The organism is Rossellomorea aquimaris (assembly GCF_000935355.1).
GTDB lineage: Bacteria > Bacillota > Bacilli > Bacillales > Bacillaceae_B > Rossellomorea > Rossellomorea aquimaris_B.
This window is the reverse complement of record NZ_JXZC01000007.1, coordinates 57,412-115,082: the sequence shown is the minus strand read 5'-3', so window position 1 is coordinate 115,082 and position 57,671 is coordinate 57,412. Positions and strand designations below refer to the sequence as shown.

Below are 57,671 nucleotides of genomic sequence, written 5' to 3'. Positions count from 1 at the left end.
AAAATATCAAGGGAGAGAGGGGAAGGTGGTTTACCGGAATCCATTTCCATTGAAGCCTGCTTACAGGCTTCAATCGCAATATGATACGCACTGCCTTCGTCACCAAGAAGGTGTCCCCAGCCGCCGGTCGTTCCTTCCTGTTTACCGTTTCGTCCATAACAAATCGAACCCGTTCCCGCAATCGTCATCACACCGTCCTGATTCCCGATTAAACTGAAATAGGCAAGGGTGGCATCATTCAAAACGATTATGGGCAGGGAAGTCATCCTTTGTAACTCCATCCTGATTCGATGAGCCAGATTACCTGACTCGGCACCTGCCATCCCGATGACAATATGGGAAACCTCATCAGAAGAAGTGTGTTCCAGGCATTGTTGAATCACGGATGAGAGATTGGTAAGTGCCTCATCAAAGGAAACCGTTGGATTGCCGTGTCCGGATAAGCTTTGGAACAGGATGTTCTTCTCTGAATCAAGAACGAGTCCCTGTATTTTCGTCCCGCCTGCATCGATCCCTATTACTCTAGTCATCTAAAGAAACCTCCACATTACTTGGTTTGAAACGCAAATTTACCCCATGGCTTCAGGTAATCCAATAAGAAGATTTCTTCTTCGCGGATCCGCCCCACCACATTGGTTTTGCCTGAGTTCTCCATATCTTGAAGTGCGATTTGAAGCTCGCCCGCATACTGGGCATATAGGTCGTTTTCAATGACAATGTCTCCGCGCTTTATATCAGCTGTATTGTGGGGAGCGAATTCTCTTCCACGATATTTCACGCGGCTTTGAGTCGAGCGGATCAAGTAATCAGACACGTCACCACGATAAAAGTGCGGTTCTTCAAATATAATCGTCTTTTCCAAGTCAGTGGTCGTCTCACAGGTTTCGACTGTAAAGGTCAGCTTCGATGTGTTCAGTTCACTGAGAAGCTGTATTTCACGTTCTGATGCATAAGCGTTACTGATAATGACATCATCAATCAACCCTGTGGCAAAAAGATGCTTCGCCTGGACTTCGATCGGAAGGTTCCGATGCATTTCTAACGTAGGCAATCCTTCCGTGACCGGCCATGGACCGAATGTAGCATCGGAAGAAGAGACAAACGCGGCCGTTCTCATCCCGAAATCCTTAAACTTTTGGCTGCAATCGATAAAGAATGGATAGGATAAACCGGAGTAGCGGTGAGGATAGAAGTTATGACATCCAAGCAATTGATCCTTATTCGGTTGATACGTCATGATGTTATCGATGTATTTCGTTGCATTACTCATATTGAGCTCAATTTTCAGATCATAAGGGTTGTACGACATCATCGATTCTTCATGCCCTGTATACCCGAGGTCAAGGCGGATACCGTGAGCACCCAGGTCCGCAAAAAAGGATAAATCATCATACGAGATATTCAGTTCTTTGAAAATACGGGGACTGATGTCAGCGATGACTTCCATATTTTTTTCGCGGGCAAACTTAATCGTTTCTTTAAAGTTCGAGATGATCCCATCTTTGTCTCCTTCAACTGATAATAAGCAGGTGAACACGCGCTTAAAACCGTAAGACGCAGCCAGTGCCAGGTATTCTTTATCTTTTTCAGTCGTTGAATGGTTCGGGTAAATTGAAACTCCCAGTCTTTTACTCATTGGTATGCCTCCTTAAAATTAGTTGTTTTCTAGTTTATCTATTCTTTTTAACAAGGGTATCATCTGCTCAATTAATGAGATTTCACTGATAGAGGTCATCAAGTGGTCCTGGGCATGAATCATCAGAAGTGATTTTTCAAAATCTTCTCCATTGATTTCTGCCTGAATCAGACTCGTTTGCGTTTTGTGAGCTTTGTTCAGCTCCTCATGAGCTGTCTTAAGCATTTCTTCAGCTTCATCAAACTTACCTTCATGTGCCTTTGCAAGTGCCTCATATGCGGTGCTTTTTGCATTCCCGCCGTTTGATATAATTTCAAAAATCTCCATTTCTACGTTGCGTACCTCTGCCATTGTGTATTCCTCCTCATTCTGTTTAGAACTAGTTTTTTCTAGAGTAGTAAAATAAAAGTTTAAATATTTTAAAATAATATTGAAATTTAATTTCATTATCGCATATAATCATATTAAACTGAAAGCCTTTTCAAGACAATCATTTTTTTGGAGGTGACTATGACAGAATTTCAAGTATTAAAACACATCAAAAGTCAGATGGAGAATTACACCCCGTCTGAAATTGCGGTTGCTCAATATGTGTTGGAGTTTCCTGAGAAAGTAATGGAAATGACGACAAAGCAACTCTCACAATCATGTGGCAGCAGTGAAGCCGCCATCATCCGGTTCTGCAAACGGATCGGGATCAATAGTTTCAGCGGCTTGAAAATCGAACTGGCCAAAAGCACGAATATTGAAGAAACAATGAGTCATGATATCAATACACTCCTGCACTTTGAAGACAATCTTGAAACCGTATTTAACAAAGTACTGGTAAACACCTATCAAGCGATCAAGAACACGGAAAAGCTTTTTTCCATAGATGAACTGGATCGTGCTGTGAACGCGTTCCATGAAGCTGAACGGGTATACCTGTATGGAGTGGGAGGTTCAGCTGTAGTAGCGGAAGACTTTACTCAAAAACTATTAAGGCTCAACTATCTGGCGTTTCAAGCGAGTGATATCCATGTGCAAATGATGATGGCCGCAAACTTAACGGAAAGAGACGTTCTCTTCGTCGTCTCAACATCGGGTCAGACAAAGGAAATACTTAAGCTGATGAATGTAGCCGAGGAAAAAGGAGCCACAATCATTCTATTGACACAGCATGGGAAATCACCCGCAAGGAAGCTGGCTGATATCGTCCTGACGATTTCCGAGGAGGAACACAATATCAGAATCGGGACCATGACGGCAAGAATTGCTCAACTCGTCGTGATTGATGCTTTATTCGTCGCTTTATGCATGAAAAAAGGACATGGCGTCTACGAGCAAATTATTCATACACATGAAGTAGTACAAAGAATGAAAGAGGAGGAAGAGTAGAAATGAGAGTATTATTCGTATGTTCCGGGGGAATGTCCAGCGCAATTGTCGTTAATGCACTGAAAAAAGAAGGGGACAAAGCAGGGATTGAGATGGAAGTCCATGCAATTGGAACCGGTGAGGTATCTGAGGAGATTTCCAAAGGATGGGATGTTTGTATGGTAGCACCGCAGATCAGACACCGTTTTGATCAAGTGAAGAAAGCCGCTGATGAAGCGAATGTTCCTTGCGGTCCGATTCCTCCACAAGCATACACGCCACTTGGTGGCCCGACTTTACTGAAAACAGTAAAAGAATTAACCAACTAATTTAATAGGAAACAAGGGGGTAAAAACATGCAAAAGTTTGTGAATTTTCTAGAGAATAACTTATCAGGTCCAATGGCCCGACTCTCTGAACAAAGGCATTTGCAAGCAATCCGGGATGGGGTTATTTCAGCACTGCCATTTATCATCGTCGGTTCATTTTTCCTGATCTTAGCTTTTCCACCGCTGCCTGATGGCGGAATATTCGGAGACATCAAGCAGTGGGCCGCAGACAACATCGTCGAAATCCTGATTCCATACCGACTGACCATGTTCATCATGTCACTCTATATAGCCTTCGGGATAGGATACAACCTCTCGAAAAGCTATAACCTGGATCCATTATCCGGTGCCCAAATTTCAGTAGCTGCTCTTCTATTGACGATTACTCCAAAAGTAATGGACGGAGAAGGATGGGTCCTGCCAATGACCAACCTTGGTGGTCATGGATTATTCGTCGCCATGGTCGTATCGATTCTGGCAGTTGAAATCCTGAGATTCTGTAAGACGAAAAATATTACGATCAAAATGCCTGAGCAAGTACCGGCATCTGTATCACGAAGCTTTGAAGCACTTATTCCTGTAGCGATTGTCATTCTATTGGTTTCTGCGGTTACCGTAGTGGCAGGAGTAGACTTGCATCATCTAATCGGTGTAGCGGTTGCTCCATTGGTTACTGCTGGTGACAGTATATTCGGCGTATTAATTCCGGTATTCTTAATTACATTCTTCTGGTCATTCGGTATCCACGGTGTATCTGTAGTAGGAACGGTTGCGCGTCCACTATGGGAAGTGTTCCTTGTAAACAACGCAGATGCGGTTGCAAACGGAGAAGCGATTCCACACATCGCACCGGAGACATTCTACCAGTGGTTCATCTGGATAGGTGGATCAGGAGCGACTCTTGGATTGGTTCTTGCCATGGTCTTCTTCTCCCGCTCAAAATACCTGAAAGCGTTAGGAAGAACAAGTATCGTACCTGGTATCTTCAATATCAATGAGCCCATCATCTTCGGTGCTCCCATTGTATTGAATCCGATTCTGATCATTCCATTTGTAACGATCCCGCTTATCACGGGTACTCTGGCATATGTTGCAACAACTGTAGGGCTGGTATCGCCAACCTACATCATGCCTCCATGGACACTCCCGGCACCAATCGGAGCGTACCTGGCAACGGGTGGTGACTGGAGAGCCATCGTCATGGTTCTTATCAATATCGCAATCTCGTTCGCTATCTATTTCCCATTCTTCAAAATGTACGACAAGAAGATGATGAAAATGGAAGAAAACGAACAACAAGCCGCATAATAGAAAAGCGGAGGGGCTTTGCCCAGAGGCGACAAGCATAAGGCAAGTCCACCGGAAAGGCGTTCTTTGCCTTTTTGGTGGGCTGGACTTATGACCTCGAGCCTCTAAGCCCCGCAGCTGGACAATAGAAAAGCGGAGGGGCTTTGCCCAGAGGCGACAAGCATAAGACGAGTCAGCCAGAAAGCGTTCTTTGCCTTTTTGGATGAATTGGCTTATGACCTCGAGCCTCTAAGCCCGCAGCTGGACAATAGAAAAGCGGAGGCGGCTCGATCAGCCCCGACAAGCATAAGGCGAATCAACCGGAAAGGCGTTCTTTGCCTTTTGGGTTGAATTGACTTATGACCTCGAGGGGCTAGCCGCCGCAGCTGGACAGATAGAAAAGCGGAGGGGCTTTGCCCCTAGTAAAATACGATCATATCAAAATAACAGAAGTGGGGGTCCTAGGATTCCCACTTCTTCATTAGCATTGGGAGTGATTCAAATGACAGAGACGGTTGTCCCTAAGAGAATCGGTTTCAGGAGTGTTTTTGTTCTTCTGATCTCCGTATCTATTGGACTTTTACTTCTTTCCAAACCCTTGATGAGTGCGGGACTCGCAAAGGATTGGAGCGTATTTTTAGCAACGGGGATTTCGGCTTCGATTGGACTCTCATTTGTTCTTTTGAAAATTGAAGGTCCCGTTGAAGATGCTTCTGTTAAAAAGAAGCGCGTTTTATTAGCAGTGGTTGTCAGTTTCTTAATAAGCTTTGTATTGGCGTTTGTTGCCAAGTAATCAGAGGAGGCATACACAATGAAGAACGGAATCAAGATCGTTACGATCGGAGGGGGCTCAAGCTATACGCCCGAGTTTGTGGAAGGATTGATCAAGCGTTATGATGAGCTTCCAGTGAGTGAGCTGTGGCTTGTGGATGTTGAAGCTGGGAAAGATAAGCTCGACATCGTTGGGAATTTGGCGAAGAGAATGGTGGAAAAAGCCGGGGTTCCCATGGAGATTCATCTGACATTGGACAGGAAAGAGGCATTGGTAGATGCTGATTTTGTCACGACTCAAATGAGAGTCGGACAATTAAAAGCGAGAATTCACGATGAGAGGCTTCCGATCAAGTACGGGATGATTGGCCAGGAAACGAATGGGGCCGGGGGATTGTTCAAGGGAATGAGGACGATTCCGGTCCTACTTGATATCGCAGATGAAATGCAGGAGCTTTGCCCGGACGCCTGGCTGATCAATTTTACGAATCCGGCAGGCATGGTGACAGAAGCTCTGCTCCGGTACGGGTCACATCCTAAGGTCGTTGGGGTATGTAATCTGCCCATAAATACGAGAATGACATTGGCCAGGCTTCTTGATGTGGAGGTGGAACGACTGCATATCGACTTTGCAGGATTGAACCATATGGTTTACGGGTTGGACGTTTTGGTGGACGGTGAATCGGTTTTAGGGGACGTGCTGGAAGTCATGAGCAATCCCGACAAGCAGGTCAGCATGAGGAATATTGCTCCACTTCCATGGGAGCCGGAGTTCATCAAGAGTCTGGGAATCATTCCATGTCCGTATCACCGCTATTTCTATAAAACCAGTGATATTTTAGAAAAGCAGATAGAGGAATTCAAGACGGGGACCACCAGGGCCGAAGTGGTCCAGCAATTAGAAAATGAGCTTTTCGAACTTTACAAGGATGAAAACCTTGATATCAAGCCTCCGCAGCTTGAACAAAGGGGAGGGGCTTATTACAGCGATGCGGCCTGTAATCTCATCTCATCCATTTTTAATGACCGCGGAGACATTCAAACGCTGAATGTACAGAACGACGGTGCAATCAGTGATATGCCGCGGGAATCCGCCGTGGAAGTGAACTGCGTCGTTACGAAGTCCGGCCCCAAGCCGATTGCAGTCGGAGAGCTGCCAGTGGCTGTGAGTGGACTTGTTCATCAAATTAAATCTTTTGAACGCGTTGCTGCAGAAGCATCGGTTACGGGATCCTATGAAAAAGCGATGCTTGCCATGACGATCAATCCGTTGGTGACGAGCGATGTGAAGGCGAAGCTGCTGCTGGATGAAATGCTTGAGGTGCATAAAGAGTATTTACCCCAGTTTCATGAGCGATTTAGCCATAGTTAAGGAAGGATAGTGTCTCAAATGGTGATTTGAGGCACTTTTTTGCGTGGATTGGCGAGAAGTAGGGGGGGGGAGTGGTATTGTTGAGATATTATCGACTTTGAGCTGTTTATTATCGACTTTTTGGATATATTATCGAGTTTGGCCTGTTTATTATCGACTTTCTGGATATATTATCGACTTTGCCCATTATTTTATCGACTCTCGATAGATCAGCGATACCCGAGCGGTTCCTGATCCCAGTTTATTTTCAAAATCACCCAACTTATTTTCAAATTCTCAGATTTATTTTCAAAATCATCCAACTTATTTTCAAATTCCCGGATTTATTTTCAAAAAACCAAAAATTCATCCCATCCACACTCCCAATTCCAACACAATCCCCACATCTTTCCCCTGGACGAGCATACCATGATACAAAGACCTCTTTCAGAAAGGATACCCCGCCCATGATTCCAGTTAAAACAAAGGTTGCCGCCTCTTTGTATGCCACGATGTCCATCAGCTTCTGGGGCATATCATTTGTATCAACAAAAGCAGTGTTGGACACCCTTGATCCGTATACGCTGCTCGTTCTTCGGTTTGCGATCGGAGCTTTGTTTCTGCTTATGCTCTTACTTTTAAAAAGATATCGGCTCACGATTCCACTAAAGTTTATCCCGCACCTGATTGTGCTGGGGGTACTTGGTGTCTTCATTCATCAGGTGATCCAGGCGTCGGCCCTCCTTACAATCGATGCATCATCAGCAGGCTGGATGATATCATTTTCTCCCGTGTTCACCGTAATCCTTTCCATGATTTTTTTACATGAAAAGATGACGGTTCCAAAAGCGCTGGGCATGATTGTGGCTATTACAGGCGTACTGATGGTAACGACAGCGAGGAGCGGGCAGTCCATCGGATTTGCTGTCAATATCGGTTATATCCTGATGATTCTCAGTACGCTGAACTGGGCCATCTATTCAGTGTTGCTGAAAAAACTCCGTATCGAGCTGCCCTCCCTTGTCATCACCTTTTACATGAGTCTACTGGGTTTCAGCTTAACCATTCCTTTTCTTATCCGAAACCGCGGCTGGGAAGGGATTTCTCTTTTATCAAATGTGGAATGGGCCCACTTGATGTTCCTCGGGGTGTTTGTATCGGGTATCGCGTATTGGTACTGGGCGAAAGCATTGGAGGTATTGGATGCGTCAAAGGTGTCGATGTTCCTGTATTTGGAGCCTGTCACCACTCTTATTGCTGCGATCCTTCTCCTTCATGAGAAAATTTTCTTCATAACCATACTGGGTGGAGTCATAATTATAATAGGAGTTGTGATTGTGAATGGCCAGATGATTTCTATTTTCCATCGGTTTCTATGGAGGAAACGATAACATCAGGGAGGAATCGCGGTGTCCTTAAAGGAACGGATAAAGAATCGGTTAGATGAATTGACAACCCCTTCCACGAAAGAACTTAAAGAAGTCTTGCAGTCTCTAGACGTAAAGCTCGATGATTTACAGCCCTACTTACAGTCTCCGGATGGGAAGCCATATTATCGAAAGCTCCTTTATCAAAATGAAGTAGCAGAGCTCCTCGTGATGAATTGGTCCGACATGGAATGTGCACCGCATGATCATGGGGACTCAAAGGGATGGATTCAAGTCATGAACGGGACTTCAGTCAATACACTCTTTGAAGTAAAAGAAAACCAGCTTCCACAGGAAATATTCCATCGTGAATACAGGGAAGGTTCTTTCTTTTTTGCACCGAAAAAAGGTGTTCACAAAATGAAGAAGGGGGGTGGGGAAGACCTGGTGACTCTCCATCTCTATTCTCCGCCTATTCAGGGTATGATGGTGTACGACTTGGAAAAATGTGCTGCCTGTGTTGTTTCTGAAGAATGCGGGGCATGGTGGCCGGAACATATCAGGCAAAAGGTAAAGGAAATGCAATTAAAATAGAAAGAGCGTTTCTCCATCGCGGAGAAGCGCTCTTTCTGCTTATTGTACCCTTACCGTTTTCGCATCCTTACTTTCTACCCCTGTCGGAGATACGGACGTAACGCCATATGTGTACATTCCATCTTCTTCGGCTGAAGTATCTTCATACGTTGTAAGCCCTTCTTGAGAATAAACGACGTCCACAATGTTTGCCGGATTCTCGTAATCTCCTTCTTTCACGCCATCAAAGCGATAGATGACATATTTTCTGGCATCGGAGTGATGTTGATCATCGATGGTCAACGTTACATGATTTTCATGTTTGTCTGCTTTCACCGTATTTGGTTTCTTTGGCAGCGTTTCATTGTTCCAAGGAGTGGCAGGAGTTAAAGCGGGTTCTGTGTAAACCTCGTTACGTAAAATATCTGCGTAACCAAGCGGGTTCTCGAAAATTTGTCTAAGAGAGAAATGCATTTGACCAAGGGTGGTTCCATTTTCACGGTTGTCCATGATTTGCTCAGGCAGCTCGTAAGGATTGAACCATTCCTGGTCAAAATTGTCTCCTACCTTATAGTCAGCCATCCCGATATAAAGATTAACAGGGTGGTTGTACGCATACTCGTTCACTTCCTGACTCCACCAATCCAAAAGAACGGAGTAATTAGCAACAGCTAGATTTCTAGACCAATAGATTTGTGGGGTAATATAATCGATGCTTCCATCTTTGATCCATTGGCGAGTGTCTGCATACAGGTCGTCATAATTCGTTTGTCCTGCCTGTGTAGCGCTTCCTGTCGGATCATCGGCAATATTTCTCCATACACCAAATGGGGAAATACCGAACTGAACCCATTCTTTAATGTCTTTGATGGCTGAATTGATGTCAGCTACAAGAACATCTACGTTATTTCGTCTCCAGTCTTCAATATCGTCAAATGAACTTCCATATTTCTCGTATGTATCTTGATCTGGGAAGATTTCTCCTGCAATTCGGTAAGGATAGAAATAGTCGTCCATGTGAACGGCTTCAATGTCGTAATTGCTCACTAATTCTTCAACCGTATCAATCAGGTATTCTTGGACTTCGGGTATACCCGGGTCCAAATAATATTGCTTGCCATATTTCACTACCCATTCTGGATGCAGTTTAGCTACATTGTTATCTGCAAGTGACTCGATCGTTTGATTTGCCATCGTGATTCGGTACGGATTCACCCATGCATGAACCTCGATTCCGCGCTTATGAGATTCATCGATCATGATCTGAAGTGGATCATATCCCGGATCGGTTCCTTGTTTGTCACCTGTAATATACTGGGACCAAGGAGCCAGTTTAGATGGATAGAAGGCATCTACAGTAGGTTTCACCTGATAGATGACGGTATTAAACTTCAACTCTTTCAGTTCGTCAAGGGTCTCTGTAACCCAATCCGTATACTCCTGCTTGTCCATTCCAGCTTTCACATCAATGTTTTGAACCGTGGCAATCCATGCTGCACGCATTTCATGTTTAGGCACCTGAGTTTCCGAAGCTTTTGCTTTTCCTGTAGAAAAAGGAAGGGCAAGCGAGAACAACAAGGCGGCCATGATCATGTACTTTACTGCTTTCATCAACAAATCCCCCGCTTTCATTAACTGATTTCCGATAAAAGAAACCGTTTTCATTTTTTGAAATAATACTTCACGAAATAAAATAAAAATATGAAATATTATTTCTATTTTCATTATAAGGTGTTGTGATCTTATGGTATATAGTACCAACGAGGTGAAAAAACTGAATATTCCATCGTTAACCAGGAGGAATTGACTAGGTAAAAAGTTTCGAAAACTGAAGAAAGGGTTAGAATGATGACAGAATCTTGCGAACATTAGAGTTAGAGTGGTGGTAAAATAGGGATGAGAAGTGAAGAGGGGAATGGATGAAATGTTCAAAGATATAATGATAGATCAATGTGATATAAATAATTATACATTCGTAGACGTCAGATCTCCTTCTGAATACAGGGAGATGACGATTCCGGGCAGTATGAACATACCTGTTTTCAATGATGAAGAGAGAGCGGAAGTCGGGACTCTATATAAGCAAGTGAGCAAAGAGAGGGCAACGGAGCGGGGCTTGGAAATCTTCTCAGGAAAGCTTCCTGATTTTATAAAAGAGTTTAAGAAACTGGATGGTGAGATTGTGGTTTTCTGCTGGCGGGGCGGGATGCGAAGCAAAGCGGCTGCCACCTTCCTGGATTTAATGGGTGTGAAAACTTCCCGTGTTCAAGGGGGAGTCAGGGCGTATCGTCAATGGGTGTTGAAAGAATTAGAAACCTTTGAAGTGAAGCCTGAAGCCTTTGTGTTAAACGGTGGAACCGGTATTGGGAAAACAGTCATCCTGAAACAACTTCTTAAAGAAGGGTATCCGGTCCTGGATATCGAAACGCTAGCCAATCATCGAGGCTCCATTTTTGGACAAATCGGGTTGACACCAAGGAACCAGAAAACCTTTGATTCCCTTTTGCTTCAGGACCTGATGGAGCTCCGGGATTCTCCCTTTATACTATTTGAAGCAGAAAGCAAACGAATCGGAAAGCTGCTTCTCCCAGACTTTTTAGTGGGGAAAAAGGAGAACGGTTTCCATATCTTTATTGAAATGCCAATGAAAGAGAGAGTCAAACATCTATTAAATGAATACCGCTTACACGAGCATCATGATGAATTTGCAGAAGCGTTTCGGTGTATCAAGAGACGTATACATAGCCCGGTTGCCAATCAAATAGAGAGCGAACTGAAAGAGAAGAACTATGAGCGGATCTTAGAGCTTTTATTGGAATACTATTATGACCCTAGATACTACCATACTGCGAGTCAGTATCCTGAAGATCAAAAGGTGACGTTAAAAGCGGGTTCGATTGAAGAGGCATGTGTAGAGGTGAAGAAATTCGTAAAAAGCTGCGCATCGATTCGTGGAAACCCCATTTCACAAAGATAGGGATTGACCGTGTGGTGCACCACATGGTTTATGATTTAGGTGTGAGGTGGAAAGAATGTACAAGGTGAGCGAGTTTTCCAAGATGACAGGACTGAGTAAGGAAACATTGCGTTACTACGCAGAGATTAAATTGCTGGAACCTGTGTATATCGATCCTGAAAATAACTATCGCTATTATGATAATGGATCCTATCTGGTAGGACGTTTGTTAGTCTACTTAAGGAGATTTAACTTTTCCATTCAAGAAATGTTAACCGTGGTCAATGACGAATCCTTTGAGAACTTGGAGCAATTGATACGTGCGAAGAAACGGGATTTAGAAGCGGAGATTCAGCGCATACAAACAGTGATTGAAGAAATGGATGATTTCTTCGAAATGGGAAAAGGAGAGGATAAGAATGATTAAATGGCATGAAGAAAGGATCATTCCAGTCAATATTGAAACAGTCTGGCATTTGTTTGAGCTTGAGAACATTCAACGAATTATGCCGAACGTCGTTGAGAACAAGGTTCTGGAGCAAAAGGAAGGCGTGGTAGGGTCCACCTACCAACAAAAATACAAGGAGGGGAAAAGAATCGAGACATATATTGTAGAAGACCTTGAATATGAAAACACCCCCGAGAAAAAACACAATAAAATTGGTTTCACACTCGCCAAAGCCTTTGAAATCGAGGCTGAATTTACCCTCCACAAAATAGACGACCGCCAAACCAGATTCATCTATAAAGGCGAGAACAGAGGACTGAACTTCCTTGGGAAAGTCTTATTAAAGCTTGGCGGAGAAAAAAATAATAACAAAGTCGTCACCGAATTCATGGACCGGGTTGAAAGTGAAGCATTAAAAGAAGCGAGTAAGTAGTGAAGAAGAGGGACGGACCTCCGTGATTTTCGGAGGTCCGTCCCTCTTCTGGTGGTTTGAAAAGTGGTATCGAGGGGAAAAGAACAAGAGTTTATGGGGCTGAATTTTAAGTGGTAAAAAAATTTTTTTAGTTAAAATTTTGCATGAAAATTCATGTAGAAATTTGATGAAAAATGTTCCAGTGAGCGGCTTTTTGAAAGCGATTTCTTTGTGATTGTATCAAGCTTTTAAAGATTCTGAATATTAAGTAAAAATAAACATTTATATATCAACGTTTATCTATTCAATTACATATATATTTGGAAAAATTCCTCTTTTCCCGTTAACTTAATTTTTCGTTTTTTCTAAATTTCATGATATACTAACGAAAATTAAGAAAATTTAATTAACCGGTTAATTATTCAAAAAATATACACGTTTAGTAGAGGAGGACATTGGATGAAAACGAATCTTCCTGTAGCGCAAGGCATGTATGACCCTGCGCAAGAACATGAAGCATGTGGAATTGGAATGATTGCTAATATTGATGGAACAAAGAGTCATAGCATCGTTCAAAATGCAATTAACATTCTATGCAACTTAGAGCATCGCGGAGGACAATCAGCTGATACAAGTACTGGGGACGGTGCAGGTATCCTTACCCAAATTCCTCATCATTTCTTCAAAAAGCAATGCGAGAAAGAAGACATCATCCTTCCCAGAAAAGGTGAATATGGGATTGGAATGGTGTTCCTTCCTGAAAATTATGAGAAGCGCATGAAGAGTAAAGAGATCTTTGAGCGCATCATTGAAGAAGAAGGTCAAAAGACACTGGGCTGGAGACCGGTTCCACTCAATGATTCCTTTGTAGGGAAAGTGGCATCGAAGTCGAAACCGTTCATTCGTCAAGTATTCATCGGCGTATCGGATGATATACAATCCCGGATGGATTTCGAGCGTAAGCTATATGTAATCCGTAAACGAATTGAAAAAGAAGTGGCAACTGTAGAAGGACAAGAGGATGTATATCTTTGTAGTTTGTCTTCCACGACCATCGTTTACAAAGGGATGCTCATTCCCGAGCAGCTGGATTCCTTTTATATTGACCTCAACCACCCTGAGTTCCGGTCAGCTTTAGCCCTTGTACATTCCCGCTTTAGTACAAACACTTTCCCAAGCTGGCAGCGATCTCATCCAAACCGATATACCATCCATAATGGAGAATTCAATACATTAAGAGGTAATGTGAACTGGATGCGCGCACGTGAGAAGCTGTGCCATTCAAGTGCATTTAAAGAAGAAGACCTGGAAAAAATCCTTCCTGTCATTGATGAGACAGGCAGTGATTCCTCTATGTTTGATAACTGCTTTGAATTCCTTCATTTATCAGGGAGATCCCTTGCTCACACGGCTATGATGATGGTACCGGAGCCTTGGGAAAACGATAACACGATCCATCCGAAGAAAAAGGACTTCTACGAGTATCATAGCTGTTTGATGGAGCCGTGGGATGGACCGGCAGCCCTTGTGTTTACAGATGGAAAACAGATAGGTGCCTGCCTGGACCGAAATGGACTGCGCCCGGCTCGTTACTATGTGACAAAGAACGGCATGATCGTCCTTGGTTCTGAAGTAGGGGCCCTGGATATTTTCGCCGATGACATTGTGTACAAAGATCGATTACAGCCAGGAAAAATGCTGCTTGTCGATCTGGAAAAAGGAAGAATCATTCCGGATGAAGAGATCAAGCTTCGCGTTGCTTCCGAGCATCCTTACAGACATTGGCTGGATAATAATAAATTTGAACTTGAGGATTTACCTGAAACGACATATGAACCTGTTCAACTGGATTCAGAGGAAGTCCTCTTACAGCAGCAGGCTTTTGGCTACACAAATGAGGAACTGAACAAAATCATTAAGCCGATGGTTACGGACGGGAAAGATCCGGTTGGCTCCATGGGTTATGATTCACCTCTTGCCGTATTGTCGAAAAAGCCACAGCTTCTTTATAACTACTTCAAACAACTATTTGCTCAAGTGACAAACCCGCCGATCGATGCGATTAGAGAACAGATCATTACATCTGTGGGAACAACGATCGGAGCAGAAGGAAACCTGGTTAACCCGGGTCCTGAAAGCTGCAGGCATATCCATTTAAAGTCACCGATTTTAACCGGTAGAGAGCTTGAAAAGCTACGTCATCAAAACGAAAAGGGTTTCAAAGCTGTTACTTTATCGATTCTATTTGATGTAACCGATGAAGAAAATCAGCTGGAAAGTACCCTGGATGCACTGTATGAAAAAGCTGACCAGGCCGTTGAAGATGGTGCGACACTCCTTATTTTATCTGACCGTGGAGTTGTGAAAGATAAGGCAGCCATTCCGGCACTCCTTGCCGTTTCAGGTCTGCATCATCACTTAATTCGCCAAGGAACGCGTACGACTGTCAGCATCCTTTTAGAATCAGGAGAACCAAGGGAGGTCCACCATTTCGCCACCCTGCTCGGATATGGTGCAGAAGCAATCAATCCTTATTTAGCCTATGAAACCCTGCGTGATCTGATCGACAAGGGTGAGTTGCAGGACACCACATACGAACAAGCGGTGGAAAGCTTTGTGAAATCAGGGACAGACGGTGTCATCAAGGTTTTATCTAAAATGGGGATATCCACGATTCAGAGTTACCGTGGAGCACAAATATTTGAAGCGGTAGGCATCCATAAAGATGTGATTGATAAATATTTCACCCGTACAGCGTCAAGACTCGGCGGGATCGGGATGGATATCATCGAAAAAGAAGTGTTGTTAAGACATCGAAAAGCGTTCAATGATCGAAAAGATAATCAACGCACATTGGAATCGGGAGATGAATTCCAATACCGTAAAAATGGAGAAGATCATGCGTACAATCCAAGTACGATTCACACCCTTCAACATGCATGTCGTACGAATAATTATGAGTTATTCAAAAAATATTCCAGCATGCTCACAGACGAAAAGCAGAATCTGCAATCTCTGCGCGGACTTCTTTCATTTAAAGAAACGAAGCCCATCCCGATTGAAGAGGTTGAATCAGTAGAAGAAATCTGTCGCCGATTCAAGACCGGTGCCATGTCGTTCGGATCCATCAGTCAGGAAGCCCATGAAGCATTAGCGATTGCCATGAATAAGATCGGGGGACGAAGCAACTCAGGTGAAGGCGGGGAACATCCAAGCCGCTTCACCCCGGATGAAAATGGGGATTCAAGACGCAGTTCGATCAAACAGGTAGCGTCAGGACGCTTCGGTGTAACAAGCCATTACCTGGTTAATGCGGACGAAATTCAAATCAAGGTAGCTCAAGGAGCGAAACCTGGTGAAGGCGGACATCTCCCTGGGAAAAAAGTATATCCTTGGGTTGCTGAAGTGAGGGGATCAACACCTGGAGTGGAATTGATTTCACCACCGCCTCATCATGATATCTATTCGATTGAAGACCTTGCCGAGCTGATTTATAACCTGAAGAATGCAAACCCGCAAGCACGCATCAGCGTAAAGCTGGTATCAGCTGTAGGTGTTGGAACGATCGCTGCAGGTGTGGCAAAAGGCCGGGCGGATGTGGTGCTGATCAGTGGATATGACGGGGGAACGGGTGCTGCACCGAGAACCAGTCTGAAACATACAGGATTGCCATGGGAGATCGGTCTTGCCGAAGCTCACCAGACCCTGTTACTGAATCGTCTTCGTGACCGGATTGTCGTCGAAACTGATGGGAAAATGATGACGGGCAGGGATGTTGTTGTTGCATCGCTTTTAGGAGCGGAAGAGTATGGATTTTCCACTGCACCGCTTGTTGTCCTTGGATGTGTCATGATGCGTGTTTGTCATTTGAATACATGTCCGGTCGGTATTGCGACACAAGACCCTGAGTTACGTAAAAAATACACAGGTGACCCTGAGCATGTAGCGAATTTCATGCGTTTTGTTGCCCAGGAAACAAGAGAGCTTATGGCTCAACTTGGTTTCAGAACGATCAATGAAATGATTGGCAGAACCGACATTCTTGAAGCAAACGAAGCAATTGATCATTGGAAGGGGAAAGGAATCGACCTCTCTGCTCTTCTGCATCAGCCCGATGTGCCTGAAAAGGTGGGCCGCTATGCGACAAGAAAACAGGATCACGAACTTGAGAAAACACTCGATTATCAAGAGCTGATTCCACGCTGCCGCCAAGCGATTGAAACGGGAGAACCGGTTGAATGGACGACAGCGATTCGAAACATTCACCGCGTAACCGGTACGATGCTTGGAAGTGAAATTACAAAACGTTACGGTGCAGAAGGCTTACCGGAAGATACAATCAAATTGACGTTTAAAGGATCTTCTGGACAAAGCTTCGGTGCCTTTATTCCAAAAGGTCTGACGCTGAGACTGGTCGGGGATTCTAATGACTTCGTAGGAAAAGGTTTATCAGGCGGGAAAATCATCGTTCATCCTGATCCAACCGCTACGTTCATTCCTGAACGAAACACGATCATCGGTAACGTTTCCTTCTACGGGGCGTCCGGTGGAGAAGCTTACATTTATGGAGTAGCCGGCGAGCGTTTCTGTGTCCGAAACAGTGGAGCGCAGGTAGTCGTTGAAAGTGTCGGGGACCATGGATGTGAATATATGACAGGTGGAAAAGTGGTTGTACTCGGTCTTACAGGCCGAAACTTTGCTGCAGGTATGTCAGGTGGAGTCGCCTATGTACTGGATGAAGATGAAAACTTCCGATCAAGATGTAACCAGGAGCTTGTCCTCGTTCAACCATTATTTGATCCGGAAGAAATGAAAGATGTATACGACATGATCGAGAAATACGTTCATTATACAAACAGCAACAATGGCAAGAAGATTTTAGCGAACTGGGATTCCTACGTGTCAAAATTTGTGCGCGTGATTCCGAAATCGTACCTCAAGATGAGAGAACGGATCAGTGAGCTTGAAAATAGTGGATTAGAAAAATTCGATGCCGAAATGGCAGCATTTGAAGAAGGTACAAAAGAAGAGAAAAAAGTGTTGGAACCAGCGAAATAAAGAGGGAGGGGGATATTATGGGAAAGCCGACTGGATTCATGGAATACAAAAGACAAACATTAGATGAGCGAAATCCAGCTGAACGAACGAAGGATTGGAACGATTACACCTCTCCTCTTTCGGAAGAAGAAGTCAAGAAACAGGGGGCGCGCTGTATGGATTGCGGCGTTCCTACCTGTCAGTCTGGAATGGAAATCAATGGAGCGACAACGGGTTGCCCCGTTTATCACTTAATACCGGAATGGAATGACCTTGTGTACCAGGGACAGTGGAAGGAAGCCCTTAAGCGTGAGCATCAGATGAACAACTTCCCGGAGTTCACTGGTTTTGCGTGTCCGGCACCCTGTGAAGGGGCATGCGTACTTGGAATCAATGAGCCGCCTGTAGCGATCAGAACAGTGGAGCGCTCGATCATCGAAAAAGGGTTCGAAGAAGGCTGGGTCATTCCGGAACCTCCCGAATACCGCACCGGTAAAAGGGTGGCGGTCGTGGGATCAGGTCCTGCAGGATTGGCCTCTGCTGCCCAATTGAATAAAGCAGGCCACCTTGTGACTGTTTTCGAAAAAAATGACCGTGTAGGCGGATTATTGACATATGGCATCCCGGAAATGAAATTACCTTATTCAGTCGTGAAGCGGCGAGTCGATATTCTAGAAGAAGAGGGCATTGAATTCGTTACGAATACGGAGGTCGGGAAAGACTACACAGTCGAAAACCTGCGTGAAAACTTTGATGCGGTAATCCTTTGCGGGGGAGCTGCCGTTCATCGTGACATCCAAGTGGATGGGCGGGATTTGAAAGGCGTTCACTACGCAATGGAGTTCCTTCATGCGAATACAAAAAGCTTATTGGATTCTGACCTGAAAGACGGAAACTATATTTCTGCTGAAGGGAAAAACGTCATCGTCATCGGTGGAGGAGATACAGGTACAGATTGTTTAGCGACTTCTGTAAGGCATAATTGTAAAAGCCTCACTCAGTTTGATATCTATGATAAAAAGGGTGCCATGCGTGATGAAGTCGGCAACCCTTGGCCGCAATATCCGGTCATTCACCGGGTGGAGTACGGTCAAAAAGAAGCAGCAGAAGTACTTGGAGAAGATCCACGTGCGTACGCTGTCATGACCAAGAAGTTTGTCGGTGACGAGCATGGTCATATCAAGGAAGTTCATACGGTTAATGTAAAACTTCGTTATGACGAGGCTGGAAACAAGATCCGCGATGAAATTCCTGGAACAGAAAAAGCATGGCCAGCAGACCTTGTCCTTCTGGCTATCGGATTCAGTGGTCCGGAACAAGATCTGATCAAAGAACTTGAAGTCGAAACAAACAGCAATTCCACCGTTAAAGCAGAATACGGTAAATACCTGACCAACGTCGATGGAGTCTTCGCTGCAGGAGACATGCGCCGAGGCCAAAGCCTTATCGTCTGGGCCATCAACGAAGGCCGAGAAGCAGCCCGCGAATGCGACCGCTACCTCATGGGCACAACTGAATTACCTTAATAGAGAACGAGGGACGGACCTCCGTCGGGCTTGATGCCTGACGGGGGTTTTTTTGCGTGTTTAAAGAGGGACGGACCTCCCTTACGACCCATCCGCCACCACCAACCCCCATAACCACACCATTTCTTATATCGAACTCCAAGGTCCGTCCCTCAAACCAAAAAAACACTCTTGACAAATGCCTCCATATACCGTAAGTTTTGTTTAATTTATCCAGTTTTAGAATTTGATTAGGTGAATAACGAATCAGTTAGAGGTGGAGTCCTTATGGGTATTGAAATTGTGTTTTCACCATTTAATGAATTGGTGGCAAGTTTGCATGTGTTGTGTAATCCTGTCCATCATCCTTATCGCAGGAAGTGGGCGACGGACACAGAGGCGTTGCTTTCACAAGAAATGGTCTCTGATATTCGCATGATTGGATCGTTGACCTATGAGTGGTTGTATCTAATGAACATCCGCAACGAATACAAGCTTAATGAGTCCTCTACAGAAGAAGCTATCGAATTTATTTGTTCCATGCCTGATGAAGCATTCGTTTTTTATATGCTGGGAGAGCAGTACAGGGTCGAATCGCTTCAAGGCTGGAGGAAAGATAACCGTATGTCGCCGCTGAACCATCATCAAAAAGATTTGCTGAAACATCCGAAGCAGTGGAAGGATCATATTCACCAGATCCTTTACGAATACAACGAAAAGATTTTCCAACGGGAATTGTTCCGGATACAGCCCTGGATTACGGGGGCATCCGCCACTTTCCAGCAAAAGCTTGATCAGTCTTCTCTCGATGCACTGAATGAGCTCCATCCTGATGTTACACTAAAAGGGTCGACCATTAAGGTGCAAAAGGGTGAGACGTATCGTTTTTCGTTAAAAGAATATTCCAATCTCACACTGCAGCCATCCACCTTCATTACCCCTCATGTCATGCTTGGTGTATATCCTGGAAGCCTTTTCTTGGGATTGCACGTCGCGGTACCTGAGACTGAAGCGTCGAATGATGAGCCACCCATAGATTTAGTGCTTATGTTAAAAGCCTTGGGGGAAGCAACAAGATTAAAGATCTTGCGGGATGTTTTGATGCATCCATACAGCACAAAACAGCTTGCGGAAAAACATGACCTGGCTGAAGCGACCATCTCCAGTCACATCAAAACTCTCCAAAAGTCCGGGCTTGTGAAGAGTGAGCGGAAAGGCTATTACATTTTTTATTCAGGAAACAGAGAGAAAATGGAGTCGCTGCGGGCGGACCTTAGTCAGTTCATCTCGCTGCCTTTATTAGAACAATTTATATATGAGTCTGATTTAACATAAGGGGTTATGTTCATGGTGAAATTCATTAAAGAAGTGGGACAATATGGATTGACGTGCATAGGCATCATTCTCCTACTGGCTTCTCCTGCATTGATTGGGGGCTTAAAGACCTTTACATCAACTATCCTAACGATCCTGATGGATATTTTGCAGCCGCACACACTTTCATATTATGTACATTCGGAAACCAGATCCTACGCCAGAATGCCTGAAGCGAGGTCCGAGGAATTCCATCAGCAGGTGGTCACGATGGACTTGTTTCCCTATATAACAGATTCCTATTTTTATAGTTTATCCTTACTTCTGGGAAGCTTCATATTAGCCTTATTAATTGCCGCAATGGCGAGTTTGATGTATATCCATCTTCATCCTTTTTTGAAGAAAATGACGCTTGCCACTGTAGGGATTCTTGAATCACTTCCAGACGCCTTCTTTATATTTAGCATTCAATTATCTGTTGTGTGGTTCTACAAACAGACAGGGGTTGAACTTGCAGCAGCCTATTCCACCAGCGCTAAACCGGCTTATCTTTTACCACTATTAACCTTAAGCATCGTCCCGGGCATATATCTCCTTAAAATCAACCTTCTTTTCATGAAGGAAGAGATGGAAAAGGATTATGTACTCTTTGCAAAATCAAAAGGGATTTCCGATGCTGCCATTTCGTTCCACCACATTTTTAAAAATACGGTCATGGAGTGCCTGGCACATTTACCCGTCATCACCCTTGTCCTGCTTACAAATCTCGTGGTCCTCGAATTCCTGTTTCATAGCAGCGGGATCATGACCTTTATCATGGGAGATCAGCCTGCGGCATCGAGGGCTATCATGCTGATCCTCTTAATGACACCACTTTTTATAGTGATAAAAGGTACAATCCACTACCGGCAGCGATTTTATGGAACGAAGGGAGGAGGGAAAGGTTGAAATCATCAAGGGTGCTTCCAGCATATCTACTCGCTTTGCTTTTTCTCGTGAGCGTCATCTGGCCATTTGTAAAAGAAGAACCCGTCCCCAAGCCATTTTTGTATGACGAAAATGGTGCAGTGGTGGATACTACTCCATACCCGCCTTCGAGCTTATATTTGCTTGGAACGGACCGGGAAGGAAGGGATCTATATTATTTGTTGGTGATCGGGGCGAAGTGGACAATGATATTTGCATTCATTGTCACCGCTTTTAGGATCATCCTTGCGACTTTTCTGGGAGTATGGCTTAAAAACTGGCTTACTTCACCCTGGGTAGAAGGGTTTCTCCAGGCATTCACCTTCGTCCCCCAGTCCCTGATAGCAATTATCTGGCTGGCACCTTTTTTACTGTATGAGTTGAGGAGTGCTCCTTCGCTGACACAGCCCCAATCAATTTTTTTACAGCTCTTTGTCCTCACTATAGTAGGTGTACCGACTACAGCAAAAATGGTCGGGGAAACGGTAAGGATTATTCACGCATTTGATTTCATGGATAGTGCACGTGTGCTGGGTGGATCTTCCTATCATCGTGCAAGAAGACATGTTTTTCCCCACCTCCTCCCGAGACTCATCATTTTGTCAGGCAGGCAGCTCGTACAGGTTCTCACTCTCCTGTTGCATCTCGCTATTTTTCATATTTTTATAGGAGGGACCGTCATTACTTCGGGACAGGAGCATGATCAGTTCAACGTTTATTCCAGTTCGACGTATGAATGGGCAGGTTTGATCGGAAGTCGATACGGAGAGTTGTTGTTGGAGCCCTATATTGTGTTGTTTCCTGTTATGGCTTATTCTTTTTTGATTCTGCTGGTCAACACGGTGGTCAATGATTTAGAGAAATCCAATAAAAATCCCTGAGTACAAAGGCTCTAACTATGGAACAAGTAAGTGAAAATAAGTATGAAAGGTCACTATATACACTTCTAAAAAATCCGGTATAGGAATATTGTCTACTGTAAGAGTTTTGTCCAAGGGACGCACTTATATTTTACAAAAATTGAAGACTGATAGGGGGAAAACAAAATGATGAAATATCTTCAGCGTATTGGTCGTTCGTTGATGCTTCCGGTTGCCGTTCTGCCGGCCGCCGCGATTCTGATGGGGATCGGGTATTGGATCGATCCGACTGGTTGGGGTGCGGATAGTCCGATTGCAGCTTTCTTAATCAAGGCGGGCGCTTCGATCATTGATAATATGTCGATTCTGTTTGCGGTCGGGGTGGCGCTCGGGATGGCCAAAACAAAGGATGGTTCTGCAGCCCTGAGCGGGTTGGTCGCTTATCTCGTTATTACAACACTCCTTTCAACGGACTCAGTTGCACTGCTTCAAGGTGTGGATGCCGCATCGGTCAATCCTGCATTTGAGAAAATCGGTAATCAGTTTGTCGGAATTCTGTCAGGGATCGTTGCGGCAGTTATGTACAATCGATTCAGTTCTGTGAAGCTTCCGGATGCACTCGCTTTCTTTAGCGGAAAACGATTGGTTCCGATCATGTCGGCGATTGCCATGCTGGTTGTATCAGGCGTGATGCTGTTCGTTTGGCCGGTCATCTACACTGCCCTGGTTTCATTCGGGAAGGAAATCAGCGGGCTCGGCTTCACGGGTGCTGGTTTATATGGCTTCTTTAATCGATTATTAATTCCTACAGGATTGCATCATGCTTTGAATTCCGTATTCTGGTTCGACGTTGCCGGTATTAATGATATCGGGAACTTCTGGTCAGGTAAGGGTGAAAAAGGTGTGACGGGAATGTATCAGGCTGGGTTCTTCCCGGTCATGATGTTTGGTCTTCCTGCAGCGGGGCTTGCCATCTATCATGCTGCAAAACCAAGTAAGAAGAAGCAGGTGGCATCACTGATGCTGGCTGCCGGTTTTGCTTCCTTTTTCACAGGAGTGACTGAGCCTCTCGAGTTTGCCTTCATGTTTGTGGCACCTGCCCTTTATGTAGCGCATGCGGTCCTGACAGGGTTATCCCTGGCCATTGCCTCCTTCTTTCAATGGACGGCAGGATTTGGCTTCAGCGCAGGATTCGTCGATTTCATCCTGAGCTCAAGACTTCCGTTAGCGAACCTTCCGTATATGCTTCTCATACAAGGTGTCGTATTTGCCCTTCTCTACTATTTCTTGTTCCGTTTCATGATCGCGAAATTCAATCTTATGACACCGGGGCGTGAAGAAGACAGCGAAGAAGCCGTCGGGGAGAGTGCAACAGCTCATACTCAAAGCGAAAAGTTTGCCGTGATGGCAACGGAGATCTATGCAGGACTCGGCGGAGATGAAAATGTAACATCCGTTGATAATTGTATAACAAGATTGAGAGTGGAAGTGAAGGACATGGATGCCGTGGATCAGGCGCGAATCAAAGCGACAGGAGTTCCTGGCATTCATGTGGTCGGGGAAAATAGCATTCAAGTGATTGTCGGGACGTCGGTGCAGTTTGTGGCTGATGAGATTGAGAGGATTAGAGGATAGAAAGGGAAGGGGATTTGTCGTTTTTTGTAGAATGTCAGATAGTATCATGAATATGGCTGTCTATTTTTCAATCGGCAGATAAAGCAATTCCAATGCTTTCCCCAATTCCAATAACAGGAGTTGGGGTCTCTTTTTCTCCCAAACTGCAAAAATCTCTCGAATAGTCTATACTTTACCCTATAGAATTCTTTCCCAGGAAGGTTTGTACCATGAAGAAACTTAAAGAATCGGATCTCTATCAACCGATCCAAAAACATTTTCACAAACAGGGATACCAGGTGAACGGTGAAGTGAACGATTGTGATGTGACTGCCTTTAAAGAAGACGAACTCGTGATTGTGGAATTGAAGCTCTCATTGAATGTCGAGCTTCTTATTCAAGCGACAAAGCGTCAGAGACTCACAGATCTTGTCTACATTGCAATCCCGAAACCGAAGCGTCCCCGGTCAAAGCGGTGGAATGATGTCTGCCACTTGGTCCGCAGATTGGAGCTTGGTCTGATCACCGTTTCGTTTACTACGAAAACGCCAAAGCTTGATTTTGTCATTCATCCAGAAACCTTTGACCGGAGTAAGAGTATGAAGAACAGTAAGCGAAAAAGGGCGGCTCTTGTAAAGGAAATCGAAGGGCGCAGTGCAGATTACAATGTAGGCGGAAGTAATAAGACGAAAATTATGACGGCTTACAAGGAAAACTGCATTCAGATAGCCTGTTACTTAGAAAAACACGGGCCAATGTCACCGAGGAACTTAACTAAGTTGGGCACGGGTGCGAAAACCCCATCCATTCTTCAGAAGAATTATTACCGCTGGTTTGAGCGGGTGAAAAGGGGAGTCTACCAGCTAACGGAGCAAGGAAAGTCGGAGCTGGAGAAGTATCCCGAACTCGTAAGCTATTACTTAAAGAAAATAGAAGAACAATAGAAAGAGCCTGACTCCTGAAACCGGGAAGCAGGCTCTTCTTTGCATCTCACTACTAGTACCCGCATTCTTCACATATACATAAAAGCAGAGCAGATATCGGGAGGATAGGTCTATGAAAAAGAAGATTGAGAATACGATTCATAAACTGGTGAGTGATCTTCAGGATAAACAGAACGCAGAAGGAAGTTGGTCCTTCTGCTTTGAAAATAGCGTGATGACAGATGCGTATATGATCATTCTCCTGCGTTCACTTGACATGCATGATGAAGAGCTTGTGGGACGGCTGGTGAATCGACTGTGGAAGCTGCAGACAAGGGAAGGGACATGGAAGCTTTTTGAAGATGAAAAGGAAGGAAATCTGTCTTCAACGATTGAAGCCTACTTTGCACTATTGTATAGCGGAACGGTAAAGGACGATGATAAGAGACTTGAGAAAACCAAACATTTTATAGAAAAAAAGGGTGGCTTAAACGATGCGCACTCGATTACTAAATTTATGCTTGCGATTAATGGACAATATGATTGGAAGCATTTGCTTCCGATCCCCATCGAGTTTCTAATGATCCCGAAACAATTCCCCTTGAACTTTTGGGATCTCAGCAGCTACGCACGAGCCCATTTGGCACCACTATTGCTGCTGAAAGACCAGCAGTTCTCGATAAAAATGAACGGCATACCACAAATAAAGCATCTGTCCCGCAGATCACATGAAGTAAATTACAGTGATAGGGAGCTGAAATTATTTTCGAAAATCAACGAGGGCCTGCAGTCCTTGATAAATATTCCATCCCACCTTCATCAACAGGGCCGGCAGTTTGCCCAGCAGTACATGCTTCAACGGATTGAACCAGATGGAACGTATCTGAGTTACTTCAGCACAACCTTTTATATGATTTATGCCCTGTTGGCTTTGGGATACAAGAAGGGTGATCCCATCATTATAAAGGCTGTTCAGGGTTTGAAAAAGATGGCATGCGAAACGGAGAAAGGCATTCATCTTCAGAATTCTCCCTCCACCGTGTGGGATACAGCACTGATCAGCCATGCTATCCAGGAAGCGGGTGTGAATGCAGGAGACCATTCCATAGAGAAGGCGGTGGAGTACCTCCTTAAGAAACAACATTTTCGTTATGGAGATTGGGCGATGGAGAGTGGCATAAAGCCTGGAGGGTGGGGCTTTTCTGAGAGCAACACCATTCACCCCGATGTGGATGATTCGACGGCGGCTCTCAGGGCCATTACCTATTCAGCTGCAGAAAGTCCACTAATCCGGCAATCATGGGACCGTGGGATTGAATGGGTGATTGGTATGCAAAACCGTGATGGAGGCTGGCCGGCTTTTGAAAAAAACAAGACGAAACCCCTTCTCACTTCTTTTCCAATGGACGGGGCAGAGGCAGCGGCAATCGATCCATCAACCCCTGACTTAACAGGCAGAGCACTGGAATTCCTGGGCAGCCGGGCAGGATTGAACAAGGATCATCCACAGGTGAAAAGAGGGGTTCAGTGGCTGAAACTGATGCAAAAGGACGATGGCTCATGGTATGGGCGATGGGGTGTCTGCTACATCTATGGAACATGGGCGGCCATCACGGGAATGAAAGCAACCGGAGTTCCTTCTTCTGATAAACATATCCAAAGAGCGAAAGCATGGCTGGAAAGAATTCAACACAAAGACGGGGGCTGGGGAGAATCCTGTTACAGTGATCAGGAGAAAAAATACGTGCCTCTTCCCTTCAGTACCCCCTCACAAACCGCATGGGCACTGGAATCTCTCATCTGTATCGAAGACAAACCAACCCCTGCGATCGACCTGGGCATCATGGCGCTTCTCGATTTAATAAACGGAACATCAGATGACCCATCCAAAACGTATCCCACGGGAGTCGGTCTTCCAGGACACTTCTATATACACTACCATAGCTACCGGTGGATATGGCCCTTGATTACACTAAGCCGGTACAAAGAGAAATACGGGTGAGGCCCATCCCTTATTAAGATTGTTTTGGAAGTGTTTTTCTTGAAATTCTACATTGAATAGAGTAAAAAATAGTTAACAGATAGGAGAATCTCTTTTTAGAAATGGAGGGCTCACCATCAGCGATTTAAATACATTATTTCGTAAAAGGATCCATTATCCAACCAAAGCAAAAATCACCTTTCAACAATTAAATACCATTTTAGAAGAAACAGCTAAAAACATCCCATTCGAAAATCTATGCGTTATCGAAGATACATTCACCGACCTTACCAAAGAAAATCTAATGAATAAAATGCTCGTGAAGAACGAAGGTGGTCTATGTTATGAATTGAATACATTGCTTTATTTATTTTTGATCGAAAATCGATTTGATGCGGTTCTCGTTCGTGGAGTCGTCTACAATCATGATAAAAAGCAGTACCAGACGTCAGGAAGAACTCATGTGCTCATTCTAGTCACACATAAGGATACAACCTATGTGATTGATACAGGTTTTGGAGGGAATCTCCCGTTAAAACCAGTGCCGTTATCGGGAGAAGCTGTCGTTTCTTCAAATGGGGAGTTTAGAGTCAAAAAGGCCGACAGTCCCTATGGAGATTATATTTTTGAAATGAAATTAAAACATAAGCATTCGGAATGGAAAACAGGATATGCTTTCGATTCAAGTGATCACATAAAGGATGTCACTCAATTGAATGACATCCAAACGATTATTGCCAACCATTCAGATTCCCCTTTTAACAAGCATCCATTGCTGACAAAACGGACTGATAACGGGAATGTAACGTTAACCGATACGTCCTTTACACATTGGAAGGATGGAGAGATGACGAAAGAGGAAATCGATCACGAGGGATATAAAAAATTACTGACAATGTGGTTTAAATAATAAGCATAAAAAAAGACTCAGAAAAAATCTGAGTCTTTTTTTTTACTTACCGAGTATTTCCAAAACTCCTTTATAAGGAAAAGAGAGAATATAAGAATTGCTAAAATGCCAATTACGTCCGTTACCGGAGCGATGCTCGCTAAAAACGTTCCTGCTAAAGGAGCTTTCAATAATGCAAATCCGGATAAAATACCAGCTACCAACAAAAGAATAAAACGATCCATTCTGTCATGCCTCCTCTCAGGGTAGTATATGTCTGAGGGATGTGTAAGTTGAGCCCAAGATTCCCGATGTTGTCTTAATGGGCAAATGGACTATTTACACAGGCATTATGGAGACGATCTGTTGAATTCTCACGAAAAATACAGAGTCACCGGCTTTAAGGGCAATATGATCCGGTTGAACCTCGATCAAGTCGCCTCGAATCGTGTCTTTCGTGGTCTCCACAATGAGCATTTTTCCCAAAACGGACTGCAGTCTCCTGACGACGAATGGATCAATCAAAGTGGTATAGGAAGTATTTACATTCATGCCCTGGTTACGATCATAAGGCTGATAATAGCTATACATGAAGCACTCTCCTTCACGATGAAGTTTTTAAGTTATCTCTTCATTTGTATGTAGGAAGGGTGGTTTGTAGTATTCAAAGCAGAAAGGAATGGACCCTGGTGGATGAGGGCCCATTCCTATAATTCTGGCAGATATTTAGTTCAGTCCTAATTCCTCTAAAATCGAATCCAATGTTTTTCCGTCAATTGATTCAACTGGACCAGGAGCATCCTTAATATGCTCATTCTGTAACAGATAGTTCTCTTGAACAAACTTCATATCATTCGCATCCACCACTTCATCGAAATTGATGTCGGCAGCACGATCGTTTGTGTTCCAGGCATCCTGAATGGCAATGGCATCATGGATGTCGATGACATTATCCTGGTTTACGTCTCCTCCAACGGGTTTCATATTGCTCACTCTATGATATTTTCCATAAAGCTCTCCATTGTATTCATATCCGATTTTCTCATTATTCTTCTTAGTTAAGAAGTGACCGGGAAGTGTTATGGTTATTTCATAAGGGTCTTTATTTAACGGAAGTTTCTCGATGGAGTACTCACCATTATCCGTGATGGAAGATGGAATAAAGACGTCCCCAGTAGAATTTTTGAATTCTACGTTTGCACCTGCTTTTTCCCAATCCTTTTTGGCATTGTAGCCATTACCGGTATCGAATCCTTCAGGGCTTACGAATCCCTTGATTGAATTAAAGTCAGGATTTACAGTGAATCCAGCACCAGCATGCAATAGGTTCATCGTTTCATTGTTAGAATTTGTTACGGTTACTGTTGGATCCAGAACGTCTTGCTTAGTGAACACTTCATCTTGAAGCTTTACTTGCACATCAACAATTGTGCTATGGTCGAATGATTGAACAGGTTCGTTGAACGTTACTTTGATTTGATTTCCTTCAAGTGTCAAGGACGCTTTATCTGAAAATTCCCGGGATAGTTGGGCATCGATCACTTCCGGATTTTTTCCGTAGTAATCTTTAAATGTCCATGTGGCTTCCTTTGCATCCTCAACATTATCAAGTACTAAGGCTGCCTTTACGGTTTCACCTGTTACAACGGTATCGACTTCGGTTTGCAGATATGCATTCGGTGTGCCTTCTTTAATGAAGAAATAGTTCTTCTCTGGAGTGTTGTTTCCGGCCATATCATACCCCTTCATTCTAAAGTTGAGGGCATCCACGTTCTCGTTCATTGCGATTTCTTCGACGAACTTACCGCTCTCATCCATATAAAGAGGGGAGGAAGGGAATGGTGAATTCCAATAATAAATCATAAAGTTTTTAGATTGATCTGCGTCGATTCCTTCTTCTTTCATGTCTTCAATAAGTGGATCTGTAATTTCAATCTCAAAAGGATACGTTTCCTGACCTGGTTTATATTCAAGGAACGGAGACTCACCATCCAGAGAACTCTTGAACGAAGGACCTTCAATGTCAATATAGAAATGCTCTGTTTTTGTTTTTACTTTACCCTTTGGATCTTTCATCGCATACTTGATTTTATAGTGACCCGGTTTAGCGATGCTCATTTCTTTTGAAACGGGATTTTTTTTATCGCCTGTAAATGCGAAATAGCCACCTTGGAAAGCCCTTAATAAGTAGTCGTTATCCAGCAGGGCACCCTGTAAACCAATGGTACCGATCAATCCCAGATCTTCACCTGTTTCTCCATCCTGCAGGATCACGTCCATGCTTTCCATCGGTGAACTCAGGTTGAACTCAACCAGTGCCCAAGGATAGCGGAATGGATCATAACCATGCGTATAATGTGGAGAAGCATAGGTAGGGGATAACAATTCAAGTGTATTAAAACCTTCCTCCGATCTCTTCACACTAAATGGCACACGGTAGCTTTCTGTTTTGTCAGCTCGGTTCGTCACGACAAAGTATCCCTCGTAAATCCCTTTCGCAGCAGTTTTTGGCATTGTCAGGAAGAGATTTGAAGATTTTTTGTTACCTCCGTTCACCATAATGGACTTGTCTGAAGTCACTTCAACGCCATTTTCCTTGAGACTTTGGGTGCCTTCCTGTACATTCTCTTCAAAGGTAATGTCAAAGGTTTTCTTTTCATCACTGTTATTCGTAATTTCAAAGCTTTTTTGTACGCGGAGGTGATCCCCTTCGGCCACTACCTGATTTCCAAAGCTCAATCCCCCAGTTGGGTTATCGATTGCAATCAGTTCTTCTCCGTTAGGAAGTAGCGTCTTGTCTTTTATTTGGATTTTTGTCTGACTGTGAAGAGCTTGGTACGGATCCACTCTTCCTGCACCAACCTCAAATACGCTGTAATCTCCCTTCAAAGGATCAGATGAGTTCATGAGTATCGTTTTAATATCAGCTGGCTCGAGATCCGGATTCTCTCCTAAAAGTAAAGCTGCAACTCCCGCTGTGAAAGGAGAAGCCATCGAAGTTCCCGAAAGTCTTGAGTAAGCATACTGATAGTCCGCCGTGTTCTCAGGATCGATCATATAAGAAGGGAAAGTCGATAGAACACTGACCCCGGGAGCGACTACTTCAGGTTTCATATCCAAGCTTTTGTTTACTGGACCCCTTGAACTGAAATCGGCTAACTGGTCACCCTCTGTAAAGCTTTCTTCTAAGTTCGTAAACGTGAAGCTTGATGTGCCACTTTCGATTGCTGCTTTTAATTCTTCCCCGGCAGCCTTTGTCATCGAGAAGGCCGGTACGTAATGGGCAGATTCGCCAAGGTTATATCCTACATGACCTTCTGCATTGTTGTACATAATCACGGCTTTGGCACCATGTTCCTTGGCAAATTTCACCTTGTCATTCAAGGCAAAATTTCCTCGCTGAACAAAAGCGACCTTACCTTCTACGTTTTTATTCTCATAGTCTGCTTCATACCCTAGGCCAACATCTACTAGTTCTAGTGATTGATCTTCAAAACTATCGAAGGTGTGAGCGAATCCCCTAGCCATACTCACAATACCGGTTGACCAGCCATCTGGCGTTTGACCGGTAAAAGTGGTTTGGGAAACGGGGACATCACTCGCCCCGACTGTCAAAGCCAAAGCTGCTGTACCAGGAGAGCCAAGGGTGAAGTCATTTGGTCCTGCATTCCCTGCTGAAACAACGGCCGTCACACCATTTAATACGGCATAGTTAAGAGCGGTACTAGTAGGATAATAAGGATCATTGACACCTGCTCCCAATGATAGGTTGATGACATCCATACCATCTTGAACCGATTTCTCAATTCCTGCAAGGACGTCTTCCGTGTAACCACTTCCGTAAGGACCAAGGACACGATACACATATAGGTCTGCATCCGGGGCAACACCTTCTACCGATACTTCACTATCATTCTCGTTTTGTCCTACAATGGTTCCGGATACATGAGTACCATGAGAAGTATAATAGGAATTTCCCGTATAACTGAACTCTGGTTCACTCGTACTCTTCCAATCTTCATACGTTGCCTCCATTGGGTCTGCATCATCGTCAACAAAGTCATATCCACCTTTGTAGGCATCTTTTAAATCAGGGTGGTTATAGTCGACACCTGTGTCAATGACTCCAACTTTGATTCCGTCTCCTGTGATTCCTTCCTTATGTAATTCATCCACCTTTAAATAAGGAATGCTTTCAACGGATGTCGTAATTTCACGGTCGACATCATCAGGAAGGTCTTGTTGAACCGGATCGACTGTATAGGAATGGTTTTTAAATATAGCTTTGACTGCTTTGGAGTTAAGCAGCAGCTCGACTTGATCGGCAGGAAGCGTCATCGCCACACCGTTATATGCTTCTTTATAGGTTTCAGTGATTTTCGGCTCTATCTTCTTTCCTTTTACAAGACTGGGAGATAGATGTTTCGCAACATCTTCTTTAAACATCTTATGTTCTTTATCCACCTGGGCTTTGGCGTCTTCTTTCTTTACCGTTTTTCCTTTTACTGCAGCTTCTAGTACAGCTACATGCCCAGGTTTGGATTGAAATTGAACAATGACGGAAATCTCTTCAGAGGATGCCAATTCATTCGGTTGAAATCCTTGGAGACCCTCGGCGTTATTTAATTCCAGTTGATGCAGGGCTTGTCTTTGCTCTTCTGTCAAAGAAGATAAAATCGTTTCTGCTTTCCAATCCGCAGCCGTAGCTGTTGGAGAGGAGTAGCCCGATACGGGGGATAAGAGTAATCCAGTGGATAATGCAATCACAGCTGATTTCTTTGCGATGGAAGATCCATTCATCATTTCTACCTCTTTTCTGTAGTGTTGGATACATAATTCGAAATATTATTACAATTTGTATTGTAAATTGTAAGCGGGGATGTTTGTATGGGGGTTTATACATGGTCTATTTAACTACTCATTGTTCTGGATTTGATTATTTATCTTCTGATTTTGAGGAGGGAGTAGGAGAAAAGTAGTGAAAAAAGGGTATTGAGTTGGGGTTGTTGATACACCAAGTAGGGTCACTCAACAGTCAACGAGAAATCAGCCAGAAAAAAATGATAAAAGGGAACCTCCTTTTATCATTAACCGCGTCATCACTCTAATTCATAATAGCTTATTTCATTGGACATTTTATCGGATGCAAGTTTGAATCCTTTGTCTGTCTGCCCGGCTTTTACATAATATAAAAATAGTTGTCTTTCATAATGCTGATACATCAACCTACTCCCCGTTTTGTTGAAATGGGGGAGGGCTGTATTTTCAATATACTCATATAATTCTTGTTCATTTCCTTTTATCGTAAGTAAATATATTTCAAAGAATACGTAGGTGGGATCCTGATGCTGAGTTGCCATTTTCAGGCCTTTTGTCGCTAATTGATTGAGCTCTTCAGAAGAAAGCAGATCCCCTTTCAGACAAGCCAGTATATATCCGCTAAGTGTGACTAGATAATGGGAAGCTGGGGTATCTTCATTGATAAGTTTTAATGCTTTTTCATAGGATTCTTTTGATTCAGAATATCGTTTTCTCCTAAAATATTCAAATCCCAGATTGTTGTGGATTTTATGTGCCCTTTCCTTGGAATTAACGGATTCACAGACTCTGAGGAGCTTATCGTACTGTTGTTTGGTTTCTTCCATATCAAAGGGTTCTTTGGCATTCAATTGGATTAAAATCAACGTTTCAGAATCGATAACCCTAAGGATATTCAGTGTTTTTTGGAAAAAACGCAAAGCTCTTTGCCCATAATAATAGGCAAAAGTGTTTGAATGAATGGAATGATAGGCTAATGCCAGATGAAAATAATATTCGGAGTTCGGATATTCATCGTCAATCTGTTTTAAAACTTTGATGCAAGAGTTAAACTGCCTTGTTGAATGATGATAGATTCCCTTGACATGCAGCAATAAATTCTGTTCGAAAGGGGAAAGAGAGTAGTTTTTATGTTCGAACATGTCCAGTATTTCTTTTGCTTTTCCAAGTTTATTAAAAAAAAGATAATATCTTGCCAATAATAGGTTGTAGTGAACAAAAAAGTCGGAAAGAAATCGTAAGGGCTCTTTTTCAATTTCTTTCTTTAATCGATCGATGTCATTCGTCCGAATCATAATGATGGCATCGTTCCACTCTGACAACTTCACCTGCAGGGAATGATAGCGGGAACGTTCTGCTTCCATATCGATTCCGAGCCTCCTCGCAAGTAAATCAGTGATTTCACTGGAATACTCTGTGATCCCTCTTTCGATTTTACTGAGATGTGTGGTAGAGCAGATCCCCTGTGCAAGCTGCTCCTGAGTCAAACCCGAATCTTCACGATGAAATTTAATTAATTTACCTTCGATCATACTACACCCCAAATGAACTATTTTATTATCCATTATAGGAAATATCTTCTCTGTATTCTATAGGTTACGAACAAGACGGAGGTCTGAAGGCAATAACATCCAAATCCAATAGTAGCTGAGCTCCTAAACTGATTTTTTCTCTTCCTCATTAAATTCCATCTGCACTTCTTTTACTAATTGGGGCGAATTCTGTATGATTTTCCCGATATAAATGAAACCAGCCACGGTAATCCCGGTCATAATCCAGCTAAAGGCTTGTCTGATTATTATCCCTTTATCGAATGCTTCAACTCCGTACTCCAGAATAAGCCATGCTTTAACAATTGCCAGAATCCCACTTCTCAAGGCAAAACATAGAGTGATGAATTGAAAAATCCGATAGAGAGGCTTTTTATAATAGAGTCGCTTACAAAAGGTACGGTCGTATCCTTGAAGTTCTGCGAAATCAAGTCCAAAGAAAAGGGAAATCGGTTTTCGGAACAACATGGTGAAGAAGAAAAATAAACTTAAAGCAGCGGCATAGTATACATTATTCCATAGGAGTTGGATGGAGGAACCAGCCAGTACGTCAATCAGAGTACCGACAATCAGCGTGACTAGAATGAACAAACCAAACGTGTTTACTTTCTTCATTTCGATAAAACGATAAACCGTATAGATGATCCCTGGAACAGAAGAGAGGAGCATAGCATAATAATCCCCAATGTAATCCCTCATGATATTCCAAACGAAAAGAGGTATTGCTACATAAATCAATAAGTCCAGTAAGACAAAATTCCTATTCAATTTTATCCCTCTTCCTTTTATTTACTAATACTATTCATACGGACAAGAATAGAAGAAGTTTCACAATAAGAGTTGATTTTCCAATTATTACCCAATTTCTCGTTGGTTAGTGATATGATGATTGGAGATTTAAAAATTTTTGTGAGGAGGAACTCTTTTGATACCGATTATTTTCACAATCATCCTTCTTATCTCACTGTGCTTCTCCATTTTTTATGTAGTGAAGAAAAGGAAAACAGCAGGTATTACCGGATTTAAGACAGCTTTAACCTCCATCTGTTTTTTTATGATTGCAATAGTGAACCTATTTGCTTACTGGTTAGGGTTCAGGGGAATTATCAGTTGGTTTCTAACCATAGTCTTCCTATTTTTAGGAGCGTATTTTACTAAATATATGGTGCCATATAGAACGGAGAATTAGAGGGAAAAGGAGTTTTTTCTGATAATCTTATTTAGTAGACTCGACTTTATAAACACTCAGAGGGTAAAAACTCTGAGTGTTTTTGTAGTCTAAATCGTCAACAATTACGGACTGTTTACAAAATAAGCGCACGATTTTTTCTATGCTCTTTTCTTAAAGGGGCCGTCTTGAAAAGCCGCACTTCTTCTTCCGTTTGTGGAATGACCTTTGGAACCGGCTTCGGTTTTCCATTTTCATCAACGGCCACCATCGTCAGGAATGATTCAGTCGTCAGTGTTTTGACACTCGTTACGAGATTCGTAGAGTACACTTTTACATACACTTCCATTGATGTTCTGCCTGTGGAAGTGACGTATGCCTCAAGGCTTAGAGCATCGCCGACAGTGGCGGATGACAAGAAGTCGACGGAGTCAATCGATGCCGTGACGACGACTGAGCTGGAGTGCTTCATTGCTGATAGTGCAGCAATTTCATCAATATAGGAAAGGATCTTTCCTCCGAAAATCGTTTGCATATGATTGGTGTCTGGTGGCAATACCAATTTTGTTTGTATGGTTTTTGAACGCTCTACCGAATAAGCTTGTTCCATTTTCTCATCTCCCAGTTTAATTTCTGAAATAAAAAAAGCATCTTCCTTTGAAAAGAAGATGCGGCTATTCCAGGTAAACGTTCTGAGTACTGTAATTCCTCTTGTGACGTCTCATTAGCGCAACACCCTCCTATCTCCCGTAGGAACTTCTGTGTTCTTCCCATTTGGCAGGTCTCCTGGCTCAGCGTCAGCGATTTCGCATTCCTTCCCATTTCGATTGGAAACAGTGGATGCATACGAATTCTCAGCTTTACAGTGGCGGGACCGCGTTGGACTTTCACCAACTTCCCTTTTAAGAAGATGAACTGATCATCTTCACCAATGAGCAATGTATAAATTGTGAACGCTTTTATTTTATCACAGGAATGAGAAGGAAGGGCTAGGTATTAATGGATTTAAATTAGAAAATTTACCTAAATATTGAAACTTTTCTACAACTATTCCGTAGATGATAGTGTAGCTAGCAATTTTATTAAATAATAAATCGGTTGTTTGACTGATTTATAGAAAAGATTGAGAGGGGTTGTCAGAATGCTAGGATCGTTAAGTATCATCGGATTTTTCATGTTCCTCATTCCTGTTCTGGTTATTGCCGCTATTGCAGGGATCGCGTATTATTTCTGGATGAGGTTCCGCTATCGTACAGCGAGATCCAACCAGGCACTGATCATTACCGGACCGAAACTGGGGGATCCTGAAAAGGAAACGAATATTTTCACCGACCAGGAAGGGCGTTCCATGAAAATAATCAGGGGTGGTGGGTACAGGTTAAGACGTTTCCAAACATCCACACCTGTTAATCTAACAAGTTTCCAATTAAAGCTATCGACACCGAGAGTGTACACAAATGGCGGAGTACCAATCGTTGCAGACGCAGTGGCCATGGTGAAGGTGGCCGACACATTAAACGGGATTGCCAACTACGCCGAGCAGTTCCTTGGTAAGGACCAAAAAGAAATTGAAGATGAAATCATCGAAGTGCTGGGAAGTAATCTTCGTGCGATTCTTTCTAAGATGACTGTTGAAGACATCAACAGCAACCGTGAGAAATTTAACGCTGACGTTTCGGAAATTGCCCAGAAGCAGCTGGATCTCATGGGCTTCAAAATTACGTCACTCGGGTTGACTGATATAAGGGATGCAGACGAAGAAAATGGCTACTTGAAAAATCTTGGTCGTCCACGTATCGCCGAGGTTCGCAAGCAAGCTGAAATTGCAGAAGCAAACACCGAGCGAGAAACCCGTATTCACCGTGCCCAAACCGATCAGGAAGCGAAAGAAGAAGAATACAAGCGTCAAATCACGATCGCCGAATCCAAAAAAGAAAAGGATATTAAAGACGCATCCTTCAAAGAAGAAACAGAGCGGGCAAGAGCGAAATCCGAACAGTCCTATGAGCTGGAAAAAGCTAAATTAGCCAAGGAAGTGAAGGAAGAAGAATTAACGCTTCAATTCCTCGAGCGAGAACGTGCAGTCAAGCTTGAAGCAGAAGAGTCAAAAGTGCGTAAAACAAAAGCCGATGCCGAATACTACGAAACCACTCGTAAAGCGGAAGCTGAAGCTCGGAAGGCTGAAATTGACGGGGAGGCGAAAGCCAAGATCCGCAGGGAAGAAGGTTCTGCCGAAGCCGATGTTATCAGGGAACGTGGTAAGGCGGAAGCCGAATCCCGTAAACTGCTTGCTGAAGCAATGGAGAAGCATGGAGATGTCATCATTACTGAGAAACTAATCGAAATGCTGCCAGTTTTCGCAGAGAAAATTGCCCAGCCGCTTAACAACATCGAATCCGTTAAGATCATTGATTCCGGTAATGGCCAGGGAGTCCCTTCCTTTGGGAAAAGCATCACAAGAACGATGCTTGATATGCAGGAACCATTGCGTGAGATGACAGGCATCGATGTAGGTGAATTACTGAAGTCATATGCAAACCGAACCCACGAGAGACCTTATCAGCCAGCGATCTCTGAATCAGCTGACAAGGAAGTCGCAGTGACGAACGAAAAGGAAGAAACAGACGTAAAAGAAGAGAGTCAAAGTAAATAAAGTGAAGGAGATGTCTCGGGTGTATGGAGACATCTCTTTTTTTGAATGGGATAAAATGAGTGCCAGGCACGGAATGTTGATTCTGTGCCTGGCACTTATTGTTATGACAACTGTACCAGGTACAAATAGGATAAATTGTACCTGGTACAGCAGAGCTATTTCATATTGTGGACGATTCGACTGTTAAATAAATTATAAAAATCAACAGTCAAATTTCCCGAGGAATTCAACAGGTGAAAATACCTAGTAATTTAACTGTCAAAAAAAGAACATAATTCAACAGCCAAACAAACCCATCAGCCCTCTACCCCAACCTCAATATGCCGGGAACCATTAACATCAAACAATCCTAAATCCGTCAGCTTCAACTCAGGGATAACAGGCAATGTGAGAAAAGAGAGAGTCAGAAATGGATTAAAGTCCCCGGAAAATCCTATTTCTATAAACGCATTTTTCAACTCCCTGAGCCCGGATACCACCTCTTCAACTCCCTGATCAGACATCAACCCGGCAATCGGTAACGGAAGAGAAGCAATGACATTTCCGTCTTTCACCATCACCAGGCCGCCATTCATTTCGTTAAGCGACTCTATGGCTTGCAGCATATCAAGATCATTTGTACCGGTTGCAACAATGTTGTGAGAATCATGGGCAATGGTGGTGGCGATGGCTCCTTCTTTCAATCCTAATCCTTTTACTATGCCCAAGCCGATGTTTCCTGTCCCTTTATGTCTTTCAATGACAGCCATTTTAAGTTGGTCCTGTTGAATAGAAGGGATAAAGAATCCATTTTCTACTTGAACTTTTTCAATCCGTTTATTGGTTCTAAGGTGGTTAGGGATAATTTCAATAATATGTGCTTTATTTGTTCCGCCTATCTCGATTTGCAGATCCTTTTCAGTGAGATCCGGAATATGGACAGTTGAAGTCAGAGGTGGTGTTGGCGCCAGTCTTACGATTGATTCACCAACATATCGACTATGTGCTGCTACTAGTTTTCCTTCTTTGTACACCTCTGATATAGAGAGCGTTTTAAGGTCATCCAATAATACAAAATCCGCATCGTATCCAGGAGCTATGGCTCCTTTTGTGTGTAGCCCATAGCATTCAGCAGCATTCAAGGAGGCCATGGAAATGGCTAATAGAGGATTGAGTCCCTCTTTGATGGCTAGGCGGATATTGTGATCGATACTGCCTTCTTCCATTAAATCATCTAAATGTTTATCATCTGTACAGAATAGACAACGACGGGCGTTTCTTTCGTTCACTACACCTATAAGTGATTTTAAATCCTTGGCCACGGATCCTTCGCGAATGAGAAGGTACATCCCTCGTCGTATCCGTTCCAATGCTTCAGGGACGGTGGTGCATTCATGATCGGTCCGAATGCCCGCTGCTTTATACACATTGATCGCATTTGTGGAAAGTCCTGCTAAATGTCCGTCCATATTGTGACTATACTCCGAGGTGACAGTGATTTTATCGACAATGGAATTCTCGCCTATTTGGAGGGAAGGGTAGTCCATTACCTCTGCCAGTCCAAGGACACGCTCATGCTTATAGAAAGGTTCCAGCTCCTTGGCTGTCAGGGTTGCCCCTGCATTTTCAAACGGTGTTGCCGGCACGCATGATGGGAGCATGGTAAACACGTCTAATGGAATGTTCCCTGAATCATCCAGCATGAATCCGATTCCTTCTTCTCCGGATACATTCCCGATTTCATGGGGGTCTGTAATAACGGTCGTGACCCCATGTGGGAGGACGACTTTTGCAAATTCGGACGGTGTGACCATGGAGGATTCTATATGAACATGTGCATCGATAAAAGAAGGACTAATATATCTCCCCTCTGCGTCGATTACCTGTTTACCTTCAAAATCTCCAATTCCAACGAACATCCCATCTGAAATCGCCACATCTTCTTCAATGATGTCAAGATTGAAAACATCGATGATTTTTCCATTTTTAATAACCAGATCTGCCGGGATATCTTTATTCGCAGCTGCAATTCGTTTTTTTATTCTTTCTTTATTGGTACTCATGGGATCCTCTCCTTATCTATATAAAAAAACCCCGGGATGCACCCGAGGTTTGACGTAGAGAGAGAAGAATAGAGACTTTTGGCTCTACTCCCTCTCGTAGTCAAACCATTTACGGTGGTTTGGTAGAAACTTTTGGACCATATTTCCAATATTATACGAGTGTTTATATGATTTTATATGTTGAAAATGATTATTTCACATTTTATATGCATCAAATGGAAGGTGTCAATGGTAATCGGTTTTTAAGTAATGAAAAATATTCTCCCTTTTGTGAGTCAAAATGTCTCAGAGAGTTGAATGTGCTAATCTGACAGTTTATAAGTTGATATATTTCTCCAATGATTATACATTAGATGTACAAGTAAAATACAAAACTTGTACAACATACAAAAGGAGTGGAAGAAATGAAAAAGATTTTCTCGATTTTGGCAACTGTCATGTTAATGTTATCACTGGCTGGAGGTGCGTTTGCGGCTGAGAATGATGCGATGGTGCGTATTGTCCATGCTTCTCCTGATGCTCCTGCTGTCGATGTGTATGTGGATGGAAATGCAGTGGTTGAAGGCGCAGAATTTAAAGCAGCAACAGATTATATGAATCTTCCTGCTGGGGATCATAAAGTTGAAATCTATGCTGCAGGAACCATGGGAAGCGAAGATCCTGTCATTTCTCAAGATTTAACGGTTGAAGCAGGAATGGCTTACACCGTAGCGGCTGCTAATACACTCGAAAACCTGGAGTTAGTAGTAGCTCAGGATTCAATGGATGTAACAGAGGGAATGACAAAGGTGCGTGTAGGACATCTTTCCCCGGATGCTCCAACTGTTGATGTTGGTCTTGTAGGTGGGGACTCACTATTCAGTGGAGCCGAGTTCAAAGCAATCACGGATTATCAAGAGTTAGATCCAGGAACTTATGACTTAGAAATCAGAACACCAGAAGGAGATCAAGTATTAGACCTGTCTGGAACAATGCTTGAAGAAAACACGGTATATAGCGTGTTCGCAATCAATACATCAGATCAATTGGAAGTACTTGTCCTGAAAGATTATACATTAATGCCTGGCAGTATGCCTGAAACTGGTATGGGTGGAGCAGCGACTGAATCGTCTTCCACTCTTCCAATCGTACTTGCAACGGCAGTATTAGGTGGAGCAGCTCTACTATTTGTTACACGCAGAAAACTGCAAAAATAATGAAAAGACTTCTATTATCTTTCCCATTGATGGCTCTTCTGGCGGCATGTGCTGCCGAAGAGCCTCAATCGGTTACGAAAAGTGAAGTTCAATCATCCACCATCGAACAACCTGTTCAACCCGCTACTCCTGAACCGATAAAAAAAGAATACAGTATGACACCAGCTATTCTTTCCATACCGAAGCTTGACCTTGAAGCACCTATCAAGGAATTCGGACTCGATAAGGAAGGAAATATGGAGCTTCCGGATAACGGAGAGGATGTTGCATGGTTTGAACCGGGCTTTCAACCAGGGGAAAAAGGCAATGCTGTTTTGGCTGGCCATGTAGATGATGAGAAAAAGGCTGCTGTCTTTTATGAATTAAAAGAGCTTGAGCCTGGGGATGAGATCCAGTTACAAGATAAAGATGGAGCAACCCTGACATTTGTAGTAAGGGAAAAAGTCGCCTATCAAAAAGACGACGCGCCTCTCAGAACCATTTTTGGTCCAAGTCAAAAGCGCATGCTTAATTTGATTACGTGCACAGGTTATTTTGACCGGGAAATCCATAATTACGTAGAACGATTGGTTGTCTATACAGAACTTGTCGAAGAGAATAAAGGAATTTGAAGAGCTTATCTCCCATTAAGAGGAAGATAAGCTCTTTTTTTTATCCGGGGGATTCTGTATATGGAAAAGCTGTAAAAAATAGCACATATGAGCATGCCTTTTTCTATGAAACACATAACGGCTTCAAGTAAAATAGAGGTAACTACTTGTACGAAGGGGACCATGTCATGAAAAAACGTTTCGCATGGATCATAAGCAGTTTGCTGTTGTTATTGGTGGTAGGTCTTTTTGTAGCCGGTAACTATTTTTATGAGGTTGCAATTAATAGAAGTAACGAGGCAATAGAATTATATGGAGGCACGGAAGAAGCGGTGGAAGCTGTCAGTGCTTTGGAGGAAGAACAAAAAAGATTAGAAGAATTAAGGAACTGGACACGTAAGCGGAACTTTGAATCGGTTGAGGTCAAAACAGAGGACGGCTTGACCCTTAGAGCTCAATACCTTGAAAATGAGTCACCGAATGGGAAATCCGTTATACTCGCCCATGGGTATAAAGGGAATAGCGAGCAGATGCCTGAAATCACAAGATTCTATTACGAGGAAGGATACAATATTCTCAAACCCGATGCAAGAGGCCACGGGAAAAGTGAAGGGAATTATATCGGGTATGGCTGGGACGATCGATTAGATTATAAAGAATGGATCAATCTCTTAATCAATGAAAAAGGTGAAGAATCCATTTTTTTGCACGGTTTTTCCATGGGGGCAGCAACCGTATTGATGACAAGTGGTGAAGACCTTCCAGAAGAGGTGAAAGGAATCATTGCAGACAGCGGATACACCTCATTGAAAGAAGAGCTGACTCACCAATTAAAATATCTTTACCGTTTGCCGGCATTTCCCATTATGGAAATAACGAGTATGGTGACGAAGGTGAGAGCAGGCTATTCGTTCAATGAAGCCTCTGCACTCGAACAGGTGAAAAAAAACAAGTTACCTCTATTCATCATTCATGGAGATCAGGACGAGCTTGTTCCAACCGAAATGGCCAATCGCCTGTACGAAGCAACAAATAGCATGAAAGCATTATGGATAGTGCCAGGCGCCGGTCACACAGAAGGCTTTACGGTAGAGGAAGAGGAATACAAAAAACGAGTGAAGGGATTCATTGAAGAAGTGATGAACTCATAAAAAGGAGCAATACGATGGGAAAAAAAACTTTATTTGAAGCGTATAAACAGACTGCTTTTCAACTTCAGGGACATGGGAAACGAAATCTGGGTGTTCTTAAAGAGGCTTTAGTAGATATAGGTGGTGACTTGGACAGTGACATTTACGGATCGGGTAGGATCATAGAAGACTTTCAAAAGAAGATGGCCAACTTCCTGGGAAAAGAAAGTGCCGTTTTCTTCCCGAGTGGGACGATGGCTCAGCAGATCGCCCTGCGTGTTTGGTGTGATCAAAAAGATTTGCACAGGGTGGCCTACCATCCTTTAAGCCATTTAGAAATCCATGAAGAAGATGGGCTGAAGAAATTACATGGAATTGAACCGATTCTATTAGCTGACAAGGATCGTGTGATTGGATTGGAAGACGTGATTGGTCTTGAAACAGACATTGCATGCTTATTGTTAGAACTGCCTCAAAGGGAAATCGGCGGTCAACTGCCGGACTACGAGACGCTTGAAAACATCTCTGAATACTGCCGGGGAAAAGGGATCAGGATCCATTTAGATGGTGCAAGACTGTATGAAATTCTGCCCCACTATGGTAAATCAGCAGAAGAAATCTGTTCTCTTTTCGATAGTGTCTATATTTCATTCTATAAAGGCATCGGAGGAATTGCAGGTGCGATCCTGGCAGGAAGCGAGGAGTTTACGAAAGAATCAAAGGTGTGGAAAAGGCGTCATGGCGGTGATCTCATCAGCCTCTATCCCTACATCCTGAGTGCAGATTACTATTTTGACCAACGAATTAACAAAATGAATCAGTATTATGAAGGAGCTAAAGAACTTGCCGGTCTTTTTAACGGCTGCCGGGGTGTATCGACTCTTCCTGAAAAGCCTGTCTCCAATATGTTTCATGTCTTCTTTCAGTATCCACAAAAAGAAATAGAAACGATTTTAATAGATTTATATGAGGAGACAGGTATTGGGTTAACGGGATATGTAAAAGAAGTGACTGAAAATGAGTGTGCGTATGAAGTAAGTATAGGAGATCAATATGAGAACGTTTCAAAACAAGAATTGACTAAGTTATTTGTGGTGTTGGATGAGAAACTAAAAAGATTGATAGAGAAATAAACGACCAAAAAGCGGTACCGGATGATTCCGGTACCGCTTTTTTTGAGGGACGGACCTCTACCAATACAGTATCCGTGCCATTATAGTATTCTTCTCATCATTCATTATTCTGGAGGTCCGTCCCTCACCGGAGGAAGAAATATCTTTTTTACTATTGAAATATTCAGATTATTAGGTATAATTCGTTACATTATACATTTTCAGAAGGGGAGAGGGCATATGAGTGTGAAGGATAGTCGTTTGGTGGATGAACTGGGGGCAGTCGTAGATAGTCATCGGGTGACGGTGAATGAAACGATTTTAGAGCAGCATGGGAAGGATGAATCCTATCATAGGCCGAGTTCTCCGGATATAGTGGTGTTCCCTGAGAGTGCCGGAGAGGTGAGCGCGATTGTGAAGGTGGCATCCGCTCATCACACACCCATTATCCCGTTTGGTCTGGGTACAAGCCTTGAAGGTCATGTGATTCCATATGATAAAGGGATCACCATTGATTTTTCCCGGATGAATAAAATACTCGAGGTGAGGGAGAAGGATTTCCTCGTTAAGGTTCAACCTGGTGTTACACGTTCCCAGTTAAATAAAGAATTGAAGAAGTATGGTCTCTTTTTTTCAGTTGACCCAGGTGCTGATGCGACCCTAGGAGGCATGGCTGCCACTAACGCAAGTGGGACAACTTCTGTAAAATATGGAGTCATGCGGGATCAGGTTCGGGATTTGGAAGTGGTACTTCCGGATGGAGAGGTGATTCACACAGGAAACATGGCTCAGAAATCGTCGTCTGGCTATCACTTGAACAGTCTATTCGTAGGGTCAGAAGGAACATTAGGCTGTATCACAGAGTTAACCCTCCGCGTATATGGCATTCCTGAACATATTGTAGCAGCACGGGCATCGTTCAATCATATAAATGATGCAGTGGAAGCGGTCGTGTCCATTTTACAAGCCGGCATTCCGATTGCGAGAGTGGAGCTGGTGGATGAACCATCGATGATTCAAGTAAATAGATTCAGTGAGACGGATTATAAAGAAAGACCTACTCTTTTTCTTGAGTTTCATGGTAATGAAGCAGGTCTCCAACAAGATGTGGAATTCACCAAAGAGATTATGTCTGATCATGACTGTGAAGAAATCGTGTTTGAAGAAGACACTGCAGCAAGGAATAGATTGTGGGAAGCGCGACATAATCTTGCCTATGCTTATGTACATGGAAATCCAGGAAGGAAGCTCATGGTGACAGACGTGTGTGTGCCGATTTCAGAATTGTCCGGTGCCGTGCAGTATGCACGAAAAAGGCTGGAAGAATTAGAGTTGATAGGGGGAATCCTCGGACATGTGGGAGATGGGAATTACCATACATCCCTCATGATTGATTTAAACGATCCTGAAGAGGTGAAGAGAGCGGAAATCTATAACGAACAAATCGTGGAGTATGCCCTTGAACGTAATGGTACATGCACGGGTGAACATGGTGTAGGAGTCGGAAAGATGAAGTATCAACAGAGGGAACACGGTGGTGCTTTGCAGGTAATGGAAAAAATCAAGCTGGCCATAGATCCAAATGGAATCTTTAACCCTCATAAATTAGTACATAAAAAGAAGGAGGAACAATAATGAAACTACTCGAAACAATCAGCAATCTGGCAGGTAAATATTTCGCTGTCTGGGTCATCCTCGTAGCAGCGGTAGCCTATTTTGTTCCTGATCCTTTTCTGCCTTTGGGAGGGTACATAACGATTCTATTAGGTGTCGTGATGTTTGGAATGGGACTTACATTAAAGCCCGTCGACTTTCAGCTTGTTCTGAAGAAGCCGTTGCCGGTCCTAACCGGAGTACTGGCGCAATTCATCATCATGCCATTGGGTGCCCTATTGATAGCGTACATACTGAATCTACCGAATGAATTAGCTGCTGGATTGGTATTACTGGGATCGGTTCCAGGTGGAACGGCCTCCAATGTCATGGTGTATCTGGCAAAAGGGAATCTGGCACTATCCGTCGCCATGACATCACTGTCAACACTATTGGCACCGATTGCGACGCCACTGATTTTGTTAGCGTTAGCTGGCCAATGGCTTCCTGTCGATCCAATCGCCATGTTTCTTTCCATCGTTCAAGTGATCATCGTACCCATCACTCTTGGGTTAGTCATTCGAAAGCTATTCCCGAGCACAGTGGAAAAAAGTCTAAATGTCATTCCGTTGATTTCGGTATTGGCTATCATTATCATCGTCTCGGCAGTCGTATCAGCCAATGTCAATAATATCGCAACCTCAGGGGCGATCATTTTTACGGCTGTCATCCTCCATAATCTATTTGGACTTGGACTGGGTTATGGAACTGGAGTCCTTATGAAATTAGATGAAAGTAAAAGAAGGGCGATTTCGATTGAAGTCGGTATGCAAAATTCCGGACTTGGAGTGGCACTTGCCACTGCCCATTTTGGACCGCTGGCTGCTTTACCAAGTGTCATTGCAGCTGTATGGCATAATATTTCAGGGCCGATACTTGCCACGTTCTGGAGTAAGAAGCCAGTTAAGGATGGGAAAGAGGAGGAATTTGTGCCTCGGGCAGCTAGTCCGAATGCAAGGTAATGAAACGATTGAAGTGAAAGAACAATGGTTTTAACCATTTTATGAGATTGAGGCAGTAGGGAAAAAAGACTGATCCACTTTGAGTGGACCAGTCTTTTTTTTATCTATTTTTTTAGCATCAACTTTAAATAAGCTCTTTAATACAAGAATAGCAACAAGATGGTAGTAATGACTCCAACCCAGATAGCCAGTAAAAAGCAGTAACCCATGATGTGTCTAATATGAAGTCCAACAATACTCAGAATCGGAAGCGCCCAGAAGGGTTGAATCAGGTTCGTCCATGCATCTCCCCAGCCAACGGCCATTGCTATCGTTGAGGGATCAACTCCTAACTTCATTCCTGCTGGAACCTGTAAAGGACCTTGTAATGCCCATTGGCCTCCTCCAGAAGGAGCTAATATATTCACAACCCCTGCTGACCAATAAGTAAAGACATCAAAGGTTTCCTTATTTGCAATGGAAGTCATACCATCAATGATCGTTTGACCCAAACCTGAACTTGAAAGAACGGCTATGATTCCGGCGTAGAATGGAAATTGCAAGATAATAGGAGAAGTTGACCCAACAGCTTCTTTAAAAGCATTCCCAAACTGTCCAAGTGAACGGTGAAGGATAAGGCCCAGAGAAAGAAACAAGATATTAATGATATTCAAGTCGAGATCTCTTCCGATCACGAATTCATTTATCACATAAATCAATCCAACAATACCTGTCACAATCCCTAATACGGGCGTTTGTTCAAGTTTAAGAGCAGGCGTATCCGCTTCCTGTGATACGGTTTCTCTTTTCAAGGAAACTTCTTTTTCCTCGTAAGGTTTAATATTTTTCTTTGGAGCCATCAGGCAAATGACGATTGGCATGGTAACAAACAAGACAGCAAAAATAATGAGAGTGGAAGGATTGAATATGGTCTCTGAAGTAGGGATGACACCCATCACATCCGCTAAGAAATGATCTTTTGTAGCGACAGTCAAACCGATTGAACTTGATAAACCAGCGGTGTAAAGGACAGTTGGTGAATAAGCTGCTGCAACTAGGAGAGGAAAGTGTGCCTGCTGATTTCGCTTACCAACCTCACGTACAAAAATAGCCCCAACTACAACCGCAAGTCCCCAGTTAATATAATAGGCGAAAGCAGACACTACAAATGTAAGAACATAAGCTTTAGTAGGAGTATTTGCGAGTCCTGCTACTGATGCCAGTCCTTTTTTAACAACGGGTACAGCTGCTAATACCATCCCGGTCAGTAAAAGGAGGACCATCTGCATGGTAAACGTTAGGTAAACCCAAAATCCATCTCCAAATGATTTAACGAGAGTAATGGGTTCTTCAGGGTTCGTAATAAATCCGACTATGAAAACAAATAAAGTAAGGAGAACTGCAATGACAAATGCATCTGGCAAGTAACGCTGGACAACTCTTGAGACTCGATCTGCAATAGAAGATAACATCATAACAACTCCTCTCGGTGGTTGTTACATTATATTGAATGTAAGGTAAATACATGTCCCTAATTCAAACTAAAAGGAAATTGCAGGTTTTTACATAAGAGTAGTCATCTTCTTGGCAGAGAGGGACGGACCTTCTACTCGACTCCCTCAACACGCAAAAGTGCGTTCCTATCACATAACCGTAAAAAAATAACATGTAACAAGGTCCGTCCCTCAATAAAATCTTATTTCTTCAATAACAAATACATGAAATAAGGAGCCCCGATTAAAGCGATCATGATCCCGGCTGGAATGCCATCGGGTTCAAGGATATTACGCCCGACTGTATCAGCGAGTAATAGTAGCCATCCTCCAAGCAGTATGGCAATCGGGATGAACATTTGATTGCGTGGTCCGACCAGTGCTTTTGCGATATGGGGGGCCATTAATCCGATAAAGGCGATTCCCCCTGTGACCGAAACAGCTGAGGCGGCCAGGGCTACTGCTACCATCAGCATGATGAAACGTTCGCGGTTGATGGAAACTCCTACACCTACAGAGACAGGTTCACTTAGTCCCAAAAGATTCAGCATCTGAGACTTATAGATTGCAAACGGAATCAGAATCACCAACCATGGTAGAAGCGCCCAGATGAACGGCCAGTCTGACCCCCAGATATTCCCCGCCAGCCACATGGCAATGAAATCCACTTTTGCCCGTTCGGCACTGGAGATGAGAATGATCATGAGCCCAGATAGTGCCATCGAGAATCCGACCCCTACTAAGACTAATCTGACAGGCTGAATCCCATTCCGCTTACTATACGAAAACATATAGATGAAGCAGGCTGTAAGAAGAGCACCTGCGAAAGCCACAAGCGGCAGCAGATATGCAAATGAACCGGCATCTATCGGGAAAAATAAGAAGAAGATGGCAATGGAAACCCCTGCCCCGGAATTAATCCCGATAATGCCGGGATCGGCTAAGTCATTTCGGGTAATCCCTTGCAGTATGGATCCGGATAAAGCAAGGGCCATACCCGCCAAAATCGTAACGATGATTCTCGGTAAACGAATGGAAAAAAGTATGAATTCTTCTTTAAATGTTCCTTCACCTAAAATAGTAGGAAGGAGTCGATCATAGGATACGGAAGAGTAGCCCAATCCAATGCTAATAAATGTTGTTGCTGCGATAAGTACAAGTAATCCGATAAGTAGTAACCTTTGTTTTTTAATCAAATCAGGGTGTATCATGAAAATCCTTTCCCTCCTTTATGTACGATAAATAGGAAGAAAGGTAAGCCCATCATTGCGACGATCGCTGCCACTGGTGTTTCGAAAGGAGCGTTGATCGTGCGGCCGACTGTGTCTGCCAGAAGCATGAAGGATGCTCCAAACAGGGTGGAGATGGGGATGATGAATCGGTAATCAGTCCCAACCACAGCCCGGACTATATGGGGGATCATCAAGCCGATGAATACCATATTCCCAACAAGGGAAACGGCAGCTCCTGCAAGTAAAACAATTACGATAAACAGAATCGTTTTCACAAAAGCTGTTCGTTGACCCAATCCGACGGCAACTTCCTCATTTAAACTTAGTATTGTTAGCTGTCTGGATAAAAAGATTGCTACCACAATACCGATAAAAACAAATGGAACAATCACTTGAAGCTGATTCCAGGTTGTCCCGATCATTCCACCGGCGGTCCACATCGAAACATCTTTTGAAAGCTTAAAGTAAAGACCGATTCCTTCAGAAATGGCAAATAAAAAGGCGGAAACGGCTGCACCGGCCAATACAATTCTAAAGGGAGAGAAGCCGCCCCGTTTCATTGAGCTGATGCCGAATACCAACAATGCCCCTATAGCAGAGCCGAGGAAGCAAGCAATCATAATGCCAAAGTAGCTGATGGAAGAAGAGAAGGCAAGAGCAACGGCTAATGCTGCGTTTGCTCCCGCTGTCAATCCAAGTAACCCCGGGTCTGCAAGGGGATTTCGCGTCATGCCCTGCATGATGGCTCCCGAGACGGCTAAAGAGGCCCCAACAACAATGGCGGCAACTTCTCTGGGGAAGCGGATCTCCCGCAGGATGGTTACCTTATCTCCGTCACCGGACGGAGTCAATGCAAGCCATACGTCCTTCACAGTTGTCTCCGCAGCCCCATACACCACAGATACAAGAAATGCAGCTACAAATAAGAAGGTGGCCCCGATTAACTTATAAAAAAATGGAATTCGCTGATTTTGAGTTTTCATAATCCATCATCTTTTCTTTATTGGAGTAGAAAGAAAGGGAATTCTTGTAATAAGAATCCCCTTTACGAATTAGTTGCCTAGAAATTTCTCTTTGAAGAAATCCAGCTGGTAATCAAGTGTTAATGGATCATTAAAGTAGAATTCCATCATATTCACTTCATATACTTGGTTGTTCTTTACCGCAGGAATGTTTTTGTATGTTTCAGTTTCCATAAATGAGTTATCTGCTTTTGGATCTTTGCTTATAATCAGATAATCTCCGGCATACTCAGGCATAACCTCTGTTGAAAGAGCGAAATATCCAGGTTCCAACGCTTGTTCTTTTACTTTTTCAGGCATTTTCAGGTCCATTTCCTGATAGAGGATCTCGGTACCGCGACCCCAATTGTTTCCATAAACGTATAATTGCTTATTGAAGCTTTCAATAACGGAAACGGTGGTATCTTCTCCAATTTTCGCTTTGATGTCTTCTCCTGCAGCCTGGGCACGCTTCTTGAAGTCATCCACCCATTCTGTCGCTTCTTTCTCTTTATTTAGTAGTTTACCAATTTCGATATGTTGTGTTAAATAGTCTACTTTTCCATAAGTGTATGTAACAGTAGGGGCAATTTCATTTAACTTATCGACATTTTTAATATTGGAAAGGCCGATGATTAAATCTGGTTCGAGCTCGATGATTTTCTCCAGGTTTTCGTCGGTTACTTCTTCCACATCTTTTAATTCCTTATCCCAACGGGGATTCATTTTAGACCATGAGTCGACACCTACAACATCCACATCCAACGCCATGACGTTACCGGCAAATGAGGATAGGACGACTACGCGCTGTGGATCTGCCGGTACTTCAACCGGTCCATTCTCTGATTGATAGGTGATGGTATCAGAAGACTTCGTGTCCTTTTCTTTTGAATCCGAGCCTTCTTCGTTCGTAGAACTGTTGCCGCAGGCACTAACGAGCAGCACTAACAGCAGAGTGAACGGGATGAGCCATTTTTTCATGTTGATCTTCTCCTTTTAGTAGATTATATGTGTAACACATTGGCTTGTTTGTTCGAGGATCTCTACCTATCTCAGCATCGATTTGAAAGACCTTTTTCAGGACTTCATGTGTGATGACTTCCTCACAATTTCCGGCTTTGACGATTTCTCCTTCTTTTAGAGCAACGATGTAGTCGGCAAATCGTGCAGCTTGATTTAGATCATGGAGGACCATCACAATGGTGCGTTCCTGTTCTCTATTCAGCTTCTGTAGAAGTTCCAGTACTTCCAGCTGGTGAGCCATATCTAAATATGTAGTCGGTTCATCGAGGAAAATGATATCTGTTTCCTGGGCAAGGGCCATGGCAATCCAGACGCGTTGCCTTTGACCACCTGATAAGGCATCGACTTCCCTGTATTTATATTCCTGTGTCCCTGTCACTTCAAGAGCCCAGTTGATGACGTCATAATCTTTCTTCGATAGACGGCCCATTCCTTTTTGATGAGGGAAACGACCATATGAAACTAATTCCCCAACTGTCAGTCCACTGGCACTCTCCGGGGTTTGAGGAAGAATCGCCATCTTCTTCGCTAATTCCTTGGTGTTTCCTTTAGAAATGTTTTCACCATCTAAAAGGACGTTGCCGGAGTGATGGGGGATGATGCGGGTAATCGCTTTCAGTAAAGTCGATTTTCCACAACCATTCGAGCCTATGATCGTTGTGATTTTTTTATCAGGGATGTCCACGCTTAAGTTCTTTACGATGAGGCGTTCACCGTAGCCAATACTTAATTCGTTTGTATAGAGGCGGACCATAGTAAGACCTCCGTATGTAGTATAGTAAATGAATAATCCATTGATAATGATTATCAATCTCGAACAATTTAAATACTATAATCCTTTTTTACTAATGTCAATATAATTTTTTATTGTCAACGAAGAAAAAAAGAGGTAGGATGTAATTGAGAATGATAATCAATTGTATTTTGGTTACTCGAGGAGTGGACGTAAATGGATAATCATGAACTATTTGATGTGACAGTCATTGGGGGAGGTCCAGCGGGACTTTACTCAGCTTTCTATAGTGGACTTAGAGAAATGAAAACAAAGATCATCGAGTATCAACCAACATTGGGTGGAAAGATACATGTGTATCCTGAGAAAATGATTTGGGATGTAGGGGGACTCACTCCGATTCCCGGGGCGAAATTAATCCAGCAGCTTGTTCAACAAGGTTTGACTTTCGATCCCTCCGTCGTCTTGAACGAAAAAGTTGAATCCATTACACGCAATGAAAAAGGGATCTTTATATTAAAAGGGTCCTCTGGCGAAAAGCACTACTCAAAAACGGTCATCATTGCAGTGGGAAGCGGAATCATCAATCCTCAAAAGCTTGATATCGAAGGGGCGGAACGATTTGAAGTTTCTAATTTAAACTACACTGTCAAGTCATTGAAAAGGTTCAAAGATAAGACGGTCATCATTTCAGGTGGAGGGAACTCAGCCATCGATTGGGCAAATGAATTAGAACCCGTAGCGAAGAAAGTGTATGTTGCCTATCGGAAGGAAGCATTGAACGGACACGAAGCTCAATGTGCCCAGCTCATGAACAGTTCGGCCTCATGCCTCCTCAACACATCGATTACCAAGCTGATTGCAGCCGCCGATCACGAATCCATTGAAAAGGTGGAACTGACCAATCATCAAACTAAAGAGGTATTCTATTTACCCATTGATGAAGTGATCATTAATCATGGGTATGAAATAGATACTTCACTGCTGAAAAATAGTTCATTGGATATCGACATGATCGATCAGTATTACATAGCCGGTACGACAAACAGCGAATCATCGATAGAAGGTCTTTACGCAGCGGGTGATATTTTAAAACATGACGGAAAGGTTAACTTGATTGCAGGGGCATTCCAGGATGCTGCCAACGCAGTCAATAAAGCGAAGCAATTCATTCAGCCTGAAGCGAATAAAGTCGCCATGGTCTCTTCCCATAACGAAGTATTTAAGAAGAGAAACAAAGAACTGGTCAGGCAGATGATGAAGTAATGATTAAAGCTCTCTCCACATGCGGAGAGAGCTTTATTTATACAAATAAATCTTAATATGCTCTTGTTTATCGATCGTGGCAAGTAATACATCGTGCACGCTGACATTGTAAAGGGTCTTTAGCTGATCATGCAGCCAGTTTTCATCCTTATCCAGCTCCAGTAAGAGAGTTTGATTAATTTTCCGATCTTCAATGATAGGCATGGGGAGATTGAATCCCTTTGGCGACAGGGATAAGTCCTTTTGAGTCACAGGCTGGTATGGCGGTTTGAGGAATATGGAGATTTCTCCGCCGGTTTCCCACAGGGCCAACGCCACATTCTCGACTTCCTCGGTCTGCTGCATTCTTAATTCAGACAAAAGGCTGTCCAAGGGTATTCGTGCTTTCTTGAGATTCTGATACAGGATTACCCCATTATCAATCAATGGGATAGGGGGAGGATCGAGTATTTTTCGTATAAAGGTTGAATGCAGACTGATATATACCCCAATCAGGTAGAGAACGACCAATGTACCCATAGTAAGCATGGAGCCTTTCAATCCCAGTCCTTCGTCGGACAAAGGGTGAGCCATGATGTTCCCTATTAAGAGGGCCATAACAAAATCAAGGAACCTTAATTGTGAAATGGATCGCTGCCCCATTAATTTAGCTATGACAATTAAAAAGATGAACCCAATGACAGCACGTAAAATCCATTCCAGTGCTGTCAGTGATTCCTGACTTATAAAGAAATCCAAACGAACACGTCCTCACTTCTTTCAACTGCCATTTAGTATTTCCCAAAGGTTCCTCCGCATAACAAAAAGATGCCTACACATGTAAGCATCTTTTTTGATTATGCGTTATATTGTTGAACGTTCCCATTATGATCTGCCTCTGCACGCTTATTGATTAAATAACCCACAAGTAACACGGCAGCAGTCAACCCAATCGTGATGGCATAAGTGATTGGTCCATGATGGATATTAAGTAAGTCTAGGAATTTCTCGTCTCTAACAATCATTTCCCCTGCTGTAAAAGCTAGAATTCCTGCGCCTAGATAGGCAATCCAGCGGTACTTTTCAAGTACTCTGACTATCGCTTTTGATCCGAATATCATAATCGGAATCGAGATGAATACGCCAAGGGCAATCATTCCGATATGTCCATGTGCTGCACCAGCAACGGCCACAACGTTATCAAGGCTCATGACGGCATCTGCGATAATGATGGTCGTGATCGCTTGTCTAAGTCCGGTGTGAGATTTAATATTGGCTTCTTCTTCACCTTCAACCAGTACTTTGTAGGCGATCCATAAAAGCAGGACCCCGCCGATCAGATGGACATAAGGAATCTTTAATAAGTAAACAATAATGGCTGCAAAGAAAATGCGAAGGATGACAGCTCCTGCCGTTCCCCAGAAAATCGCTCTGTTTTGATGTTCTTTCGGTAATCCTCTCGTTGCCATAGCGATGACGATCGCGTTATCCCCGGATAGTATGATATCGATTGCAATGATTTTTAATAGTGCAATGATGGCGCCGGATGAGATGGCAAGTCCAAGTGGAAATAAGAAATCCATATTCAGTTCCTCCTTGATTCTACTAATCTATGAACGAAACACTAACTAATCTATAGTATCACAATAGATGAAATTTTGAACTGCTATTATTTTTAAGATAAACATTTCCAATTTGTGCTGGTACTATTTAATCAATGAAGGATAGATACCTATAATGAAAGAAAAGCTCCATCTCTTTTTTACTGGGAGATGGAGCTTTTTCTTTTATTAAGATTGCGGGTAGGGAGGTGGATATGGGTATGGGTACGGATATGGGTAAGGATAAGCTGGAACCGGTACAGGGTAAGGACCCGGTGAAGCAGCAGCCCCTACGGCCAATCCAGTAACCGTTCCCGCAGCGAATCCTGGATGATAACCCCAGTTCCCTCCGTGATTCCAATTTCCTCCCTGGTTCCAACTTGTTCCGTGTCCCCAAGTGGCGTGCCCGTGTCCATTGCCCCAGCTCGCATGCCCTCCGCCTCCGTGTATCGGTCTATACATACTGAATGGTTGATTAAACATTGCTCTCACCTTTCTCCATATAAAGAAGTTGCTTTATCATATGTGGATTTTTCGAAAGGGTTTAATTAGTTTTAGCCGATAAATAAGGCATAAGTAAATTCCGTGAACTTTATAAACAATATACCCACAAAGTTTCTTTTGCCGCTTATTTACGATTTATTCTAATAAGTTTCTGAATTTTCTATAATGAAAGCGTTATCAATAATAATCAGAGGGGGAAATGGTTGATGAAAATGAAAACAGGTATCATGGCTATTCTTTTATCAAGTTTACTAGTCGTAACCACTGCATGTGGGGGCTCCGATTATGCAAGTAATGGCGAAAGTGATGGAGAGTGGACACCTTCTAAACCAATTGAAGTAGTTGCTCCTGCTGGTGCCGGCGGAGGATGGGATACGACAGCCAGGACCGTTTCAAAGTTGATGGAGGAACAGAAAATCATTGAAGAGCGCATGGCTGTAGTCAATAAACCGGGTGGCGGCGGTTCAGTCGGCTGGTCATATATTGATAGTAAAAAAGGAGATAACCACACGATGTTCGTCACGTCTCCACCGATGTTCTTTGTCCCGCTTAATGGACAGTCGTCATTGTCTCATGAAGATTTTACACCTATAGCCGGGGTGATCGCTGACTATGCAGCCTTCGTTGTAGACGCGGATTCACCTTACGATACGATGAATGACCTTGTCGATGCATTAAAAAAGGACCCGGCATCAGTATCCATCGTAGGGGTTTCTTCACCGGGAAGCATGGATCATATGCAGTTCGTAAAAGCTGTGAAGGCAGCAGGTGTCGATGTTAAAAAGCTGAAATATGTTTCCGCTCAAGACGGATCCGGAATGAGCATGCTCCTCGGTGGAAAAGTGGATGTGTACTCGACAGGCCTTGCGGAAGCTTCTGAACAAGCCCGTGCAGGCAAGGTGAAGGTTCTTGCGATTACAGCTCCCGAACGTTTGGAAGGAGATACGGTTTCAGAGTTCCCGACGTTAAAAGAACAGGGGATTGATGATGAATTTGTTGTGTGGCGTGGATTCTTAGGTCCAAAGGATATGGATCCCGATGCCGTTGCTTATTATGAGAAAGCGTTTAAAGACATGATTGAAACGGAACAGTGGAAGGAAATGCGGGACAAGTTTGGCTGGACGGACAATTACATGTCTTCAGAAGAGTTCGGTGCTTTCCTGGATGAAGAGTACAAAGAAATTGAAGCATTAATGGAGGAAATCGGTTTGAAAAAATAATGGGACCCGGGGCAGAAACATCTGCTCCTTCCTTTTCATGATTAGGAGTGAATCACATGAGGACAAAACCAGATCGGATCATCTCAATACTTTTACTAGTTTTTGCCGGCATCTATTTAGCTCTCAGTTTTCAGCTTCCCGCATTTCCATACGCCACTATCGATAGTGACGTCCTTCCGAAAGGGCTTGGCTTCCTGCTCATTATTTTAGCAGTTGTTTTGTTCTTCCAGGCGAAGGATGATACGGAAGAAGATAGGAAAAGACGTTATGTGAAAAAAGAAGATGTCATCATTTTGTTATCGGTATTAGGAGCACTGCTCGTATATATTTTTTTACTGGAACCAATCGGATTTTTATTATCTACTATTCTATTTTTGTTAGTCATCCCATTTGTATTGGGATTTAAAAAGAAGCTCACTACCGTATTAGTGGCCTTTCTGTTTTCAAGCATCATGTATTATTCTTTTAACTATTTACTCAACATTACATTACCACAGGGGATTCTACCCTTTTAGGAGGTGACGGGCATGATTGAAAGTATATTATATGGTTTTCAAGTAGCTTTCACCCCGGAAAACTTATTTTTCGCCTTTATTGGGGTATTGGCTGGTACGATTATCGGGATGCTTCCTGGATTGGGTCCGATCAGCGCCATTGCGATCATGATTCCCCTTAGTTATGGAATGTCTCCGGCTTCCGCCTTGATTCTGATGGCAGGGGTATATTACGGTGCAGTGTTCGGTGGATCTACTTCTTCGATTCTATTAAATGCGCCTGGAATTTCAGGGACTGTCGCAACAGCATTTGACGGATATCCAATGGCAAAGCAGGGGAAGGCAGGCAAAGCCCTCGCCATAGCGGCCATATCGTCTTTCGCAGGTGGAACGATAAGTGTGGTGGCACTTATGCTGGTCGCCCCTTATATGGCTAAGCTTGCCATTACGTTTGGCCCTACTGAGTATTTCGCACTGATGCTTCTTGGCCTGACAGCGATATCGAGTTTATCTGAAGGCTCCACCAATAAAGCACTGATCTCGGCGACGATGGGATTGATCATCGCAACTGTCGGGATTGATCAGCAAACAGGTACACAGCGTTTCACATTCGGAAACCCGGGGTTATTAGAGGGGATCGACTTTCTGATCATTGCTTTAGGGTTATTTGCATTATCCGAGGTTTGTCAATTAATTA

Annotated in this window: 50 protein-coding genes and 2 riboswitches (2 of these 52 only partly in view); of the genes, 31 read left to right on the top strand and 19 right to left on the bottom strand. The window is 43.3% G+C overall.

The features are described 5' to 3' along the window. The 3 genes in view from TV75_RS15955 to TV75_RS15945 are tightly spaced (at most 18 nt apart) and all read right to left on the bottom strand, a layout consistent with a single transcriptional unit that may run on beyond the window. Positions 1–530, bottom strand: partial view of a BadF/BadG/BcrA/BcrD ATPase family protein gene (locus tag TV75_RS15955; protein ID WP_044339792.1) — the 5' portion only. 385 nt of this gene lie to the left of the window's left edge; only the first 530 of its 915 coding nucleotides appear in the window; the start codon lies at positions 528–530; its stop codon lies beyond the left edge, outside the window. 17 nt (positions 531–547) lie between these two features. Further along, positions 548–1,636: a DUF871 domain-containing protein gene (locus TV75_RS15950; protein ID WP_044339791.1), complete on the bottom strand. Its 1,089-nt coding sequence runs from the start codon at positions 1,634–1,636 to the stop codon at positions 548–550. Between the two features lie 18 nt (positions 1,637–1,654). Then, complete coding sequence (locus TV75_RS15945) at positions 1,655–1,987, bottom strand: PTS lactose/cellobiose transporter subunit IIA (protein ID WP_044339790.1); 333 nt, start codon at positions 1,985–1,987, stop codon at positions 1,655–1,657. A 159-nt stretch (positions 1,988–2,146) separates the two neighbouring features. On the opposite strand from TV75_RS15945, the gene TV75_RS15940 reads away from it, so the two are divergent. From TV75_RS15940 to TV75_RS15905, 7 genes are all read left to right on the top strand, one after another. After that, positions 2,147–3,013 carry a MurR/RpiR family transcriptional regulator gene (locus tag TV75_RS15940; RefSeq protein ID WP_044339789.1) on the top strand — a complete coding sequence of 289 codons (867 nt, stop codon included), beginning with the start codon at positions 2,147–2,149 and terminating at the stop codon, positions 3,011–3,013. A gap of 2 nt (positions 3,014–3,015) precedes the next feature. Next, on the top strand, positions 3,016–3,321 hold the full coding sequence (locus TV75_RS15935) for a PTS sugar transporter subunit IIB (protein ID WP_044339788.1): 306 nt from the start codon (positions 3,016–3,018) through the stop codon (positions 3,319–3,321). A 27-nt stretch (positions 3,322–3,348) separates the two neighbouring features. Then, positions 3,349–4,629, top strand: a complete 1,281-nt coding sequence (locus tag TV75_RS15930) for a PTS sugar transporter subunit IIC (protein ID WP_044339787.1) — start codon at positions 3,349–3,351, stop codon at positions 4,627–4,629. 481 nt (positions 4,630–5,110) lie between these two features. Beyond that, positions 5,111–5,401, top strand: a complete 291-nt coding sequence (locus TV75_RS15925; RefSeq protein WP_044339786.1) for a hypothetical protein — start codon at positions 5,111–5,113, stop codon at positions 5,399–5,401. Between the two features lie 18 nt (positions 5,402–5,419). Further along, positions 5,420–6,751: a 6-phospho-beta-glucosidase gene (locus TV75_RS15920; protein WP_044339785.1), complete on the top strand. Its 1,332-nt coding sequence runs from the start codon at positions 5,420–5,422 to the stop codon at positions 6,749–6,751. Positions 6,752–7,197: 446 nt separating this feature from the next. Next, the gene (locus TV75_RS15910; RefSeq protein ID WP_044339783.1) at positions 7,198–8,121 is read left to right on the top strand and encodes a DMT family transporter; all 924 of its coding nucleotides are present in this window, start codon (positions 7,198–7,200) and stop codon (positions 8,119–8,121) included. An 18-nt stretch (positions 8,122–8,139) separates the two neighbouring features. Continuing rightward, on the top strand, positions 8,140–8,691 hold the full coding sequence (locus TV75_RS15905) for a cysteine dioxygenase (RefSeq protein WP_044339782.1): 552 nt from the start codon (positions 8,140–8,142) through the stop codon (positions 8,689–8,691). A 39-nt stretch (positions 8,692–8,730) separates the two neighbouring features. Here the strand turns inward: TV75_RS15905 and TV75_RS15900 are convergent, their stop codons facing one another. Continuing rightward, positions 8,731–10,281, bottom strand: coding sequence for a glycoside hydrolase family 10 protein (locus tag TV75_RS15900; RefSeq protein ID WP_044339862.1), 1,551 nt, complete (start codon positions 10,279–10,281; stop codon positions 8,731–8,733). 313 nt (positions 10,282–10,594) lie between these two features. Here TV75_RS15900 and mnmH point away from each other — a divergent pair, with 313 nt between their 5' ends. The 12 genes from mnmH to TV75_RS15840 all read left to right on the top strand — a co-directional run bounded on the left by mnmH (position 10,595) and on the right by TV75_RS15840 (position 27,596). Then, on the top strand, positions 10,595–11,647 hold the full coding sequence (mnmH, locus tag TV75_RS15895) for a tRNA 2-selenouridine(34) synthase MnmH (protein ID WP_044339781.1): 1,053 nt from the start codon (positions 10,595–10,597) through the stop codon (positions 11,645–11,647). A gap of 55 nt (positions 11,648–11,702) precedes the next feature. Next, positions 11,703–12,053, top strand: coding sequence for a MerR family DNA-binding transcriptional regulator (locus tag TV75_RS15890; RefSeq protein ID WP_044339780.1), 351 nt, complete (start codon positions 11,703–11,705; stop codon positions 12,051–12,053). Beyond that, positions 12,046–12,507 carry an SRPBCC family protein gene (locus TV75_RS15885; protein WP_044339779.1) on the top strand — a complete coding sequence of 154 codons (462 nt, stop codon included), beginning with the start codon at positions 12,046–12,048 and terminating at the stop codon, positions 12,505–12,507. The genes TV75_RS15890 and TV75_RS15885 overlap by 8 nt, the downstream gene beginning before the upstream one ends. A 438-nt stretch (positions 12,508–12,945) precedes the next feature. Continuing rightward, complete coding sequence (gltB, locus tag TV75_RS15880; RefSeq protein ID WP_044339778.1) at positions 12,946–17,544, top strand: glutamate synthase large subunit; 4,599 nt, start codon at positions 12,946–12,948, stop codon at positions 17,542–17,544. Between the two features lie 17 nt (positions 17,545–17,561). Further along, a complete protein-coding gene (locus TV75_RS15875; protein ID WP_044339777.1) occupies positions 17,562–19,049 on the top strand; it encodes a glutamate synthase subunit beta in 1,488 nt (495 codons plus the stop codon). Positions 19,050–19,316: 267 nt separating this feature from the next. Continuing rightward, positions 19,317–20,363 carry an ArsR/SmtB family transcription factor gene (locus TV75_RS15870; protein WP_044339776.1) on the top strand — a complete coding sequence of 349 codons (1,047 nt, stop codon included), beginning with the start codon at positions 19,317–19,319 and terminating at the stop codon, positions 20,361–20,363. A 12-nt stretch (positions 20,364–20,375) separates the two neighbouring features. After that, on the top strand, positions 20,376–21,290 hold the full coding sequence (locus tag TV75_RS21225) for an ABC transporter permease subunit (RefSeq protein WP_052504582.1): 915 nt from the start codon (positions 20,376–20,378) through the stop codon (positions 21,288–21,290). Next, a complete protein-coding gene (locus TV75_RS15860; protein ID WP_044339775.1) occupies positions 21,287–22,189 on the top strand; it encodes an ABC transporter permease subunit in 903 nt (300 codons plus the stop codon). Before TV75_RS21225 ends, TV75_RS15860 begins: the two co-directional genes overlap by 4 nt. 165 nt (positions 22,190–22,354) lie before the next feature. Further along, a complete protein-coding gene (gene nagE / locus TV75_RS15855) occupies positions 22,355–23,803 on the top strand; it encodes an N-acetylglucosamine-specific PTS transporter subunit IIBC (protein ID WP_044339774.1) in 1,449 nt (482 codons plus the stop codon). Positions 23,804–24,012: 209 nt separating this feature from the next. After that, complete coding sequence (locus TV75_RS15850; RefSeq protein ID WP_044339773.1) at positions 24,013–24,726, top strand: DUF2161 domain-containing phosphodiesterase; 714 nt, start codon at positions 24,013–24,015, stop codon at positions 24,724–24,726. 112 nt (positions 24,727–24,838) lie between these two features. Beyond that, the gene (gene shc / locus TV75_RS15845; protein ID WP_044339772.1) at positions 24,839–26,707 is read left to right on the top strand and encodes a squalene--hopene cyclase; all 1,869 of its coding nucleotides are present in this window, start codon (positions 24,839–24,841) and stop codon (positions 26,705–26,707) included. 115 nt (positions 26,708–26,822) lie between these two features. Continuing rightward, entirely contained in the window at positions 26,823–27,596 is a 774-nt protein-coding gene (locus TV75_RS15840; RefSeq protein ID WP_044339771.1) for an arylamine N-acetyltransferase family protein, read from the top strand. A gap of 17 nt (positions 27,597–27,613) precedes the next feature. On the opposite strand, the gene TV75_RS15835 is transcribed toward TV75_RS15840, so the two are convergent. From TV75_RS15835 to TV75_RS15815, 5 genes are all read right to left on the bottom strand, one after another. Beyond that, positions 27,614–27,820, bottom strand: coding sequence for a hypothetical protein (locus TV75_RS15835; protein WP_044339770.1), 207 nt, complete (start codon positions 27,818–27,820; stop codon positions 27,614–27,616). Between the two features lie 94 nt (positions 27,821–27,914). Then, positions 27,915–28,166 (bottom strand): YuzF family protein, encoded by a 252-nt coding sequence (locus TV75_RS15830; protein WP_253275552.1) that lies wholly within the window; start codon positions 28,164–28,166, stop codon positions 27,915–27,917. Positions 28,167–28,301: 135 nt separating this feature from the next. Beyond that, the gene (locus TV75_RS15825; RefSeq protein ID WP_253275551.1) at positions 28,302–32,378 is read right to left on the bottom strand and encodes a S8 family serine peptidase; all 4,077 of its coding nucleotides are present in this window, start codon (positions 32,376–32,378) and stop codon (positions 28,302–28,304) included. A gap of 296 nt (positions 32,379–32,674) precedes the next feature. Continuing rightward, positions 32,675–33,925 carry a helix-turn-helix domain-containing protein gene (locus TV75_RS15820; RefSeq protein WP_044339768.1) on the bottom strand — a complete coding sequence of 417 codons (1,251 nt, stop codon included), beginning with the start codon at positions 33,923–33,925 and terminating at the stop codon, positions 32,675–32,677. A gap of 123 nt (positions 33,926–34,048) precedes the next feature. Continuing rightward, complete coding sequence (locus TV75_RS15815) at positions 34,049–34,711, bottom strand: VC0807 family protein (RefSeq protein ID WP_044339767.1); 663 nt, start codon at positions 34,709–34,711, stop codon at positions 34,049–34,051. Between the two features lie 166 nt (positions 34,712–34,877). Here TV75_RS15815 and TV75_RS22395 point away from each other — a divergent pair, with 166 nt between their 5' ends. Next, positions 34,878–35,132, top strand: a complete 255-nt coding sequence (locus TV75_RS22395; RefSeq protein WP_437176718.1) for a hypothetical protein — start codon at positions 34,878–34,880, stop codon at positions 35,130–35,132. Positions 35,133–35,247: 115 nt separating this feature from the next. Here TV75_RS22395 and TV75_RS15805 read toward each other — a convergent pair whose 3' ends face one another. Continuing rightward, the gene (locus tag TV75_RS15805) at positions 35,248–35,721 is read right to left on the bottom strand and encodes an acyl-CoA thioesterase (protein WP_044339765.1); all 474 of its coding nucleotides are present in this window, start codon (positions 35,719–35,721) and stop codon (positions 35,248–35,250) included. A gap of 149 nt (positions 35,722–35,870) precedes the next feature. Beyond that, positions 35,871–36,058, bottom strand: a riboswitch (cobalamin riboswitch). Positions 36,059–36,252: 194 nt separating this feature from the next. Between TV75_RS15805 and TV75_RS15795 the strand changes: the two genes are divergently transcribed. Then, positions 36,253–37,764, top strand: a complete 1,512-nt coding sequence (locus tag TV75_RS15795; RefSeq protein WP_044339763.1) for a flotillin family protein — start codon at positions 36,253–36,255, stop codon at positions 37,762–37,764. Positions 37,765–38,060: 296 nt separating this feature from the next. On the opposite strand, the gene ade is transcribed toward TV75_RS15795, so the two are convergent. Continuing rightward, positions 38,061–39,806 carry an adenine deaminase gene (gene ade / locus TV75_RS15790; protein WP_044339762.1) on the bottom strand — a complete coding sequence of 582 codons (1,746 nt, stop codon included), beginning with the start codon at positions 39,804–39,806 and terminating at the stop codon, positions 38,061–38,063. A 77-nt stretch (positions 39,807–39,883) separates the two neighbouring features. Further along, positions 39,884–39,985: riboswitch (purine riboswitch) on the bottom strand. 225 nt (positions 39,986–40,210) lie between these two features. Between ade and TV75_RS15785 the strand changes: the two genes are divergently transcribed. The 6 genes from TV75_RS15785 (at position 40,211) to TV75_RS15760 (ending at position 46,449) form a co-directional block, all read left to right on the top strand. Next, positions 40,211–41,002: a DUF4397 domain-containing protein gene (locus tag TV75_RS15785; protein WP_044339761.1), complete on the top strand. Its 792-nt coding sequence runs from the start codon at positions 40,211–40,213 to the stop codon at positions 41,000–41,002. Next, complete coding sequence (locus TV75_RS15780; RefSeq protein WP_052504581.1) at positions 41,002–41,613, top strand: class F sortase; 612 nt, start codon at positions 41,002–41,004, stop codon at positions 41,611–41,613. The genes TV75_RS15785 and TV75_RS15780 overlap by 1 nt, the downstream gene beginning before the upstream one ends. Before the next feature lie 167 nt (positions 41,614–41,780). Continuing rightward, complete coding sequence (locus TV75_RS15775) at positions 41,781–42,743, top strand: alpha/beta hydrolase (RefSeq protein ID WP_044339760.1); 963 nt, start codon at positions 41,781–41,783, stop codon at positions 42,741–42,743. Between the two features lie 14 nt (positions 42,744–42,757). Further along, positions 42,758–43,855: a threonine aldolase family protein gene (locus TV75_RS15770; protein ID WP_044339759.1), complete on the top strand. Its 1,098-nt coding sequence runs from the start codon at positions 42,758–42,760 to the stop codon at positions 43,853–43,855. A 219-nt stretch (positions 43,856–44,074) separates the two neighbouring features. Beyond that, positions 44,075–45,469: an FAD-binding oxidoreductase gene (locus tag TV75_RS15765; RefSeq protein ID WP_044339758.1), complete on the top strand. Its 1,395-nt coding sequence runs from the start codon at positions 44,075–44,077 to the stop codon at positions 45,467–45,469. Continuing rightward, entirely contained in the window at positions 45,469–46,449 is a 981-nt protein-coding gene (locus TV75_RS15760; RefSeq protein ID WP_044339757.1) for a bile acid:sodium symporter family protein, read from the top strand. Before TV75_RS15765 ends, TV75_RS15760 begins: the two co-directional genes overlap by 1 nt. A 137-nt stretch (positions 46,450–46,586) precedes the next feature. On the opposite strand, the gene TV75_RS15755 is transcribed toward TV75_RS15760, so the two are convergent. From TV75_RS15755 to TV75_RS15735, 5 genes are all read right to left on the bottom strand, one after another. Continuing rightward, a complete protein-coding gene (locus TV75_RS15755; RefSeq protein WP_044339756.1) occupies positions 46,587–47,900 on the bottom strand; it encodes a short-chain fatty acid transporter in 1,314 nt (437 codons plus the stop codon). Between the two features lie 224 nt (positions 47,901–48,124). Next, complete coding sequence (locus tag TV75_RS15750) at positions 48,125–49,132, bottom strand: FecCD family ABC transporter permease (RefSeq protein WP_044339755.1); 1,008 nt, start codon at positions 49,130–49,132, stop codon at positions 48,125–48,127. Further along, the gene (locus TV75_RS15745; protein WP_044339754.1) at positions 49,129–50,136 is read right to left on the bottom strand and encodes a FecCD family ABC transporter permease; all 1,008 of its coding nucleotides are present in this window, start codon (positions 50,134–50,136) and stop codon (positions 49,129–49,131) included. Before TV75_RS15745 ends, TV75_RS15750 begins: the two co-directional genes overlap by 4 nt. Positions 50,137–50,205: 69 nt before the next feature. Then, positions 50,206–51,135 (bottom strand): iron-hydroxamate ABC transporter substrate-binding protein, encoded by a 930-nt coding sequence (locus TV75_RS15740; RefSeq protein WP_044339753.1) that lies wholly within the window; start codon positions 51,133–51,135, stop codon positions 50,206–50,208. Beyond that, a complete protein-coding gene (locus tag TV75_RS15735) occupies positions 51,086–51,931 on the bottom strand; it encodes an ABC transporter ATP-binding protein (RefSeq protein WP_044339752.1) in 846 nt (281 codons plus the stop codon). The genes TV75_RS15740 and TV75_RS15735 overlap by 50 nt, the downstream gene beginning before the upstream one ends. A gap of 195 nt (positions 51,932–52,126) precedes the next feature. Between TV75_RS15735 and TV75_RS15730 the strand changes: the two genes are divergently transcribed. Next, a complete protein-coding gene (locus tag TV75_RS15730; protein ID WP_044339751.1) occupies positions 52,127–53,176 on the top strand; it encodes an NAD(P)/FAD-dependent oxidoreductase in 1,050 nt (349 codons plus the stop codon). Between the two features lie 33 nt (positions 53,177–53,209). Here TV75_RS15730 and TV75_RS15725 read toward each other — a convergent pair whose 3' ends face one another. The 3 genes from TV75_RS15725 to TV75_RS21615 all read right to left on the bottom strand — a co-directional run bounded on the left by TV75_RS15725 (position 53,210) and on the right by TV75_RS21615 (position 55,239). Beyond that, positions 53,210–53,914, bottom strand: a complete 705-nt coding sequence (locus TV75_RS15725) for a DUF421 domain-containing protein (protein WP_044339750.1) — start codon at positions 53,912–53,914, stop codon at positions 53,210–53,212. 98 nt (positions 53,915–54,012) lie between these two features. Continuing rightward, on the bottom strand, positions 54,013–54,738 hold the full coding sequence (locus TV75_RS15720; RefSeq protein WP_044339749.1) for a TerC family protein: 726 nt from the start codon (positions 54,736–54,738) through the stop codon (positions 54,013–54,015). 207 nt (positions 54,739–54,945) lie between these two features. Beyond that, a complete protein-coding gene (locus TV75_RS21615) occupies positions 54,946–55,239 on the bottom strand; it encodes a hypothetical protein (protein ID WP_082051315.1) in 294 nt (97 codons plus the stop codon). A gap of 233 nt (positions 55,240–55,472) precedes the next feature. Between TV75_RS21615 and TV75_RS15715 the strand changes: the two genes are divergently transcribed. The 3 genes in view from TV75_RS15715 to TV75_RS15705 are tightly spaced (at most 56 nt apart) and all read left to right on the top strand, a layout consistent with a single transcriptional unit that may run on beyond the window. Further along, on the top strand, positions 55,473–56,480 hold the full coding sequence (locus TV75_RS15715; protein WP_044339858.1) for a tripartite tricarboxylate transporter substrate binding protein: 1,008 nt from the start codon (positions 55,473–55,475) through the stop codon (positions 56,478–56,480). Between the two features lie 56 nt (positions 56,481–56,536). After that, complete coding sequence (locus tag TV75_RS15710; protein ID WP_044339748.1) at positions 56,537–56,995, top strand: tripartite tricarboxylate transporter TctB family protein; 459 nt, start codon at positions 56,537–56,539, stop codon at positions 56,993–56,995. Between the two features lie 12 nt (positions 56,996–57,007). Next, positions 57,008–57,671, top strand: partial view of a tripartite tricarboxylate transporter permease gene (locus TV75_RS15705; protein WP_044339747.1) — the 5' portion only. It continues 851 nt past the right edge of the window; only the first 664 of its 1,515 coding nucleotides appear in the window; it begins with the start codon at positions 57,008–57,010; its stop codon lies beyond the right edge, outside the window.

Excerpts from the sequence above, each read along its gene's own strand:
- TV75_RS15950 (WP_044339791.1), bottom strand. The coding sequence starts at position 1,636 with ATGAGTAAAAGACTGGGAGTTTCAATTTACCCGAACCATTCAACGACT.
- TV75_RS15945 (WP_044339790.1), bottom strand. The coding sequence starts at position 1,987 with ATGGCAGAGGTACGCAACGTAGAAATGGAGATTTTTGAAATTATATCA.
- TV75_RS15940 (WP_044339789.1), top strand. The coding sequence starts at position 2,147 with ATGACAGAATTTCAAGTATTAAAACACATCAAAAGTCAGATGGAGAAT.
- TV75_RS15935 (WP_044339788.1), top strand. The coding sequence starts at position 3,016 with ATGAGAGTATTATTCGTATGTTCCGGGGGAATGTCCAGCGCAATTGTC.
- TV75_RS15930 (WP_044339787.1), top strand. The coding sequence starts at position 3,349 with ATGCAAAAGTTTGTGAATTTTCTAGAGAATAACTTATCAGGTCCAATG.
- TV75_RS15925 (WP_044339786.1), top strand. The coding sequence starts at position 5,111 with ATGACAGAGACGGTTGTCCCTAAGAGAATCGGTTTCAGGAGTGTTTTT.
- TV75_RS15920 (WP_044339785.1), top strand. The coding sequence starts at position 5,420 with ATGAAGAACGGAATCAAGATCGTTACGATCGGAGGGGGCTCAAGCTAT.
- TV75_RS15910 (WP_044339783.1), top strand. The coding sequence starts at position 7,198 with ATGATTCCAGTTAAAACAAAGGTTGCCGCCTCTTTGTATGCCACGATG.
- TV75_RS15900 (WP_044339862.1), bottom strand. The coding sequence starts at position 10,281 with ATGAAAGCAGTAAAGTACATGATCATGGCCGCCTTGTTGTTCTCGCTT.
- mnmH (WP_044339781.1), top strand. The coding sequence starts at position 10,595 with ATGTTCAAAGATATAATGATAGATCAATGTGATATAAATAATTATACA.
- TV75_RS15890 (WP_044339780.1), top strand. The coding sequence starts at position 11,703 with ATGTACAAGGTGAGCGAGTTTTCCAAGATGACAGGACTGAGTAAGGAA.
- TV75_RS15885 (WP_044339779.1), top strand. The coding sequence starts at position 12,046 with ATGATTAAATGGCATGAAGAAAGGATCATTCCAGTCAATATTGAAACA.
- gltB (WP_044339778.1), top strand. The coding sequence starts at position 12,946 with ATGAAAACGAATCTTCCTGTAGCGCAAGGCATGTATGACCCTGCGCAA.
- TV75_RS15875 (WP_044339777.1), top strand. The coding sequence starts at position 17,562 with ATGGGAAAGCCGACTGGATTCATGGAATACAAAAGACAAACATTAGAT.
- TV75_RS15870 (WP_044339776.1), top strand. The coding sequence starts at position 19,317 with ATGGGTATTGAAATTGTGTTTTCACCATTTAATGAATTGGTGGCAAGT.
- TV75_RS21225 (WP_052504582.1), top strand. The coding sequence starts at position 20,376 with ATGGTGAAATTCATTAAAGAAGTGGGACAATATGGATTGACGTGCATA.
- nagE (WP_044339774.1), top strand. The coding sequence starts at position 22,355 with ATGATGAAATATCTTCAGCGTATTGGTCGTTCGTTGATGCTTCCGGTT.
- TV75_RS15850 (WP_044339773.1), top strand. The coding sequence starts at position 24,013 with ATGAAGAAACTTAAAGAATCGGATCTCTATCAACCGATCCAAAAACAT.
- shc (WP_044339772.1), top strand. The coding sequence starts at position 24,839 with ATGAAAAAGAAGATTGAGAATACGATTCATAAACTGGTGAGTGATCTT.
- TV75_RS15835 (WP_044339770.1), bottom strand. The coding sequence starts at position 27,820 with ATGGATCGTTTTATTCTTTTGTTGGTAGCTGGTATTTTATCCGGATTT.
- TV75_RS15830 (WP_253275552.1), bottom strand. The coding sequence starts at position 28,166 with ATGTATAGCTATTATCAGCCTTATGATCGTAACCAGGGCATGAATGTA.
- TV75_RS15825 (WP_253275551.1), bottom strand. The coding sequence starts at position 32,378 with ATGATGAATGGATCTTCCATCGCAAAGAAATCAGCTGTGATTGCATTA.
- TV75_RS15820 (WP_044339768.1), bottom strand. The coding sequence starts at position 33,925 with ATGATCGAAGGTAAATTAATTAAATTTCATCGTGAAGATTCGGGTTTG.
- TV75_RS15805 (WP_044339765.1), bottom strand. The coding sequence starts at position 35,721 with ATGGAACAAGCTTATTCGGTAGAGCGTTCAAAAACCATACAAACAAAA.
- TV75_RS15795 (WP_044339763.1), top strand. The coding sequence starts at position 36,253 with ATGCTAGGATCGTTAAGTATCATCGGATTTTTCATGTTCCTCATTCCT.
- ade (WP_044339762.1), bottom strand. The coding sequence starts at position 39,806 with ATGAGTACCAATAAAGAAAGAATAAAAAAACGAATTGCAGCTGCGAAT.
- TV75_RS15785 (WP_044339761.1), top strand. The coding sequence starts at position 40,211 with ATGAAAAAGATTTTCTCGATTTTGGCAACTGTCATGTTAATGTTATCA.
- TV75_RS15780 (WP_052504581.1), top strand. The coding sequence starts at position 41,002 with ATGAAAAGACTTCTATTATCTTTCCCATTGATGGCTCTTCTGGCGGCA.
- TV75_RS15775 (WP_044339760.1), top strand. The coding sequence starts at position 41,781 with ATGAAAAAACGTTTCGCATGGATCATAAGCAGTTTGCTGTTGTTATTG.
- TV75_RS15770 (WP_044339759.1), top strand. The coding sequence starts at position 42,758 with ATGGGAAAAAAAACTTTATTTGAAGCGTATAAACAGACTGCTTTTCAA.
- TV75_RS15765 (WP_044339758.1), top strand. The coding sequence starts at position 44,075 with ATGAGTGTGAAGGATAGTCGTTTGGTGGATGAACTGGGGGCAGTCGTA.
- TV75_RS15760 (WP_044339757.1), top strand. The coding sequence starts at position 45,469 with ATGAAACTACTCGAAACAATCAGCAATCTGGCAGGTAAATATTTCGCT.
- TV75_RS15755 (WP_044339756.1), bottom strand. The coding sequence starts at position 47,900 with ATGTTATCTTCTATTGCAGATCGAGTCTCAAGAGTTGTCCAGCGTTAC.
- TV75_RS15750 (WP_044339755.1), bottom strand. The coding sequence starts at position 49,132 with ATGATACACCCTGATTTGATTAAAAAACAAAGGTTACTACTTATCGGA.
- TV75_RS15745 (WP_044339754.1), bottom strand. The coding sequence starts at position 50,136 with ATGAAAACTCAAAATCAGCGAATTCCATTTTTTTATAAGTTAATCGGG.
- TV75_RS15740 (WP_044339753.1), bottom strand. The coding sequence starts at position 51,135 with ATGAAAAAATGGCTCATCCCGTTCACTCTGCTGTTAGTGCTGCTCGTT.
- TV75_RS15735 (WP_044339752.1), bottom strand. The coding sequence starts at position 51,931 with ATGGTCCGCCTCTATACAAACGAATTAAGTATTGGCTACGGTGAACGC.
- TV75_RS15730 (WP_044339751.1), top strand. The coding sequence starts at position 52,127 with ATGGATAATCATGAACTATTTGATGTGACAGTCATTGGGGGAGGTCCA.
- TV75_RS15720 (WP_044339749.1), bottom strand. The coding sequence starts at position 54,738 with ATGGATTTCTTATTTCCACTTGGACTTGCCATCTCATCCGGCGCCATC.
- TV75_RS21615 (WP_082051315.1), bottom strand. The coding sequence starts at position 55,239 with ATGTTTAATCAACCATTCAGTATGTATAGACCGATACACGGAGGCGGA.
- TV75_RS15715 (WP_044339858.1), top strand. The coding sequence starts at position 55,473 with ATGAAAACAGGTATCATGGCTATTCTTTTATCAAGTTTACTAGTCGTA.
- TV75_RS15710 (WP_044339748.1), top strand. The coding sequence starts at position 56,537 with ATGAGGACAAAACCAGATCGGATCATCTCAATACTTTTACTAGTTTTT.